Raw genomic sequence first — 57,279 nt, forward strand, 5'->3', positions numbered from 1 at the left:
CAGGAACAACGTGATGCCGTCACGCCTCTCCACGTCGCCGGACGTTCGCGCCGACACGATCAATCGATCGGCAACGTGACCGTCCAGCACGTGCAGCTTGCGACCGCTGAGCTTGTACCTGCCCGCGCTGCCCGTCGCGCGCGTGGCAATGCTGAACGGCAGGTGCCGGCTGCACTCGTCGCTGGCGAGCGCCAGGACCGCCTCGCCCGCGGCTACCTTGGGCAACCATTCCTGCTTCTGCGCCTCTGAGCCTTTCAGCAATGCAGTGACGCCGAGTACGGCCGTCGACACGAACGGCGTCGCACTGAGATTCCTGCCGATCTCCTGCGCAATCAGACCGGCGCCGACGTGGCCGAAACCCACACCGCCATACTCCTCGGGCACGAGCACGCCGGCCCAACCCATCTCCGCCATCTCTTTCCACACGTCACGATCGAATCCGACGACGTCGCCGGCATCGCGCAACCGGCGCAGTTCGGCAATCGGTGCGCGCGCGGCCGCGAAACGTTTCGCAGCGTCGCGAAACATGAGTTGATCTTCATTGAGAACGAGCGACATGTGGACTTCCTCAGAGACGATTCCGGGCTGCTGGGTACTGGGCTGCTGGTCAGACCGGATCGCATTCGCTCATGCCAGAGCCGAGCGCCCTACAGCCCCCGCTCCTCATGCGCCGGGCAGTTTCAGCACATGCTTGGAGATGATGTTCAACTGCACCTCGGACGTACCGCCCTCGATCGAGTTGGCGCGGGTGCGCAACCAGATCGGCGCCAGTTCTTCCGCGTCGCCATCGCCGAAACGCAGGCCATCTGCGCCGGCGATCGACATCATGAGTTCGGCGCGGCGCTTGTTGAGCTCGGTGCCGTAGTACTTGAGCATCGACGACAGCGCACCGGTTTCGTTGCCGGCCTTCGCCTCGGCCTGCACGCGCTCCATGGTGAGTGCGAAGGCATTCGCATCGATCTCGAACCGGGCGATATCGGCGCGCAGCACCGGATCGGCGAGACGACCGCCGGACAATCCCAACGCACTGACAGCGAGTTGGCCAAGCGTGCCCTTGCCGCCTACGCGCAGAGCGAGACCCATGCCGCCGATCATATTGCGCTCGTGCGTGAGCAGGTATTTGGCGATGGTCCAGCCCTTGTTCAATTCACCCAGCAGGTTCTCTTTCGGCACCTTCACGTTGTCGAAGAACGTCTGCGTGAACGGTGAGTAACCGGAGATCAGGCGAATCGGCCGCGTGGAGATGCCTGGGCTCGCCATGTCGAACAGCAGAAAACTGATGCCATCGTGCTTTCTGCCCTCGAAGCTCGTCCGCACCAGACAGAAGATCCAGTCTGCCTTGTCGCCATAGCTGGTCCAGATCTTCGAGCCATTGATCAGGAAGTGATCGCCCTTGTCGTCCGCGCGCGTCTTGAGCGACGCCAGATCCGAGCCCGCGCCCGGCTCCGAATAACCCTGGCACCAGCGGATTTCACCGCGGGCGATCTTCGGGAGGTGCTCGTTCTTCTGGGCCTCGTTGCCGTACTTGAGCAGCGCCGGCCCGAGCATCGAGATGCCGAACGACGTAAGTGGCGAGCGGCAGCGCAGCGCCGCCATCTCCTCACGCAGGATCTTCGCCTCGTCCTTGCTGAGCCCGCCGCCACCGTACGACTTCGGCCATTCGGGCACCGTCCAGCCACGTTGCGCCATACGCTCCAGCCACAGGCGCTGCGCGTCGTTCTTGAAGGCCACATGGCGACCACCCCAGCACACGTCGCTGTCATCGACGACCGGCTGGCGCATTTCAGGCGGGCAATTGGCCTCCAGCCATTGGCGCGTCGCCTGGCGAAACTCTTCAGAAGAAACGTCGGTGGGAATTTCTGGGTGCGCGGACATGACGACTACCTGCAAGTGAAATGTCTGACGGCGGCCGGGTGTCACTTCGTTAGCGTGCGGCCGATGCCGGCGAACACTTTCGCCGCTTCGCCGTAACTGATCGCCCGCTGATCTGCTGCATTGCCTTGTAGCGCCCGTGCATAGACGCCCTGCGTGATGGCTGCCATCCGGAAGAAGGAGAACGCCAGAAAAAAATTCCAGTCCGGAATCTCCTCGCGACCCGAGTGCCGTCGATAGATCGCGAGGAATTCAGCTTCCGTCGGAATGCCCAGCGATGCGAGATCCAGTCCGGCAAGGCCGCCGCCGACCTCGCTGCCCGCGGGCATGTAGTAGTACATGCAGGCATACGCGAGATCCGCCAGCGGATGGCCGAGCGTGGCAAGTTCCCAATCGAGCAATGCAATGATGCGCGGCTGCGTCGGATGAATGATCGTGTTGCCGATGCGGAAGTCGCCGTGAGCGATGGCCGTCTCATCGCGCTGCGGCTGATTCGCCGCGAGCCAGGCGATGAGTTTGTCCATGTCCGGATTCTCATCGGTTTTCGACGCGACGTACTGCTTGCTCCAGCGTTCAAGCTGGCGCGCGACATAGCCTTCGGGCTTGCCGAAGTCCGCAAGCCCGCAAGCTTTGTAGTCGACGCCGTGCAATCCGGCTGCCACGCGAGCGAAGTCCGCATACACGGCGCGCCGCTGCGCCGGCTCGAGTTGCGGCAACGTCACTCCGGTGATGACGCGACCCTCGACATGATCCATGACATAGAACGCAGTGCCGATGATGGACGCGTCTTCGCACAGCACGCGCGCTGGCGGCACGGGCACCTGATCCGGCGGCAGCGCGCGGAGAATCCGGTATTCGCGCTCGATCAGATGCGCCGATGGCAGCAGCTTGCCTGGAGGCTTCTTGCGCAGCACGTACTTGCGTGCGGGTGTGTCGATCAGGAACGTCGGGTTCGATTGTCCGCCCTGAAACTGTCGCAAGCGCGCCGGGCCTGAGAAACCGTCGAGATGCTGTTCCAGATAGCGCCACAGCGGCGCCTGGTCGAAGCGATGCTGCGGCAGCACATCGACGACAATGACATCAGAGTCCTGTGCAACCGACGAGCCGGATGATGCGAGTGTCTCTGAGACGTCTGCCATCGCGATCCTCTGGAAACCAGGTCGGCTCCATGGACTATCGTAGATGCTTTGGATGCGTCGCCGCCCCTCGAAGAGGAGGACTGCGCATCGGATCCGGGATTGCCCGGTGAGCGGGCATTGTATTCGCGACGCAGACGCGCAGGGAAAAGAAACGTGGCGTTGCAGCCCGGGCACTGCAACGCAGAACAGCCGCTGTGCAGTATCGCTAGCGCGCGATAGTCAACTTGCCGAAGGCGATACCGAGATCCCAGCCACGACCGGTGCCGCTGAGTGCCAGGGACACTTCGCCCTTGGTCATCACGCTCGCCTTGCTGGACTTGATGGCGCCCGCATGCGCCTCGGCCTCGGCGTACGAACCAAAGACCTCTTCGATGTTCTTCACGCCCGAAAACTCGCCCTTGCCGTTCTCGATGGCCGACTTGCCGAACGTCAACCCGCCACCCTTGGCATCGAGCGTCACACGCGCCGACTGGCCGTTGGAGCAGGTAATCGTGCCGGTGCCTTTATAGGTTTTGTAGAAGGCCGACCAGCCCTTCATTTCGAAGGTCATGCTGCAGCCGACATCGGCCGCGGCCGTGGCGACACCCGAGCCTGCCAGCATCAGGCAAGCGAGCGTCAAACCGACGATCTTGGTAGGCATGTATCGAATCTCCGCTGAAGGCGATGGGGCCACACTGGCTGGCCGAAGTTTAACAAGCACTGAATGTCCCCTGCGAATCGGCGGTTCCTGCGGGATTCGCTGAATCTGGCGCGCCGGGCGCGGCTCGTGCCAGCATGTACAGCTTCTCATCCCTGCCCACCATTGCGATCCAATGAATCATCGACCTGTTTCGCTCGGAGAATTCTTTCACTTGCACCGCGATCGGGGCGAAGCACTCGTCCTCGCGACCGTGATCCACACCATCGGATCGACCTATCGCAAGGCCGGTGCGCAGATGCTGATCGCCCAGGACGCCAGCGCTGCCGGACTGTTGAGCGGCGGTTGCCTGGAAGCGGATCTGGTGGAACGTTCGCGCAAAGTACTGGACACCGGCGCGGCGCTGATCGCCGAATACGACACCCGCAGCTCCGACGATGTGCTCTGGGGGATTGGCCTGGGCTGCGAGGGCGCGATGCGCATCCTGCTGACGCGCCTGGACGCGGCGAATGACTATGAACCCTTTGCCTTCATCGATCGCTGCCGCAACCGCCACCTGGACGGCAGCATCGCGCTCGTGACAGCCAGCGAGAATCCGCACTTCGAACTCGGGGCAGCGTTGCGCAGCGATAGTCCCGGCTCGCTGCCCGATGCCGTACAGGCGGCGATGGTCAACTCGCCTCGCAAAGCGTCTGCGGTGAATGCAGACGATGCCGAGTTCCTCGTCGTGCCAATCGAGCTGCCACCCAAACTGCTGCTGCTCGGCGCCGGCCCCGACGCCATGCCGCTGGTGGAGTTCGCCGGACTGCTGGGATGGCACGTCACCGTGCTCGATCATCGTTCCGCCTACGCGATCGCCGATCGCTTCCCTCGAGCCCGCAGCGTCGAATTGCGGCCGGCGGGAACACTGGCCGACTTTCTCGATGACGCCGAGTTCGATGCGGCGGTCGTCATGAGTCATCACCTCACTTCGGACGAAGCCTATCTGTCCGCCCTCGCCGCCAGCGCCATTCCCTACATTGGCCTGCTCGGCCCGGCACCGCGCCGCGCACGACTCATGAACGATATCGGCGATCGCTCGACACTCCTCGGCAAGCGCCTCTACGGCCCGATCGGCCTCGACATCGGCGCAAAGACTCCCGAAGCGATTGCCCTCGCCATCGTGGCAGAAATCCAGGCGGTGCTTACGGATCGTCCGGGGCGGTCGTTCAGTGCGCAGGAGAAAGACTCAGGAGAAGGAGTAACCGCAAAGAACGCATAGAACGCATGGAACTCCGAGGGGAAGATAGAACTCTCTTCATTCGTCTCCGACCTTTGCGATCTATGCGTTCTTTGCGGTTACTCCGCTTCGATCCGCAGCGGCAACGATCGCAAACGCTTGCCCGTGAGCGCAAACACAGCGTTGGCGATAGCAGGTGCAATCGGCGGTACGCCGGGTTCGCCCAGTCCGCCGAGAGGCGCGTCGGAACGGATGAATTCGACTTTGATGCGCGGCGCATCGGCGAGCTTTGGCATCGGGTAGTCGTCGAAATTGCGCTGTGCGACGCGGCCGTCGCGCAATGTGATTTCGCTGAACAGTGCGGCTGACAGTCCGAAAATGATTCCGCCCTCGATCTGAGCCAATGCCGTGTCCGGGTTCACGACATAGCCGCAGTCGACGGCCGCCCAGACGTTGTGAACCTTGATGCGACCGTCGACGAGTTCGACTTCGGCCACTTCGGCGACGATGGAGCCGAAGCTTTCGACCAGCGCAATGCCGCGCGCGCGACCCGCAGGCGGCGCTGCGCCCCAACCCGACATCCACGCGGCTTTTTCCAGCACTGCCCGATGCCGTGGCGCCTGCTTCAGCAGGTCGCGCCGGAACTGATACGGCTCCTTGCCGGCCGCGTGCGCGAGTTCGTCGATGAATGACTCGGTGAAGAATCCGTGTTGGGAATGTTCAACCGAACGCCACGACCCGAGGCGCACGTGATGCTCAGTCTTCACCGAGCGGATATCCTGATTCGGTACGGCGTAAGGCAGGGTCGCGGCATCACCGCCAGTGCCGTTGAATCGCGAAATCCATACGCTCGGCGCGCCGCTGGAATCGATCGCGCCTTTGTAGCGGGCGATGACCGCCGGGCGGTAGTAGTCGTGCTGCATGTCCTCTTCGCGACTCCAGATCAGTTTGACCGGCGCCGGCGCCATTACCTTCGCGATGCGCACCGCCTGATCGATGAAGTCATGCGCGCCCGGCAGCCGGCGACCGAAACCGCCGCCGAGTTGCTGGTTGTGAATGATCACGGCGTCCGCCGACATGCCCGCGGCCGATGCAGCCACCTTCCGCGCCGCCAGCGGATCCTGGACACCGGTCCAGACTTCGCAGCGATCGCCGGCGATACGCACGGTCGCATTCATCGGCTCCATCGTGGCATGCGCAAGAAAGGGAACCGAGTATTCGGCCTGGATCGCCTTGCTTGCACCGCCGAGCGTGGCCACTGCATCGCCGCTCGCAAACACCTTCTTCGCATCGTTGCTTTCGAGGGCCGTGCCCATCGCGACTGCCAAGGTGGCACTCGTCTGCGCATCGTGTGCCGTCGCCGTGAACGAAGGAATCAGTGTGCGCAACGCCTTCAGGGCTCGCCAGTAGCTGTCGGCGACCACTGCCACGGCGTTATCGAGTTTCACGACCTGGCGAATTCCGGGCAGAGCGCTCACAGACGTGGCGTCTACAGCGCCGAGCTGTGCGCCGAACACCGGTGCTGCTGCGATCGTGGCATACACCATGCCAGGCACATCGACGTCGATGCCGTACGTCGCGCTGCCGTCGACTTTGGAGGGGATGTCGAGGCGGGGAATCGGCTTACCCACGATCGTGTACTGATCGTATGACTTGAGCTGTGGATGCACGGGCGGCGCGAGCAATGCCGCGTCGGCTGCCAGTTCGCCGAACGTCGCGCTGCGACCCGATCCGGCATGCGTGACGCGCGACGACTTCGCGTCGCATTCGCCCGCTGCAACCTGCCACCGCTTCGCTGCTGCCTCGATGAGCATCGCGCGCGCCGCACCACCTGCGATACGCATACCCAGGAAGCCGGTGCCGCGAACTGAGCTGCTGCCACCCGTGACCTGCAGATCCATCAGCCGCGTGATGCGGTAGGTGCCCCAGTCGACGAAGCGCTCCATGAACTTCGGCACATCCGCCACGGCTGGCACGAAGGCGCGCACCAGGTAACCATTGGCATAGATACTTTCGGCGGGGGCTTCTTCGACGCGAACCCGCTGCCAGTCGGCATCCAGTTCCTCGGCCAGCATCATCGGCAGCGACGTGTGTACCCCCTGCCCCATCTCGCAGTGAGGCACGATGACCGTGATCGTGTTATCTGGCGCGATGCGCAACCACGTCGAAAGGCGCGCCGGATCTTGTTCGTCCTCCGGTCGGATGCCGATGCGATTCGGCGCAAAGGCGATGCCACCCAACCCCAGCACCAATCCGCCACCCACGAGGCCACCCGTTGCGATGACGGCACGGCGCGTCCACTTACCCATGACGCACCTCCGCGGGCTCGCCGTCATGATTGGCTTCGACATCGCCGCTGGAAAGTTTCAACGCCGCTGCATGGATGGCGCGCCGGACACGCTCATACGTGCCGCAGCGACAGATATTCGTGATCTCGGTGTCGATCTCCTGATCGGTCGGCCGCGATGTTTTCGCGAGTAACGCCGCTACTGCCATCACCATGCCGGACTGACAATAGCCACACTGCGGCACCTGGTGTGCGATCCAGGCCTCCTGCACAGCGTGCCGTTGACTGGCGCTGCCCAGGGCTTCGATGGTCGTGATCGTCTGCCCCTGCACAGCCGCTGCCGGGATCGCACAAGACCGCACCGCGGCTCCGTTGACATGCACCGTGCATGCGCCGCAAGCCGCGATCCCGCAGCCGAACTTGGTGCCGGTGAGTCCCAGGGATTCGCGCAACACCCACAGCAAAGGCGTGTCGGCATCGATGTCCACAGAGCGGGACTCGCCGTTGACGTTCAGTATCACTTCCATCGCTGTGTGCTCCCTCAACCACGACGCAGGTCGCGCAAGGCGCGCCTGCCGTGTTTGTCTGGTCGCTGTGCCGGCGCCGGAGCGGCCAGTTTGGCGAACGCTCGTCGCGCCTCGCGCGCGGCCATGCTCTGTTCTGTTTCCGCGTAGTGTGAGTGCGCCTCCGGAGCCGGGCCGCGGCGCACCGGAATCCCCTGCACGACCACTTCGAACCGCTCCTCGTCGCGCGTGATCTGCAGGCGATCGCCGACCTGCACCAGGCGCGAGGGCTTGATCCGCTCGCCATTGACGTGGACGAGCCCGCCCGCCACGGCGTCAGTCGCCTGCGACCGGCTCTTGAAGAAGCGCGCACACCACAGCCATTTGTCGATGCGCAGTCCGTCAGACGGCGTCGTGTCATCCTGAATCATGCCGGCAGCCTACCTCCGGGCGTGAGTCACGTCACGTCTGCGCAAGCTGGCCCATCCCACCCCCCTGCCCAGCGGTTGCGAAACCGTGCAGCATTGGCAATGCCCACTGCGATCCCGCACCTGCCCTGCTTCCGATCTTCGGCGTCACGACGACAACGACCTGCCCATGAGTGATCCTTTCGATTTGCTGATAGTGGGCGGCGGCATCAACGGAACTGGCATCGCACGCGACGCGGCAGGCCGCGGCCACAAGGTGATGCTGATCGAACAGAGCGACCTCGCCTCGGCGACGTCCTCTGCCAGCACCAAGCTGATCCACGGCGGGCTGCGCTACCTGGAACTCTTCGAATTCCGGCTCGTGCGCGAGGCCCTGATCGAACGCGAACGATTACTGGCCATCGCACCACACATCATCCGGCCGATGCAGTTCGTGCTGCCGCATGTCGAGGGGTTGCGGCCACGCTGGCAGATCCGCAGCGGGCTGTTTCTTTACGACCACATCGGTGGCCGGCATCGCCTGCCGGCGTCGCACAGTGTCAGCCTCACGACGGGGCCTTGGGCCGGTTCGCTGCATCCGCTGCTCACACATGGCTTCACTTACTCGGATTGCTGGGTCGACGACAGTCGCCTGGTCATTCTGAATGCGATGGACGCCGCACAGCGAGGCGCCACGATCCGCACGCGCACGCGCTTCGTCGGCGCGTCGGCACAGGACGGTCACTGGCGGATTCGCGTCGAGGACACGGTGACGGGCGAGCAATCGGTGCTGACCGCACGCGCGATGGTCAACGCGGCCGGACCGTGGGTCGAAGACGTTCTGGGACACGTCCCGCGAAGCAGCAACGAAAACCAGATCCGCCTGGTCAAAGGCAGTCACATCGTCGTGCCGCGCATGTACGAGGGCGATCACGCCTTCCTGCTGCAGCATCCTGACGGTCGCGTGGTCTTCGCGATTCCCTACCAGCAGGATTTCACGCTGGTCGGCACGACCGACGTCCCCTATGAAGGCAATCCCGCCGAGGCTGCCATATCGACCGAGGAGATCGCGTACCTGTGCAAGACGGCGAACGAATACTTCCAGCGACCCATTTCCCCGTCGGACGTGAAATGGACCTTCGCCGGCGTGCGTCCGCTGAGCGATGACGAAGCCAGCAACGCATCGAAGGTCACGCGCGACTACAAGCTGGAATTGACCGAAGCCCAGGGTCAGCCTGCGCTGCTGTCGGTCTTCGGTGGAAAAATCACGACCTATCGGCGGCTGGCCGAAACCGCGTTGCACAAGCTGCACCCCTTCATCGGCGGTTCGAAGCAAGGCTGGACCGATCAGGCACAGCTGCCGGGCGGCGATCTGCCACAGGCGGATTTCGCCGCATTCCTCGAGAGCGTACAACGCCGCTGGTCGTTTCTCCCCGCGGCGCTTGCCGAAAGGCTGGCGCGATCGTATGGCACGCGCATCAGCGAGATCGTCGGCGGCGCCAAGGCGCTGGAGGATCTCGGCACGGATTTCGGCGCCGGACTGACGCGCGCCGAGGTCGACTATCTGCGCACCCATGAGTGGGCGCGCACGAGCGAGGATGTTCTGTGGCGCCGGACCAAGATCGGTCTGCACATGACTGCAGCAGCGCGCAAAGATTTCGCGAACTTCATGCACCGTTGAGTTGAACCGGGACAAGTCAGTACGCCACTTGCCAGGCGGACACCGGAAAAGCGAATGACGCATGGCAACGGCCATCACGAATGATGGTTGACAAAGCAGCTTTATTGAACGATTCGGAAATGCTGGTATGTCTACTATCCTCCAGCAGCCATCACCCGATCGATGCCTCGAAGCGATAGCACTCCAGGCAGCAGATCAGGGCAGTGGCAGAATCAACGCTCCTCAATCCCGAAGGTGGCGGCAGTGAAAAGTGATTTTCTCGATCGGCTGGCGCGAGACACCGAACAGTTGCGCGCCGAAGGCCTGTTTAAACCCGAACGGGTTCTGACCTCACCGCAACAGGCGGTCATCCGGGTCAGCGACGGCTCGGAAGTCATCAATCTGTGTGCAAACAATTACCTGGGGCTGGCCAATCATGGCTCCGTGCGCGAGGCAGCCCGCCTTTCGCTGGATCGCTATGGCTATGGCATGGCCTCGGTCCGCTTCATCTGCGGGACGCACAGCGTCCACAAGGAGCTGGAGGCGCGACTGAGCCGCTTCCTCGGAACCGAGGACACGATCCTGTATTCATCGTGTTTCGATGCGAACGGCGGGCTGTTCGAGACCTTGCTCGACGAGCAGGATGCAGTCATCAGCGATGCGCTGAATCACGCCAGCATCATCGACGGCATCCGTCTGTGCAAAGCCAGGCGCCTGCGTTACTCGAACAACGATCTCGACGAGCTGGAAACACGTCTGAAGGAAGCCGCTGACAGCCGCGTCCGATTGATCGCGACCGACGGCGTGTTCTCGATGGATGGCGTGATCGCGCGACTGACGGAGATCTGCGATCTGGCGGATCGATACGACGCCCTGGTCATGGTCGATGATTCGCATGCGACAGGCTTTACCGGCGCTACCGGCCGCGGCACCCATGAGTTGCGCGGAGTCATGGATCGGGTCGACATTCTCACCGGCACGCTGGGCAAGGCATTGGGCGGCGCCAGCGGCGGTTACACGTCGGGTCGCAAGGAGGTCATCGGGTGGCTGCGGCAGCGCTCGCGCCCCTACCTTTTCTCCAACAGCATCCCACCGTTCATCGCGGCCGCGAGCCTGCGGGTCATCGACCTGCTCGAATCCGACAACACATTGCGCGATCAACTGCGGGACAACGCGGCCCATTTCCGGGCCGGCATGACCGCCGCCGGCTTCACCCTGGTACCCGGCGAACACCCGATCATTCCGGTCATGCTGGGAGATGCAAAGCTCGCGTCCGAGTTCGCACAGCGCCTTCTGGGACACGGTGTATACGTCATCGGCTTCTCCTTCCCCGTCGTGCCCCATGGCAAGGCGAGAATCCGGACCCAGATGTCGGCCGTGCACACGAAAGCGCACCTCGACAAGGCGATTGCGGCGTTTACGGCGGTCGGCAGAGAACTCGGCGTGGTGAGGTAGCACGGACTATTGAATACAGTGTTTGCGCGCTACGCTGTGCCACCGCCGTTGCTCAAGCATCCATCATGCACGCTCTCGTCAAATCCCACGCCGCGCCGGGCATCGAACTGCAGGACATCCCACGTCCGACGATCGGACCCAACGATGTATTGATCCGGGTGAAGCGGACCGCCATCTGCGGCACCGACATGCATATCTACAACTGGGATGGCTGGGCACAGCGAACGATCCCCGTGCCGATGGCGGTCGGCCATGAGTATTGCGGCGAGATCGTGGAGATCGGCAGCGAAGTGTCCGGCTTCAAAAGCGGTGACCGCGTCTCGGGAGAAGGCCACATTACGTGCGGTCATTGCCGCAACTGTCGCGCGGGACGCAGACACCTGTGTCGCAACACCGTCGGCGTCGGTGTGAATCGTCCCGGCTGCTTCGCCGAGTACGTCGTCATTCCGGCGCTCAATGCCTTCAAGCTGCCGGATGCCATCGACGATGAGATCGCCGCCATCCTCGATCCGCTCGGCAACGCCGTTCACACCGCCCTCGCCTTCGACGTGGTCGGCGAGGATGTGCTCATTACCGGCGCCGGGCCGATCGGCATCATGGCGGCCGCGATCGTGCGCTTCGTCGGCGCGCGGCATGTCGTGATCACGGACGTGAACGACTACCGGCTCGATCTCGCACGCAAAATGGGCGCAACGCTCGCACTCAACGTCACTCGCGATTCGCTCGACGATGCCATGAAACAACTCGGCATGCAGGAAGGCTTCGATGTCGGACTGGAAATGTCAGGCAATGCTTCTGCCTTCCGCGACCTGCTGCGCACGATGCATCACGGCGGCAGCGTCGCCCTCCTCGGCCTGCCGCCGAACGATGTCGCCATCGACTGGAACGAAGTGATCCTGAAAGGCCTGACGCTCAAAGGCATCTACGGCCGCCAGATGTTCGAGACCTGGTACAAGATGGCCGCGATCCTGCAGTCAGGCCTCGATATCCGCCCGATCATCACCCACCGCGTGCCCTACACGGACTACCAGCAGGCATTCGATATCATGGGCAAGGGGCAGTCGGGCAAAGTGGTGATGGAGTGGAGCAGTTGATAATTCACCATTGATAATTGACAACGCCGATCCGGAACCGGTCTTCCGTTATCCATTGTCGATTGTTAATTCACTGCCCCGCAGGGGCAGTAGTAATAGATCTGCGTGGGATCGCTGAAACGCGCGAGACGCGCCAGCTCTGTCTCGATCGGTGACAACAGTTTGCGCGCCGATAGCAGCAGCTCGTTCTTCGGCACCAGCGATGAGGTGATGCGAGCCGCCAGCACTTGCGTCTGCATGGCCAGCGCCTGACGCCAGCCCAGCGACGTTTCGATGTACTCCACCTTGTAGTTGGCGGTGTCGAGACCCGCGCGCTCGGCAGCAGCGTTCAGCGCATCGCGATAAGAACCCAGCTTGTCGACGAGGCCGACGCGAGCAGCGTCATTGCCAGCCCAGACCCGCCCCTGCGCCACGCCATCGATCTCCTCGATGGATTTCTCGCGCGCCGACGCCACGTTTCCAACGAATGTGCTGTAGGCGTGCTCGACCGACAGTTGCAGGATTTCCTTTGCTTCGTCCTTGAGCGTCCGCTCCACGCTCAGCGCGCCAGCCAGCGGCGTCGTCCCCACGCCATCGGTGGAGACGCCAATCTTTTCCAGGGTGCGCTGGAAGGTTGGAATCACGGCGAACACGCCGATGGAACCGGTGAGCGTGGCGGGGTTCGCCCAGATCTCATCTGCATCCATGGCGATGTAGTAGCCGCCGGAGGCCGCCATGCTGCTCATGGACGCAATCACGGGCTTGCCGGCGTTGCGCAATGCGTTGATCTCGCGACGAATGATCTCGGACGCGAGCATGCTGCCGCCGGGGCTGTCGATGCGCAGCACCACTGCCTTGACGGAATCGTCGTAGCGCGCCTGGCGCAGCAGACGCACCGCCGAGTCCGATCCGATCGTGCCGGGCGGCTGCTCGCCGTCCAGGATTTCTCCGGACGCAACCACGACGCCGATGTGATCGCCTTCGATCTGCAGCGCTTGGCTGGCGCGCACGGCGCTGAGGTAGTCCCAGTGGGCAATGCCCTGATAACCGTGATCGTCCTTGTCTTCGCCCACCAGTGTCTTCAGATACTCCTCGGCTTCGTGGCGCGACTTGAGTTCCGTCACCAGTCGACGCTCCATGGCGACCGCCGCGAGATCGCCCTTCATGGAGCGCGCCGCAGGCGCCATCTCGTTAACGTAGGCGCCAATGGCCGTCGCCTCGAGTCCGCGCGCCTGTGCAACCGCAGCCTGGTACTGCGTCCAGAGGGAATTCAGCCACGCCAGGCTTTCCTCCCGCTCGGTGTCCGCCATATCGGAGCGACTGAACTGATCGGTGTATGACTTGAACTTGCCCGCACGGAAGATGTTCACATCGACCGCGAGCTTGTCGATCGCGCCTTTCAGGAACGTGCGGTAGTAACCATAGCCTTCGATCAGAATGAGCCCTTGCGGATCGAGGAAGATGTCATCCGCGTTGGCTGCGATGTAGTACTGCGACTGGTCGTAACCCTCCCCGAGCGCGACCACGCGTTTGCCCGTCGTGCGGAAGTCGCGCACAGCCGCGGCAATTTCTTCCAGCTTGGCGATACCACCACCCTGCATCGAGCCGAGATCGAGAACCAGCGCCTTGATCCGGTCGTCCTTCTTGGCAGCTTCGATGGAATCGACCACGTCCCTCAACAGCGTTTCGGCCCGGCCGCTGCCATAGGCCTCGGCCAGAGCGCGCTCGAACGGATCGCCCGACAGCTGCTCGACCAGCGCACCCTGCGGCGCGATCACCAATGCAGCCGACTTCGGCACAATGGGAATCCGCGGCGACAACACCGCCATCAGCGTGATGAAGATGACGAGCAGGACGATCAGGTGCATCACCTTGCGCATCCCGTCCAGCACGCGCCACAGGAAACCGAAAATCGTCGAGAGGGTTTTCATAGCGTCATCAATCCTTCACGGCATAGCTCAGGCGATAGATCGCGCCGGCCTGGTCGTCTGAAACAAGAAACGAACCGTCTTCGAGCAGCAGCAGGTCGACCGGACGGCCGTAGACCTCGTTGCCGCGATTGAAACCCGTTGCGAAGGGCTCATAGCTCACCGCCTTGTTGCCGTCGAGCTTCACGGTGGTGATCCGGTAACCGCTCTTTTCCGAGCGGTTCCACGAGCCATGCTCGGCAATGAAGACGAGGTTGCGATAGCGCTCCGGAAAGGCGGTTCCGGTATAGAACTTCACCGCCAGCGGCGCGACATGAGCACCCAGCAACTGCACCGGCGGCGTCATCTTGCTGCATTCACCCAGCCTGCCGAACTCCGGATCCTTGATGTCCCTGCCATGACAGTAAGGAAAGCCGAAATCGAGTCCGGGGCGCGGCGCAACGTTGAGTTCACACGGTGGCACATCGTCGCCAAGATAGTCGCGGCCATTGTCGGTGAACCAGAGTTCCCGGGTGGTCGGGTGCCATGTGAAACCGACCGTATTGCGGATGCCACGGGCAAACACTTCACGATCCGACCCATCCGGATTCATGCGCGTTATCGCGGCGTACTTCGGCTGGTCACAGACGTTGCAGGGCGCGCCGATGGGTACGTACAGCTTGCCGTCGGGCCCGAAGGCAATGTATTTCCAGCCGTGATGCCCATCCTTTGGAAAGTCGTCGCGAACGACGCTGGGTGCAGGGATGGTGTCGAGCGACGCTTCGATGCCGTCGTAACGAATGATCCGACTGACTTCGGCGACGTACAGCGCGCCGTCGCGGAATGCGACGCCGTTGGGCTGATTCAGCTTTTCGGCAATCGTGCGTGTCGCACGTTTTGCGCCGCTGCCCGCGGCTGGGCTGACCGCGTACACCATTCCCTTGCGCGTCCCGACGAATAATGTGCCCTTGCTACCGAGGGTCATAGAGCGGGCGAAGGGTACGTCGTCTGCGTAGACCTCGAGCTTGAAGCCAGGCGGCAGGCGCACGTTGGCAATCACCTTGTCCGTGGCCGGACTGGCTACGGCGCTTGCGGCGCCCAACACGGTCGCAAGCAGCCCGACCTGGAAGAACCGGGCGATCTGGCGAGACTGACCGGACATGAAGGCTCCGCTGACAGCGATGGCCTGAGAGTGTACGCGGGGGCTGCGGGCACTAGCTATCGGGCGCTCATGCACGCGCCCGAACCCATCAACAAAAAAAAGGCGCGACAGCGGTGTTCCGCTGTCGCGCCCTTGCGGTGCAGAGAAGAGGTCTTAGACCTTTTCTTCGATGCGCGCTGCCTTGCCGGTCAGGTCGCGCAGGTAGTACAGCTTGGCGCGACGGACGTTGCCGCGGCGCTTGACGCTGATCGAGCCGATGGCCGGGCTGTAAGCCTGGAACACGCGCTCGACGCCTTCGCCGTGCGAGATCTTGCGCACGGTGAACGACGAGTTGAGACCGCGGTTACGACGGGCGATCACGACGCCTTCGTAAGCCTGCACGCGCTCGCGCTCGCCTTCCTTCACTTTCACTTCCACAACGACGGTATCGCCCGGCGAAAAATCGGGGATCTGCTTGCCTGTGGCTTCGCGCTCGAGCGCTTCGATGATGTTGGTCATGATTGCACCGATTCCGAATTAGAAACTATCGATCCTTACCTACGGCTCGCGCCCGGCGCGTTCCGCTTCAACCTCTGCGACGAATTCATCCAGCAGCTTGCGCTGCTCCTTCGTCATCTGCAGCTTCGCCAGCAAGTCCGGCCGCCGCTGCCAGGTTCGCCCCAGCGCCTGCTTCGTTCGCCAGCGCTGGATCGCTGCGTGGTTGCCGCTCAGCAATACCTGCGGCACCGCGCGACCCTCGAACACTTCCGGTCGCGTGTAATGCGGCCAGTCGAGCATTCCAGCAACGTACGAATCCTGTTGAGCGGATTCCTCGTCACCGAGCACTCCCGGCAGCAGTCGCACGATCGCGTCGATCAACACCAGCGCCGGCAGCTCTCCGCCCGACACCACGTAGTCGCCGATCGACACACACTCGTCGATCTCCGTCGCCAGCAGCCGCTCGTCGACACCTTCGTACCGACCGGCCAGCAACAGCAACCCTGGCAATTGCGAGAGTTCACGGGCCCTGGCCTGCGTCAGCGTCTCGCCGTCTGCCGCCAGATAGATCCGGCGGCTGCCTTCAGGGAGCCTGGCTCGCGCAGCTCTGAGAGCTGTGCGCGTCGGCTCGACCTTCAACACCATTCCCGGGCCGCCACCATAAGGGCGGTCGTCGACTGTCTTGTGCGCGTCCTCGGCGAAGGCTCGCGGCGTACTCGCCGCCACACTCACCCGTCCACGCTCGATCGCCCGGCCCAGCACGCCGACCCGTACGGCCTCAGTGATGAACTCCGGGAACAGCGTCACCACTTCGATGCGCATTCCCGCACTCCTACCAGAAGGCCCTCATCACCAGTCGGCTGACCAGTCGAGCACGATGCGACGGGCATCCAGCTCGACCTTCACGATCCTGTCTTTTACGAACGGAATCCAGTGTTCCTGTTCACCCCGGACGATCACCACCGTGCCGCCTGGCGTCGATCGGAAGTGATCGACCCGGCCGAGCAGCTCACCCGATGCCGACACCGCGTCGATCCCTTCCAGGTCGCTCAGGTAGTACTCACCCGGAGCGGGCGGCGGCATTTCGCTGCGCCACACACCGATCTCGAGACCGACCTTCAGCCGGGCCTCCTCGGGCGATTCCAGTCCTTTCAGCTTCGCGAGCACACCTTTGTCGGTGACTCGCGCTTCTTCGACGATGGTCGACTGCCACTGATCAGGCTTGCCGACTTTCCACACTTCGTAGCCGAGGATGTTCTCCACCGGCTCGGTGTAGGACTTGATCTTGACCCAGCCCTTGATCCCGAATGTCCCTACGATCTTTCCGAGGATGACGATCCGGTCTGAGGCTTGCGCCGGGGTCGTCACGACCTATGGATGCGCGGGCAAGAGGACAAGAACAAATCGGAATCAGGCAGCGAGGGCAATCTGCTTGCGCTGCTTGAAAACCAGTTCAGCGACGCGATCAGAAGGCTTGGCGCCCTGGTCGAGCCAGAAATCAACGCGGCCCAGATCGAGCTGCAGACGCTGCTGCTTGCCCTTCGCGATCGGGTTGAAATAGCCGATCTGCTCGAGCGATGCACCGCCCTGGCGCTTACGGCTGTCCGTAACGACGATGTGGTAGAAGGGCTGCTTCTTCGCGCCACGGCGCGTAAGCCGGATCGTAACCATTGATAAAGCCTCAGAAATACACAGATGAGGGCGAGAGCCCCGGAAAAGGGCGCGAATGGTACTGAATCAGAGGCTTAGTAGCAAACTACTCCGCTGATCACCCAACCAGAATCAGCAAAACGCCGATCTCCTCTCTGGCCAGCAGACCAGCTTGCCAGCGGGCCAGCGGGCCTCCCGACCTCACATCCCCGGCATCCGCCCGCCAAACGCCCGCATCATTTTCGCCAGTCCGCCGCCCTTCGACATGGTCTTCATAACCTTCTGCATTTGAAGGTAATTTTTCAGAAGTTTGTTGATCTCCGAGACATGGACACCCGACCCCGCGGCGATCCGGCGTTTGCGGGAGGCATCGATATTCTTAGGGTGCCGCCGCTCCCTCGGTGTCATGGAACGGATGATGGCGACCTGCCGCTTGATCTCCTTTTCGTTGCCCTGAGGCATCGCCCCTGCTTTGGCGGTCAGGTGCGCCGGCAGCTTGTCCACGAGGGCGCTCAGGCCGCCCATGCGCTCCACCTGCAGCAGTTGATCGTGCAAATCCTCCAGGTCAAAGTCTTTGCCGGACTTCATCTTGCGCGCCAGCTTCTCGGCCTGCTCGCGGTCGACTGTCCTGGTGACGTTCTCGACCAGGGCCAGCACGTCGCCCATGCCCAGAATGCGTGATGCTACCCGCTCGGCCTGGAAGACTTCGAGCGCGTCGGTCTTCTCGCCCGTACCCATGAACAGGATGGGCTGTCCCGTGATCTGGCGGACCGACAGGGCCGCGCCGCCGCGCGCATCGCCGTCCGTCTTGGTCAGCACCACGCCGGTCAGGGTCAGCGCGGCTCCGAAGGCCCGGGCCGCATTGACCGCGTCCTGGCCCGCCATGCTGTCGACGACGAACAGTGTCTCCGTCGGGTTCACCGCGGCGCTGATGTCGCGAATCTCGCTCATCATGTCTTCGTCGACGTGCAGGCGCCCCGCGGTATCGACGATGAGCACGTCGTAAAGCGATTGCTTCGCCTCGACCAGCGCTTCGCGCGCGAGCGTCAGGGCGGGCTTTTTCGGATCGGACGGATAGAAGGCGACATCGAGCTGATTCGCCAGTCGTTCGAGCTGCAGGATGGCCGCCGGACGATAGACGTCCGTGCTGGCCAGCAACACCTTCTTCTTTTCATTCTCCTTGAGCCACTTGGCGAGCTTGCCGGCGGAGGTGGTCTTGCCCGCGCCCTGCAGACCGGCGAGCAGGATCACGACCGGCGGCTGGGCACGCAGGTTGATGGGCCGTACGCCCGCCCCCATCAGCGCAATCAGCTCGTCGTGGATGATCTTGATGAGCGACTGGCCCGGGGTCAGGCTCTTCTCGATCTCCATGCCCACGACCTTGCCGCGGATGGATTCGATGAACGTCTTGACGACCGGCAGGGCCACGTCGGCCTCGAGCAGCGCCATACGCACCTGACGCATGGTATCGCTGATGTTCTCGTCCGTAAGACGCCCGCGGCCGCGCAGGCTTTCCATGACGCCCTGAAGGCGTTCGGTCAATTTGTCGAACATCGATGGGAAATCCGGCAAGTAAACGGGGAATGGAGCGACAGGCTACAGCCTGCGGCCGGAGACGACCAGACAGCGGGCACCTTCATTCTTCCGGCCGCAGGCTGTAGCCTGTAGTCCGTAGCCTCATACAGAGAAAAACGCTCCCCGTGCTTTCCATCGTCGTGCTCGCCTGCTACCTGGCCTGTTCCGCCTGGCTGGCGTCCAGCGTGTATCGCGCCGAACGCCATTCGGCACGCGGTCAGCGCGTGGCTGGCCTGACACTGGGCCTGCTCGCGGTCGTCGCACACGCCGTGCTGCTCTGGTCCGCCCTGTTCGCAAAGCCGGAAATGGCGTTCTCGGTGGCCGAAACCGCCTCGCTCATCGGCTGGGTCATCGGGGTGATTGCCCTGATCGGGTCGTGGCGCAAACCGCGCTTCACCGGTATCGCAGCAGTGCTGATGGCCGTTGCAGGGCTGGTCGCCGCCACGACCGACGAAGGAGCGCGCAGCTTCGCGCTCAAGGAACACAACTGGGAACTCGCAGCACACATCATCCTGTCGACCACGGCCTATGCGCTGCTGACGATCGCCGCCGCCATGGCCATTGCATTGGCACTGCTGGATCGCCGACTGCGCAGCCGGCAACCGCTGGGATGGTTGTCGATCCTGCCTTCGATGGAAGCCCTCGAAGTCGCCACATTCCAGGCGATCGGCGCGGGCTTCGCCATCCTCACGCTGGCGCTCTTCAGCGGTTTCATCTTCGTCGACGACCTGTTCGCGCAGAACCTGTCACGCAAGACGATCCTGTCGTGCCTCGCCTGGATCGTATTCGCGATCCTGCTCTTCGGCCGCCGGCGCTTCGGCTGGCGCGGCCGCACGGCGGCCCGCTGGACACTCAGCGGCTTCGCACTGCTGGTGCTCGCCTACTTCGGCTCCAAGATCGTCCTGGAATCCATCCTCGGGCGACATTGGGGTTGAGGCTCTACGACCTTGGAACCTGACAGTATCGACTGGCCCATCGTCTGGGCCACCCCCGCGATCTCCATCCTGGTGCTGATTGCCCTGTCAGCCGTCGTCTCGGCGGTGGAAGCGGCGTTCCTGAATCTGAATCGCTATCGCCTGCGTAACCTGGTTCGCATCGGCAATCTCAAGGCACGCCGCATCGAAGGCCTGCTGGTTCAGCCGGACCGGGTCGCTACCACCTTCCTGCTCTGCCGCACGGCGTTGCACGCTGCCGCCGCCGCGATTGCCGGCACCATGACATTCCGCCTCGCGAGTGAAACGGCCTTCGCCCTGCTGCTCGCGTTCGGCATCGCCTGCATCACGCTGCTGATCGTCATTCTGGGCGACATCGCACCACGCGCCTTCGGCGCGCGCTTCGCGGAACGCATCGCGCTGCCCGCCTCGTGGGTTTGCCAGGCGATCTTCCGCACCCTGCAGCCGGCCACCTGGCTCGTCGAAAAGCTGTCGCATGGATTTCTGCGGGGCCTCGGCGTAACGCCCGCCAACGGGCCATCGTTCGGCAACGACCCGGATCCGACTGCGCCGGGATTTGCATCCGCCCACACGCATCAGCGCATGCTGGCGCGAATCCTGGAACTGCAGTCCGTGACGGTCGAGGACATCATGATCCCGCGCAGCGAGATCTCCAGCGTCGACATCAACGACGACTGGGACACCATTCTGGATCAGCTGCGCACCACGCCCCACACCCGTTTGCCGCTGTGCGAAAACAATCTCGACAATGTCGTCGGCATGCTGCACATGAAGAAGGTGGCGCATGCGCTGGCGCACGGCGCCTTGTCGCGCGAGATCCTGCTGGGCATCGCCCGCGAGCGCGAAGCCTATTTCGTTCCCGAGGGCACGACACTCGACGTGCAGTTGCAGAACTTTCAGCGCGACCGGCGCCGCATCGCGCTGGTCGTCGATGAGTACGGCGACATTCGCGGACTCGTCACCCTCGAAGACATTCTGGAAGAGATCGTCGGCGAGTTCACCAGCGATCCCGGCACCCTGCATCGGGACATCCATCGCGATGCAGACGGCAGCTATGTCGTGAACGGCGCGATCAATGTGCGCGTGTTGAATCGAACGCTGGGCTGGTCGCTACCCGCGGCCGGACCGCGAACGCTGAACGGCCTCATCCTGGAATACCTGGAAAACATTCCCCATCCCGGCACGTCGCTCACGATCGGCGGTCTCACCATCGAGATCCTGCAGACCATCGACAATGCGGTGAAAACCGCGCGAATCCGCCCGGCCGGCACTGACAGCGACGACCACACACACCGGTAGCGGCGCACGCCGGGATCTGCGCTTGCTCAGAACGCGCTACGTAGCGCCTGTTCCAGACGCTCCACGCCGATGACCTCGAGACCTTCGATGGGACGACGGGGCTTGTTTGCCTCAGGAACGATCGCGCGCTCAAAGCCGTGCTTGGCTGCTTCCTTCAATCGCTCCTCACCGAACGGCACGGGGCGCACTTCACCGGCCAGACCAATTTCGCCAAAGCAGACGAGCTTTCCAGCGAGCGGCTGGTCGCGAACGCTGGAGACCGCCGCGAGCACCGCGGGCAGATCGATCGCCGTCTCCGAAATACGCACGCCGCCCACGACGTTGACGAAGACGTCGCGGCCGGCGCTCGACACGTTGCCATGACGATGCAGCACGGCCAGCAATAGAGCGAGGCGATTGGAGTCGAGCCCCACCGCAACGCGTCGCGGATTCATTCCCTGCGCTTCATCGGTCAGCGCCTGGACCTCCACCAGCATGGGCCGACTGCCTTCGCGCGCCACCATCACGGCGCTGCCCGCGACCGGGCGTGAATGATGCGAGAGAAAAATCGCCGATGGATTCTTCACTTCCTTGAGACCCTGTTCGGTCATGGCGAACACGCCCACTTCGTTCGCGGCGCCGAAGCGGTTCTTTACCGCGCGCACCATGCGAAAGCGACTGCCGGCATCGCTCTCGAAATAGAGTACCGTATCCACCATGTGCTCGAGGATGCGCGGACCGGCGATGACACCCTCCTTGGTGACGTGCCCGATGATGAGCACCGAGACGCCGGTTGATTTGGCAAAGCGGACGAGCGTCGCCGCTGTCTCGCGCACCTGCGTCGCCGAACCCGGCGATGACTCGACGTCGGCCACGTGCATCGTCTGGATCGAATCCACGATCAGCACACGTGCGCCGACCGCGCGAGCCTGGTCGATGATCGTCTCCGTCGAAGTTTCCGCCAGCAGCTGCAGTTGATCTGCTGTGATACCGAGACGTCGCGCACGCAAGCTCACTTGCCGCAGGGATTCCTCACCCGTCACGTAGAGCGTCTGCGTCGCCGCACTGAGCGCATCGCCTGCCTGCAACAGCATCGTCGACTTGCCGATTCCCGGATCACCGCCGAGCAGCGTTACGGACCCGAGCACCAAGCCACCGCCAAGTACACGGTCCAGTTCGTCCAGGCCCGTAGCGATGCGTGGATCGTCTCGATTGGCGACCTGCGAAAGTCGCTGCGGCGCACCGCTTGCCGCAGCGAGCGACTTGCGATCGTTGCCGCCACGCGCCACGGTCACGGCCTTGAGCGAATCGCCGGCACCACACGACGGACACAGGCCCTGCCATTGCAGACTTTCGTTGCCGCACTGCTCACAGACATAGGCTTGCCGAGTTTTCGCCATCGCAACACTGCACAAATAGAGGAAACCCCGAGCCTACCTCAGGCCCACGGTTTCGGTGAGCGAGTTCACAGATCCCCCCTGGCGCAGGTGTGACGCTGCCGTCAATTCGTCTGACGCCGTTCGTCTATACTCGGCTGCTCTTGGCAATGGGGTTTCTGTGGCATCGAGACTGGCGCGTTTTTCCTGGCTCCCCGGCGGCATCGCAGCGGCTGCGGTGATTGCCATTGGCGAACTCATCGCGCCCTCACCTTTCGCACCGCTGGAGCTTGCGGCCTATGATCGCGCCCAGCGGGTGTCGGATCTGCCAAGCGCTCCGGAGATCGTACTGATCGACGTCGACGATCGGAGCATCGCCGAACTGGGCCCATGGCCGTGGCCGAACAACATCCATGCCGACCTCATTCATGAACTGCATGAGGCAGGCACCCGCGTCATAGCATTCACGACTCGCGTGGGTACGACTCAGGCCGGCGGTGAAACAGATCGCATCCGTTCCGCCCTGGCGCTGCTCGAAGCATCGCATCTCGGCAACTCCGCACAGGCGACACAGCTGCGCGATCTGCTCAAGGCCGGCGGCAATTCCGTCGATCCGGAAGGTCAGTTCGCTGCGGCCATCAATACCCACGGCAATGTCATACTGCCTGTCGACGTGCGCATCGCCGACGGCGAGACCGGCACTCCGGCGCTGCCATCACGGTTTTTCGCCTCCGCCTCCGCGCCAGCGCTGCGAGTCGCCCTGCCAGCCCGCATATCGCAACCGCTACCCGCGCCACTGCTCAACGGCGCCGGAGCTATCGGGCATCTGCACCTTGCCGCCGACGATGACGGCGCACTCCGCAGCGATGTCGCTGCAGTCAGGATCGACACCGCATTGCTGCCGTCGCTAGCCATGGCGATTGCGACCAAGGGGCTGTCATCGGAGATCCAGCAGCTCTCGTTCGACTCGCGGGACGCCGCGCATCTCGACAGTCGGACATTCCCTCTCGAAGGTTCATTGCTCAGCCGCCCTCACTACTTCCCCTCCCGCTCTCCTAAGCTGACTCACTACTCGTATGTGCAGGTACTGCGGGGAAACGTGCCGATGACGTCGCTGCGCGACAAGATCGTGCTGGTAGGCCGGACGGATGCCGATACCACTTCCAGGACGGCCAGCGGCAGCGAGGCGTCCATGAACGAAGTCACGGCAAGCACCGTGGCCAGCCTGATGCGCGGAGCGTCCTTCCGTCATTCCGGGTCTGCCGTCGTCTCCGAATGGCTGGTCGCATTGGCCGTGATTCTTTTTGCTGCATTCATCCTGCCCGTGGCAGGCCCCGGACTCGGTGCGCTGGCGACGGCGCTTCTGGTCGCAATTCTTGCCATCACCGAAGTCGGCCTGCTCGGGTCGAATCAGTTGTGGGTTCAACTCGTCGTGCCGGCAGCCGCCGCCATCGCCGGTTACGTGCTGTACCTGCTCGGCGAGATGGTGCGCCGGGCGAACATGAAGTCCGGCACGAACCCTGATCCGACCTCGAACCTCCGGACGCTGGGTCAGACATTTCAACGTCAGGGCCAGCTCGATCTGGCGTTCGAGACCTACCGTCGGTGCCCCCTCGATGCGCCGACCATGGAGCTGCTCTATTTTCTCGGCATGGATTTCGAGCGACGACGTCAGAACCAGAAGGCCTCCGCGGTCTACAGCCACATTGCCACCCGCGATCCCAACTACCGCGATCTTCGCAGCCGGCGTGCCCGCGTCGCGGACGACCGGCCAGTCCCGCCCGCCGCGGAAAAACCCAGGACACGCCCGGCGCCGGCTCCCCGCGTCGAAGACTGGAGCGAGGACCCGTTCGCCGAACAGCGCCCGGCATCACTGGGGCGCAAACTGGGCCGTTACGAACTCGAGCGGGAACTCGGCAAGGGCGCCATGGGCATCGTGTACCTCGGCCGCGATCCGAACATCAATCGCGTCGTCGCGATCAAGGCGATCCCGCTGGCCGATGAGTTTGAGGAGAATGACCTCGAAGAAGCACGCGCCCGCTTCTTCCGTGAGGCGGAAATGGCGGGCCGCCTGAATCACCCCGCGATCGTGACTGTGTACGACGCCGGCGAGGATCAGGGGCTGGCCTACATCGCCATGGAATATCTGCGTGGCCAGCATCTCAGCTCGTATACCGACAGCGCCAAGCTGCTGCCGCCCAAAACCGTGATGACCCTCGTGGCCACGACCGCTGAAGCGCTGCACTATGCGCATCGGCAGAACGTGGTTCATCGTGATATCAAACCGGCTAATATAATGTTCAATGCCGAGAACGATGAGCTCAAGATCACCGACTTCGGCATCGCACGACTGACCGATACAAGCCGAACTAAAACCGGAATCGTCCTGGGCACCCCTTCATTCATGTCGCCGGAACAACTGGAAGGACGCAGTCTCGATGGCAGGTCCGACCAGTTCGCACTGGGCGTCAGCCTGTACCAATTACTGACCGGACAGCTGCCCTTCCGTGCTGAATCCATGCCGCGCCTCATGCAGAAGATTGCGACCGAGCCGCATACGCCGATACGCCTGATCCGTCCGGAGCTGCCAGAGGCGATCGACGTCATCATCGATCGCGTCCTCGCCAAGTCGGCAGACGATCGCTATGCGACCTGTGCCGAATTTGCTGCCGATCTGCGCACCTGCGCGAAAGCCCTGGAGCCGGCGAAGCCTGCCTTCGAGCACGAGTGGCTGTTGCCGTGATGCGCGGCAAGATCCGTTCGGTCGGCTTGAGTGATGTCGGGCGCGTCCGCGAGCACAACGAAGACACGATCGGCGTGGACGCCGACATCGGTCTGTTCGTGCTGGCTGACGGCATGGGCGGCTACAACGCCGGCGAAGTCGCCAGCGGCATCGCCGTCAAGACCATCGTCGGCCTGGTGAAGGAAGCCATCGAACACCAGGACATGAACACGGAAGATCCCGAGACCGGGATGCAGCGTCCCAGCATCGTGCTGCGCGATGCCATCGCCCGGGCCAACAAGATCATCTACCAGACAGCGAAGACCCAGCCGCAGTGCGAAGGCATGGGGACCACGGTGGTCGCCTGCCTGTTCTTCAACAACAAGGTGGCGATTGCCCATGTCGGCGACTCGCGTGCTTACCGCATGCGCAGCAATCGCTTCGAACAGATGACCATGGACCACTCCCTGCTGCAGGAACTGGTGGACCGCGGCTTCTATTCACCCGCCGAAGCTGCCCGTGCCACGAACAAGAACTATGTCACCCGAGCCCTGGGCGTTGAGCCGACTGTCGACGTCGAATTGCACGAGCACGCCGCCGAAAAGGGTGATTTCTACGTCCTGTGCTCCGACGGGTTGTCGGACATGGTCGAGGACGATGACATCCACTTAACAATAAGCACCTTCAGTGCTAGTCTTGAAACGGTTGCTAAGCAATTGATTCAGTTATCTAACGATAACGGCGGGCGCGACAACGTCTCGATTATTCTTGCTCAAGTTGTCGACTCGTTCGCAGCAAAGAACGGTGTGGTTGACAAAATCCTGCGCTGGTTCGGTTAGTTTGACTGGCCGCCGGATGATCAACACATTGGGGATGAGGCACGCGACATGGCACGGTTGATCCTTAGCCTGGATGGCCAGGTGATGGCCGAATACAACATGAACAAGGAACGTTACACGGTGGGCCGCCTGCCGGATAACGACATCCGCATCGACAACCCGGCTGTCAGCGGACATCACTCCCTGGTCATCAACATCCTCAACGACTCGTTCCTTGAGGACCTGAACAGCACCAATGGCACCTACGTCAATGGCAAGCTGATCAAGAAGCATGCGCTTCAGCATGGCGATGTCGTCACGGTCGGTCATCACCAGCTGCGGTTCGTCGACACGCAGAGCATGGATTCCGAACCGGATGAGTTCGAGAAGACCATGATCATTACGCCCGGCTCCGCAGTCGCGGCGGCTGCGGCCAAGAAGGCCTCGGCGATCGCACCTCCTCCGGCGGCTCCTGCCTCAAAGGCGGCTGCGCCTGCCTCCGCTGCCGCAGCAGCTACGGGTATTCGTCAGGCGCCCACGAGCGCAACGGGCGAACACCCGGTCGCATTGCCAAAGGCCAAGCTCCAGGTATTGAGCGGCGCATTCGCCGGCCGCGAACTCGAATTGAACAAAGCTCTCACGACCCTGGGTCGTCCCGGCGTGCAGGTTGCCGCCATCACTCGTCGCGCCGACGGCTTCTTCATCGTGCATGTCGACAGCGGCAAGCCTGGTGACTATCCACTGGTCAACGGCTCGGCGACGGGAGAGCAGGCACGCAGGCTTCAGGACAACGATGTGATCCTGCTTGCAGGCGTGAAGATGGGATTCTTCGAAAGCTGAGCGAACCTGTCCGGCTGAAGCCGGACGCGACGGTCTCTAGCTGTTCTTCCACACCCGGGTCACGCGCTGCGTGATCCCGCACACCAGTTCGTACGCGATCGTATCGGCATAGGGCGCCACTCGTTCGGCAGGCACACCCTCGCCCCATAGCACGACCGTATCGCCGATCCGGGCGTTCGGCACATCGCTGACGTCAATGGCAGTCATATCCATCGAGACGCGACCGGCTATCTGCGCCGGATGACCGTTGACCAGCGCCGGCGCACCGCTACCAACGTTGCGCGCATAGCCATCGCCATAACCAATGGCAGCAATGCCGATGAGCGAATCGCGCCCCGCCCGCCAGATCGCGTTGTAACCCACGCCTTCGCCCGTCGGCACGCGACGCACGGCAATCAGCTGCGTGGTCAGGGTCATCGCCGGACGCAATCCCAGATGGCCCGACTCCTGCTCCGGCAGCGGCGAAATTCCGTACAGCATGAGGCCGGGACGGACCCACTCCGTTCGCGCCTCCGGCCACACGATGAGCCCTGCCGAGTTCGCGATACTGCGCTCCAGATTCAGGCCCGCGGCCAACCCCAGGAAGCGCGCGATCTGCTCCTGCGTACCCGCCCCACCCGTCTCCTCGGCGCCAAACAGATGCGTCATCAGACGGACGCGTCCCACGGCAGCACACGACTGCAATCGTTGCCGGGCCGCGCTGAATTCGTCGGGCGTGACACCGAGCCGATTCATACCCGTATTGAGCTTCAGCCAGACATCGAACCGATGCCCGCTCGATTGCTCGAGCTGCGACACCTGCTCCAGCGAATGCACCACCAGCTCAAAATTCGCCGCGGCCGCTTGCTGCAGCTCCACGGCACTGAATACGCCTTCCAGCAGAACGATGGGTCCGGTGATTCCGGCCGCACGCAGCGTAAGCCCTTCACCGATGCGCGCGACCCCGAAGGCATCCGCTGTCGCCAGTGCGCGCGCCACCTCGACGATGCCGTGCCCATAGGCATTGGCCTTGATGACCGCCAGCACACGAGAGTCGGGAGCGAGGCGACGGACTGCCGCGAGGTTGTGTCGCAGCGCGTCGCCGTCGAGCGTCGCCGTGGGAAAGGTCACTGGAACGAACCGTCGCCGCCGTAGGAATGTTCGGGAGCGAAGTTCTCGAATTTGGTGTACTTGCCGAGGAAAGTCAGCTGCAGGTCGCCGATCTCGCCGTTACGCTGCTTGGCGATGATGATGTCGGCGATGCCTTTGCGAGTGGTGTTCTTGTCGTACACCTCTTCGCGGTAGATCATCATGATCAGGTCGGCGTCCTGCTCGATGGCGCCCGACTCGCGCAAGTCCGACATCACGGGCCGCTTGTCCTGGCGCTGCTCCAGGCTGCGATTCAGCTGCGACAGCGCGATGATGGGCACCCCCAGCTCCTTGGCCAGCGCCTTCAGCGAGCGTGAAATCTCGGAGATTTCCGTCGCGCGGTTTTCCGTATTGCCCGCGACCTGCATGAGCTGCAGGTAGTCCAGCACGATCAGGTCGAGCCCGTGTTCGCGCTTCAGGCGACGCGCACGCGCACGAACATCCGTCGGGGTCAGCGCACCGGTATCGTCGATGAAGATGGGCGCATCTCTCATCATGCTGATCGCGGTGTTCACGCGCGACCATTCCTCGCCGTCGATGTTGCCCACACGCAGGTGACTCTGGTCGACGCGCCCGAGTGAGGACACCATGCGGAACGCCAGCGAGTCGCGCGACATTTCCATACTGAAGATGCCGACCTTGGCCTTCTTCGGACCGAACGCGGCGTTCTCCGCGATGTTCAGTGCGAAGGTGGTCTTGCCCATCGACGGACGGCCGGCCACGATGATGAGATCGCCCTTCTGCAATCCTGCAGTCATCTCGTCCAGCCGGGTAAAGCCGGTGCTGACTCCCGTGAGCTGCCCGCGATTCTGAGCGAGCATGTCGAGCCGATCGATGATCGTGCCGAGCTCATTGCGAAGCGGCACAAAGCCCGAACCCGCCTTGTTGCCACTTTCGGCGATCTCGAAGACGAGGCGCTCGGCTTCATCGACGATTTCGTTGGCGTCGCGACCTTCCGGGTCGTAGGCACTGTTGGCAATCGTGCCGCCGACAGAGATGAGCCGGCGCAGCGTGGAACGATTGCGCACGATCTCCGCATAGGCGCGGATGTTCGCGGCGCTTGGGGTATCGCGAACCAGACCGGCGAGATAGATCAGGCCGCCCGTGGCGTCGGACAGCGCCTTGCGTTCGAGGAATTCGGAAAGCGTCACCGCATCGAACGGTTCGCTGCGGGAGGCCAGGTCGGCAATGGCGCCGAAGATCAGCTGGTGATCGCGCCGATAGAAATCTTCAGCCGTGACCCGGTCGGCAATGGTGTCCCAGCCACGATTGTCGAGCATCAGGCCGCCAAGGACGGCCTGCTCGGCTTCCACCGAATGCGGCGGCACCCGGATGTCGTCTACGATCGCTTTTTCCCGCGCACGGCGCGACCCAGCGAAGGGAAATTTGGCGTCGGTATCCGGCATCGCTGTTGCCGCCGATGCGGCTGACTTACTCTTCGCCGATGACCACGACCGGCAATTCGATCGTCAGGTCAGTGTGCAGATGGATCTGCACGACGTGCTCGCCAGCCTGGCGGATCGGACCCTGGGGCAGGCGCACTTCCGAACGTTCGATCTCGTAGCCGGCCTTGCGTAGGCCGTCGGCGATATCGGTGGTACCGACCGAGCCGAACAGCTTGCCCTCGCCGCCAGCCTTCGCCGTCAGCGTGAGCTTGAAACCTTCGAGTTTCGCGGCGCGAGCCTGAGCCGCGTCGAGATCCACCTTTGCGGCCTTCTCGATTTCAGCGCGACGGGACTCGAACTTCGCGACATTGTCAGCCGTCGCCAGGGTTGCCTTGCCCTTGGGGAGCAGGAAGTTGCGCCCGTAACCGGACTTCACCTTGACGCGATCACCGATAGTGCCGAGGTTCGCGACCTTCTGCAGCAGAATGACTTCCATAGGACACCTACGCCTTCAAATAACTTTGAACAACAATAACCTTTCGCACCGCCAATCGGGCGGTTTTATACGGCCTGGGTCCGGGGGCGCAGCCAGTTATCGGCAAACCCCCAGATCGCAAGCACCAGCACCGTGATCGACATCGACAGCGGCACGATCAGCAGCACGTAGATCGCCGCCAGCCAGCCCCGATTCAGACGGCCACTGGCCTTGCCGCGATGGGCCGCGGCCAGGCCTTGAAACGACAGAGCCGAGAAGGCCACCCACGCCAGCGAGGCGATCAGGGCGGACTTCGAGACGAAGGCCGCGGCGAACAGCACGGTGACTGCCAGCCCGAGCACCAGACCCAAACGCAGCCGGCGGTACTCCTCGCCGAACTTGCCAGGCGAATCCAGCAGCGTCTGCCACCAGCAGCCCAAAAACAGTGATCCCAGCAGCGTCGCCAGCGTCAGTGCCGCCAGCGCACCCCACATCGTCCGGGACCAGATGGCGATCATCGCGTCGGTGTCACCGGCCAGAGTCAGACCGGCACTTTCCATCGACTCGATGACGCGCTTCAGCAATTCCACCCAGACCGAAGCGGGATCTGGCAACACCAGGTGCACCACCACGACAACGGCCGCCACCGCCGCTACCGCGACCTGGAAACACAGGTTCAAAGAACCTGCCCGCCGCAGCAACAGAGCCAGCAGGACGGGCCCGAACGTGAGCACCAGCACGCCTGCAATCAACCAGGACGCCTCGGGCGCCAGCGACACGACGATCCAGATCGCCGCGGCCGCCGCAGTGGCTGCCACGACCAGCGCCTGCCTTGCATCCGACTTCAACGCGACCAGCACGGGAATCGCGCCAGCCAGCACCATGAAAGGCATCAGCATCTGCAATGAAAACGTGCCGCAGATGGCCGCGGCGATAGCCGCTCGCCAAGGGCGCTCGGTCAGCCAGGCCGCGATTGCATGGTGCATGGAAATCTGCACGCCGACCGTGTGGGGCCGGCGCGCATCTCAACGAAGAATCTCAGTGCTGATCGGTATAAGGCAGCAGCGACAGGTACCGCGCGCGCTTGACGGCGACGGCGAGCTGACGCTGATAGTGCGACTTCGTGCCCGTAATACGGCTCGGCACGATCTTGCCGGTTTCCGTGATGTAGGCCTTCAGAATGCCCAGATCCTTGTAATCGATCTGCTCGATGCCTTCGGCCGTGAAGCGGCAGAATTTACGACGGCGGAAAAAACGTGACATGGCAATACCCTCTTGATACGGATCAGGCAGACGCGGACGGCGAATCGTCGTCGTCGTCGGCGAAGCGTTCGTCACGCGATTCGTCACTCGACCGTGCCATCGGCGACGGTTCGGTAACGGCCTTGTCCATCTTGATCACGAGGTGACGCAGGACGGCATCGCTGAAGCGAAACGCGCCGGTCAGTTCGTTGAGAGTCTTGCCGTCGCACTCGATGTTCAGCAGAACATAGTGCGCCTTGTGGATCTTGGCGATGGGGAACGCGAGCTGGCGGCGGCCCCAGTCTTCCAGGCGATGAATGATGCCGTTGCCGGCGCTGATCATGCCCTTGTAGCGTTCCAGCATGGCTGGAACCTGTTCGCTCTGGTCAGGGTGGACCAGAAACACAATCTCATAGTGGCGCATTGCTGCTCCTTATGGGAATGCTTCCCGGATGATTACCGCCGGTGAAGCAAGGAGTTACGGATCAAATTGCCGCCGCGGCCGGAAGTCCGGGCGCAAAACGGGCGCGAATGGTAGACGAAGCCCCCGCTCCGACGCAACCAAAGCGCCGGATTTAACAGCGAAACCTGCTCAGCGTCGCTGGCGCATGGCTTCGTACAGCACGACTCCCGTGGCCACCGACACATTCAGGCTTTCCACCACACCCTGCATCGGGATGCCGATCAGGGCATCGCAATTTTCCCTGGTGAGCCGCCGCAGACCCGGGCCTTCGGCGCCGAGCACTATGGCCAAGGGACCTTTGAGGTCGGTCTCATACAGCGACTTGGGCGCCTCATCGTCGGTGCCGACGATCCACACCTGCCGGTCCTTCAACCAGCGCAGGGTCCGAGCCAGATTCACTACCTGAATCAGCGGCACCGTCTCAGCCGCTCCCGAAGCGACCTTGCGCACTACTGGCGTCAGGCCGGACGCCCGATCGCGCGGCACGATCACCGCCGTGACGCCGGCGGCATCCGCCGTTCGCAGACAGGCGCCAAGATTGTGAGGGTCCTGCACGCCATCGAGGACCAGCAACAACGGCGCAGTCGTCTTGTCGAGCAACTCATCCAGCGCGCCCTCGCCGAGCACGCCCGCCGATTTGATCTGAACGCACACGCCCTGATGGCGATCGCCCGCAGCCATGCGGTCCAGCTCCTTCGCGTCGCGATGCGCGATGCGCACGCCAGCGGCCTGCGCCAACCTGGTCACTTCGGCGACACGTGCATCCTCCCGGCCCTTCTGCAGGATCAGGAGCGATGCCTTCTGCGGATGCAGCTGCAACAGCGTCCGCACGGCATGCAGTCCGAATACGATTGCCTCATCACTCATCGCTTGCCTCGTCTGCGTTGCCACGGTCCACGCACCATCTGCTGCGTCGAGCGGGCCTCCGCCAATTCAAAATCGATCTTGCGTTCGTCGATGATGACATTGATCAGGCGCACACGCAGGTGGTCGCCCAGGCGGAACACACGACCGCTGCGGGCACCGACCAATCGGTAGCCGGACTTGTCGCGCGAAAAATAGTCGGAGCCCAGCGCACTCACGTGCAGCAGGCCATCGATCTGCAGGCCCTTGGCCTGCACGAACAGACCGAAGTCGACCACGCCAGTGACCAGCGCATCGAACTCTTCGCCAATCTTGTCCTGCATGTACTGGCACTTGAGCCACGACATGGCATCCCGGGTCGCTTCGTCCGCGCGCCGCTCCGTGAATGAAGTCTGCTGACCGAGTTCAGCCATGCGCACCGGGTTGTACTCGAACGAGCTGACGTCACCGCCGCGCAGCACGTGGCGGATTCCCCGATGCACCAGCAGATCGGGATAGCGACGAATCGGCGATGTGAAGTGGGCGTACTCTGCCAGCGCGAGACCGAAGTGCCCGATGTTCTCCGGCTGGTAGCTGGCCTGCTGCATCGATCGGATCACGACCGTCTGGATCAGGTGCGCCTCTTCATTGCCGACGATCCCCTGCAGCACTGCATTCAGATCCTGCGGTTCCAGCTCACGGTCGCGGGGCAACTCGATGGCGAATCCGCGCAGGAATTCACGGAGTTTCTCCAGGCGCTCTTCGTCAGGCCGGCCGTGCACGCGGTACAGCGCAGGAATTTTATGCTTGCGCAGGAACTTGGCCGCCTCGACGTTCGCGGAAATCATGCACTCCTCGATCAGGCGATGCGCATCGTTGCGCGGCTGCTCGACGAAGGCGGAGATGCGACCGTCGGTATCGAATCTGACCTTGAGCTCCGGTGCATCGAACTCCAGCGCACCGCGCTGCAGACGGGCGGCATGCAGAGCGAGGAACAGATCGTGCAGATTCCGCAGCGTCGCGCCATTCGCGACCACGTCCGGGTCGGCAGCAGCATTCGGATTGGCGAGCCAGGCGGCCACCTTCGTGTATGTCAGGCGCGCCTTCGAGCTCATCAAGCCCTCGAAGAACCGCGAGCGCGTTACCTTGCCCTGCGCATTGACGCGCATCTCGCAACACAGGCACAGCCGATCCACTTTGGGATTGAGTGAGCACAGGCCGTTCGACAGCGCCTCGGGCAGCATCGGCAGCACGCGATTCGGGAAATAGACGGACGTACCGCGGTGCTGCGCTTCCTGATCGAGGGCGGAGCCGGAGGAAACGTAACTCGCAACGTCCGCAATCGCGACAATGAGTCGCCAGCCGCCCCGCACCGCTTCGCACCAGACCGCATCGTCGAAGTCGCGCGCATCCTCGCCGTCGATCGTCACCAGGCCGACTTCACGCAAGTCTTCTCGGCCGCGTTTCGCCGCAGTGCTGACCGCGTGACCGTAGTCCTCTGCCTGCGCGACCGCTTCGACCGGAAATTCGAACGGCAACCCGTGCGAATGGATCGCGATCTCGGTTTCCATGCCGGGGGCCGCATGCTCGCCCAGGACACGAACCACATGCCCGAGCGGCTGGGCTGTCTTCGATGGCTGCTCGATCACTTTCACGAGCACGACCTGTCCGGCATGCGCGTCGCCCAGGCGTTCACGCGGCACGAGCACACGGTGGCCGATCCGCGGGTTGTCCGGAACGACGAAGCTGATGCCCAACTCGTCATACAGGCGACCGACGATTTCGCTGGTGCCGCGCTCGAGCACCTCCACCACGGTTCCCTCGGGACGACCCCGATGATCAACGCCGCTCACGCGCACAGCGACACGGTCGCCGTGCATGACCTCGCGCATCTGCCGGTAAGTCAGAATGATCGGCGCCGAACGATCGTCGGGATGAACGAAACCGTGGCCATCGCGATGTCCGCTCACAGTGCCGATAGTCAATGTCAGCCGTTCGCGCTGACAGTACTCATCGCGTCGGTTCTTGACGATCTCACCTGCGTGCAGCAAACCCGCCAGCTGCGCTTCGAGTCGTTTGCGTTTGGGCGGGGTCGTCGCTCCGACCCTGACCGCCAGTTCATCGAACTGCAGCGGTGTACCCGCCTGCGTGAGCGCCGAGGCCACGGCGAATGTCGTGTCGGGGCGCGCCGCCGCAGCGGGTCGCGCACTTTTCCGGATTTTGGCCGGCGATGTTTTCTTTGTCTTGGTTTTGCTTTTCATAACAATTGCTTGAAGAGGGAGCAGCGCTACTTTCGGCAGCACTGCGCAGCCGTTTGATGCGCAAGGATGCGCGGTTCGCTCGAGGACTTCACCCGAGCGCTGTATGGGATCTGCAAATTCATTGCAGGATCCTTATGTTGTTCATTGACACTCCGGGATGTCATCGGTAGATTTGCGCGCCTTGCGGGGCTAGACCCGCTTCCTCTCCTTGCCCAGGTGGCGGAATTGGTAGACGCGCTGGTTTCAGGTATCAGTGGAGCGATCCTTGGAGGTTCGAGTCCTCTCCTGGGCACCATTTCATCTTCATAGATCAGGTCCGCCGATCAGGGCGGCCACCAGATCCATGACGTTCGTGCCGGTCGGACCGGACTTGTAAAGGTCACCCGTCGCTTCCAGCAGCGGGTAGACGTCGTTATCCGCGAGATGCGCCTGCAGATCGCGGTTGACCGCTCGAACGCGTTGCAGCGTCGCGCCATCCGCAAAAGCACCCGCCGCATCCGTTGGACCATCCGTGCCGTCGGTACCCGCCGCGAGCAGGCTGACGTTCTCGATACCCTGCAAATGCATGGCGGCCACGGCCGCGAACTCCTGATTGCGACCGCCCGTACCTTTTCCTGTCACGGCGAGAGTCGTTTCACCGCCAGCAAGCACGACCTGCGGCACGGCATTGCCCGTCGCCAATCGACGTACATTCAGTGCAAATTCGCGCGCGGCGTCGTGCGTGTGCCCCGCCATCCGGTCCGTGAGCGTTCGGACCGCGAAGCCTCGTGATGTGGCGAATGCCGCAGCGGCATCGAGCGCGACCCGATTGCTGGCGATTACCCGATAATTCACCTGTGACGACGTATCACCTGGCTTTGGCGTTTCCTGCTCACCCCGGCGCAAGTACGCAAGCACGGAACCTGGCATGTCTCCAGCAAGACCGTACTTGTCGATGACCGCGAGCGCACCGCCGAACGTCGACGCATCGGCAATGCTCGGCCCCGAACCGATTGTCGAGGGATCGTCGCCAATGACATCCGAGATTGCGAGCGTGCAGAAAGTCGTTGCACGACACCGCAATCGCAGCCGCCCACCTTTCACTGCGGAGAGATGCTTGCGAACTGCATTGATCTCGGCAATCGACGCGCCACTGGTCACGAGCAGACGATTGGCCATCGCCTTGTCCGGGAATGCGACTGCATCGACCGGCTGGCACAGCAATGATGAAGCGCCGCCGCTCAACAGAAAGAACACGACATCGTGCGGTTGCGCTTGATCCACGACGTTCAACAGCTCGCGCGTCGCCTGCGCACTCGAGGCATCGGGCACAGGATGGCCGCCTTCGCGGCACTCGATACGCCGCAGCGGCGCTGCCGCACCGCGCTTGACGATCACGAGGCCGGAATCGATGCGATCTGCCAGCACGGCTTCAAGCCCAGAGGCCATTGAGACCGCCGCCTTGCCTGCACCGATCACGATGATGCGGCCTGACCCCGTCGGCAGTTCGAGCTCCAGCGCGCCTCCAGGGCCGGCGTAGATCCAGCGATTGCCGTGGAGCGACGAGACAGCGGGGATCACGCGGTCACCGCGCGAGGCATTTACTGCTGCTGCAAACAGGCCTTTGAGGAAGTCGCGCACCGCGCCGTCGTCAGCTTGTATCACTGCTGACGCAAATGAAGAGAGTCGGGCCGCAGGCGGCCCGACAAAAATCTACCGCGAGCCGAACGATATCGGCTCACAGCGAAGCGCGCTGGCGCGTGGCGGTCAGTCGAGTGGATTGCGGACAATGATGGTCTCGGCCCGATCGGGGCCGGTGGAAATGATCGCGATCGGCGCACCGACCAGCTGCTCCAGTCGACGCAGATAGGACTGTGCATTCGCCGGCAGAGCATCGAAAGATTTCACTCCGTAGGTGCTCTGCGTCCAACCAGCATGCTCTTCGTAGATGGGTTCGCAGATCGCCAGCGCTTCGGCGCCGACCGGCAGGATATCGCGGCGCTCGCCGCGCACCATGTAACCCACGGCAACACGCACGGTATCGAGACCATCGAGCACATCGAGCTTGGTGATGCAGAGGCCCGAAATGCCGTTGAGTTCGACGACACGGCGCAAGGCGGCCGCATCGAACCATCCGCAGCGACGCGGACGGCCGGTCACCGAGCCGTATTCGTTGCCTTTGACGCGCAGGTGCTCACCCACCTCCTCGTCCAGCTCCGTCGGGAATGGACCGCTGCCCACACGAGTCGCGTACGCCTTCGCGACACCGAGCACGTAGTGCAGGTGCTGCGGCCCGACGCCGACCCCCGCACAAGCCTGTCCGGCAACGCAGTTGCTCGACGTAACGAAAGGATAAGTACCGTGATCGACATCGAGCAGTGCGGCCTGCGCACCCTCGAACAGCAGGCGCTTGCCCGCCCGCATGAGCGCATTCACTTCCGCGGAGACGTCCGCGACCATCGGCCGGAGCTGCTCCGCGAACAGCAACGCTTCATCCAGTGTCTGCTGGAAATCGATCGGGCTGACCTTGAAGTAATTGCGCAGCACGAAGTTGTGATAGTCGAGCACTTCACCGAGCTTCGCGGCGAAGCGTTCGCGTGCAAACAGGTCCTGCACGCGGATCGCGCGGCGCGCCACCTTGTCCTCATAGGCAGGACCGATGCCGCGACCGGTGGTGCCGATCTTCGCGGCTCCCATCGCCGTCTCGCGCGCCTGGTCGAGCGCAATGTGATACGGCAGGATCAGCGGGCAGGCTTCCGAAATACGCAGCCGGCTCGGCGCATCGATGCCCGCGCGCTGTAACTCGCCGATCTCCTCGAACAGCGCCTTCGGCGACAGGACGACGCCATTGCCGATGAAGCAGGTCACGCCGTCATGCAGGATTCCCGAAGGAATCAGGCGCAGGATCGTCTTGCGACCATTGATGACCAGCGTATGGCCTGCATTGTGTCCACCCTGGAATCGCACCACGGCCGACACGCGATCGGTGAGCAGATCGACGATCTTGCCCTTGCCTTCATCGCCCCACTGGGCGCCGATGACCACCACGTTCTTGTTCATAAGAGCACGCAAAAAATAAACATTCAGGAGCGCACGGCGTACAGGAGCACCAGCCCCAGCGCCATGCTGATGAAACCCCAGATGCGCAGATGTCGATCGGCGAATTGCGCCATGGTCAGCATGAAGCGCTTCATGGCCTGGGGATTGACGAATGGCATGATGCCTTCGAGCACTAAATAGAGCGCAAACGCTGCCAGCAGATCAGACCAGTTCATGCGCGCCCCGCGGATACGAAACGAATCGCGCCGAGGGCGCCGGATCGAAGCAACAACTTCAGCGCTTGGTTGACCGGTTGAGGTACTTGAAGAACTCGCTGTCGGGCGAGATCACCAGCACGTCGCTATCGGTGCCGATCGATTTCCGATAAGCCTGCATGCTGCGATAGAACGAGTAGAAATCCACGTTCCGCGAATAGGTGCGGGCGTAGATATCTGCAGACTTCGCGTCGCCTTCACCGCGAATGCCTTCGGCTTCGCGATACGCCTCGGCGAGCAGCTCCGTCCGCTGACGATCGGCTTCGGCACGCAACTTCTCGGCGTTCTCGTCACCCTCGGCGCGCAGACGCTTGGCCTGGCGATCGAAGTCCTGACGCATACGATTGAACACCGATTCGCTCACTTCTTCGGGCAGATCGATCTTCTTCACGCGCACGTCGACGAGCTGCAGGCCCAGGCCGCGCGCATTCGCCTCCGCAAGCTTGAGGATTTCGCCCGTGAACTCGTCGCGCTCCGCGGCGACGACCTGCTGGATCGTGCGACGGGCGATCACGCCCTTGATACCGTCCTTCACGATCGCCCCCAGACGGGCTTCTGCGATCTTGGCATCACCGCCGGAAGTGGACGTGTAGAACGTGGAAACGTCCTGGATGCGCCACTTCATATAGAAGTCGATGCGCAGGATCTTGCCTTCACTGGTCAGGAACTGCTCGGGCGGTACGTTGCCCGTGCGCACGCGTTTGTCGAACTTCTGCACCTCGTTGACCATGGGCACCATGAAATGCAGGCCCGGCTGATACTCGGCCTGCACGATTTCACGGAAACGGAACTTGATGGCCATTTCCGTCTCGCGCACGGTGAATGCGGACATCGCAAACAGCAGCAGGACGGCGCCTAGGGCAATCAGACCCAGAAATGCACGATTAGCCATCAGCGTGATCCTCGCGGGCGCTGGTCAGCCGCCTGACCGCTGGCCCCTGTTGCCGTCGACTCAAATGCGCTGGCCCCCGCCGCCGGCGTAGTTTCCACGCGCGGCCGCTTGGTCTGCTGCTCCATCAGTTTGTCGATCGGCAGGTAGATAAGGTTGCCGCTGCCGCCGGAAGTGTCGAGCAGGACTTTCTTGCTCGACTTCAACACCTCTTCCATCGTCTCCAGGTACAGGCGCTCTCGGGTGACCGCCGGAGCCCGCTCGTACTCGGTCAGCAGCTTGCCGAAGCGCTGGGTTTCACCTTCTGCATCGGCGACTTTGCGGGCCCTGTAGGCCTGCGCATCCTGGATTTCGCGGACGGCCGCACCTCGTGCACGAGGGATGATGTCGTTCGCGTAGGCCTGGGCGGCGAGCGAGAAGCGATCGCGATCTTCGCGGGCCTTGATCGCATCCTGCTGGGCCGGCGACACCTCGTTAGGCACCTTGACGTCCTGCAGGTTGACCGACGTGACCTCGATGCCCGTCTTGTAAGCATCGATCGTGCGCTGGATCAACTCCTTGGTCCGCACGACGATGTCGAGACGGCCGGACTCCAGCACATAGTCGAGCTTGCTGCGACCAATGATTTCGCGAATCGCGCTTTCGCTGACTTCGCGCAACGTGCCATCCGGCGACTCGACATTGAAAATGTAGTCGAGGGGCTCGGCGCGCCGATACTGAACTTCGAGGTTGATGTCGACGAGGTTCTCGTCGGCCGTCAGCATCCGCGTGGTTTCGCTGAAGCTCTCGATGGTCTGCGTGTTGACCAGCTGCCGGGTTTCGATCGGCCACGGCATGTGCCAGCGCAATCCCGGCTGCGTCGTCGCAACGTGCTTGCCGAAGCGCAGAACGACACCGCGCTCGGCGGCGTCGACCTGATACAGACCGGTGAATGCCCAGATGAGCAACAGCACCACGACAATGGTGCCAATGCCGAATCCACGGCCGGCACTCGATGTGCCCGTGCCGCGCGGTCCGCCGTTGCCACTGCCAAAGATGCCCGAAAGCCGGCGCTGCAGATTGCGCACGACTTCGTCGAGATCCGGGGGGCCCTGGTCCGGCTTGTTACCGCCGCCCCAGGGATTATTTCGCTTGCCGCCGGAATTTCCGCCGGATTCGTTCCAGGCCATAAGAAACTCAGTCACTCCGGAGAAAAAATCAGCTGAACCAGCGGGTGGAAACGGGCGATTGTAGGAATGGCTCGCCAGTGGCACAAGTTTGGGATGGATCGAGGCCATTGCTAGGAAGCCCCTCCGTCCGGCACAAGTCTTCGAAGGCTCTGCGAGGCATCGAAATTTCCAGATCCGTTTCGCCATTTGGCAGAGTGTGCTCCGATAGCACCGCCCCGGCCGCAAAAAATCGCGCTCGTGCCCGGCCGTGCCTGGGATCGAGTACGAAATGACCATGCACCAGCTCCGGACCGAGGAATTCCCCGATGGCTTCCACCAGCAGGTCGGTTCCTGCGCCGGTTTGCGCTGATACCCAGATACGGCGGGCCCGTCCTTCGGCGCCACGCTCAATGCGCGGCGTTTCTCCCACCAGGTCTGCCTTGTTGTAGATCTCGAGCTGCGGTAACGAACCCGCGCCTACTTCGTCGAGCACGCGATTCACCTGCTCGATGCGCTCCCCGCGTTCCGGGTCCGCAGCATCGACCACGTGCAGCAGCAAGGTCGCTTCGCGCGCCTCCTGCAGCGTCGAACGGAAGGCGGCGACCAGCTCATGCGGCAAGTCGCGGACGAAGCCGACGGTGTCGGCCAGTAGTGCGAAACGCGCATCCGGAAGCTCGAGGCGACGCACCGTTGGATCGAGCGTTGCAAACAGCTGATCTGCAGCATACGCCTCCGCACCGGTGAGCCGGTTGAACAGAGTCGATTTGCCTGCGTTGGTGTACCCCACCAGCGCAACGGTTGGAATCTCCGCCCGCTTGCGCTCGCGACGCGTCGTCTCGCGCTGCGTGAGCACCTTCTCCAGGCGCGCATTCAGCGTCTTGATGCGATTGCCAAGCAAACGCCGGTCAGTTTCGAGCTGGGTTTCGCCCGGTCCGCGCAGACCGATACCGCCCTTCTGTCGCTCCAGATGCGTCCAGCCTCGCACGAGTCGGGTCGCGACGTGCCGCAGCTGCGCCAGCTCGACCTGCAGCTGGCCCTCAAATGTGCGAGCCCGCTGCGCAAAGATGTCCAGGATGAGTCCCGTCCGATCGATGACACGACACTGCAGCAGCGCTTCGAGATTGCGCTCCTGACTGGGCGATAGCGGGTGATCGAAGACCACCAGGTCGGCACCGAGCGTTTTTACCGCGTCGTGGATTTCGTCCGCCTTGCCGCTGCCGACAAAGAGTCGCGGATCTGGCGAGCGTCGCGTACCGGTAATGACGCCCAGCACCTCGGCACCTGCCGAGGTAGCCAGCGATTCCAGTTCGCTCAGTTCGTCCCTGGACGGGGATTGGCCGAAGCCGATGCGAACCAGCAGTGCGCGCTCGCCGCTGCGTGGACGTTCAAACAACCGGCTTCTCCATACGCCGAGTCATTCGTCCAGCACTCCGCGGGGGAAAGTCTCCGCATTGCAAGCCAATCGCCGTCGGCATCATTCGTCCGAAGTCACTCGCTCGGCGCAGCGGTTTCAACACCGTCTTCGTCGCTCGTCGGCACGCGTATGCTGCGCGCTGGGACGACCGTGGAGATCGCGTGCTTGTAAACCATCTGGCTGACGCTGTTCTTCAACAGAACGACGAATTGATCGAACGAGTCGATCTGACCTTGCAGCTTGATGCCGTTCACCAGGTAAATGGAGACCGGGACGCGCTCCTTGCGCAAAGTATTCAGGAACGGATCCTGTAATGATTGCCCTCTGGCCATCATTTATCTCCTTGTTATTGCTCCGAAATTATTGTGTACGAACGCTTCCGGCAGAGCCACTTCCATGCAGCCGGAGGACAGCTCGCGAACGCGATCCTCGCGCTCGTTGCAGTGCCACAGTCTAGCACAGAGGTCCTCGTCTCCAGATCGGGGCTTCGCTTAATACTGAGCCTCTCATACGTTCTTCGTGGCGTCGCAAAGTGATGCGACTGCAGTCTCGATGGAGTCACTCGCCCTGGAATCAAGGGCATCGAACCAATCAATGTTGTTTTCCGCACGTAGCCACACCAGTTGCCGGCGTGCCAGATGCCGGGTAGCGACGATCGCATTGTGAATCGCCTGTTCGTAGGACACCGAACCGTCGAGATGCTCCCACAGTTGCCGATAGCCGACCGATCGGATCGCCGGCAGCCGCGGATGCAGATCATCACGACGGTGCAGAACGGCCACTTCTTCCAGTAAACCTCCAGCCATCATTGCTGCAAAACGCCCCGCAATGGCGGCATAAAGCCGTTGCCGATCGCCCGGCACCCAGGCGTAAGCAGCGAACTTCAACGAAGCATCCGGCACCGCAGTTGCAGCATGCAACTCGGTCAACGTCTGCCCTGACAGGCGATACACCTCCAGCGCCCGCTGAATTCGCTGACCGTCACCGGCATTGATACGCGCCGCAGCGATCGGATCGACCGCGGCCAGGTCCGCATGCAACGCCGGCCAACCCCGACTGACCGCGTCGCGATCGATATCTGCCCTGACGCCGACGTCTGCCGCAGGTAAGTCAGCCAAGCCCCGCCGCAACGCACGGAAATAGAGCATCGTTCCACCGACCAGCAACGGCAGTCGGCCCTTGGCGTGACTTTCGTCGATTGCGGCTCGCGCATCGCGGACGAACTGTCCGGCGGAATACGACTCGACCGGGTCAAGAATGTCGACCAGGCCATGGGGGAATTGCGCCAGGACTGCGCGCGAGGGCTTGCCCGTGCCGATATCCATGCCGCGATACACCATGGCGGAATCGACGCTCACGATATCGACCGGCAAGCGCGCCGCGAGTCGTAGTGCGAGATCCGTTTTGCCCGCACCGGTCGGCCCCATGATCAGCGCGACGGGTCGGGAGCGCGGCGTTGCCATCTGACTCACCTGCCTCGCAGAAACATCCGGTCAAGATCGCTCATGCTGACGTAGGTCCATGTCGGCCGACCGTGATTGCATTGATCGCTGCGCACCGTACGTTCCATTTCGCGCAGCAACGCATTCATCTCCGGCACCGTGAGATTGCGATGCGCGCGGACGGCTCCATGACACGCGATCGTCCCAAGCACTTCGTTCAGTGCCTCTTCCACGCCGCGCGAGATGCCGTTTGCGACCAGATCCGCGCCGACGCGCTGCACGAGCGCATCGATGTCGGAAGCCTTGAGAAACGCCGGGATAGCACGGACATGAACACCGGTGGGGCCGGATCTTTCGATATCGAGCCCCGCCTGCACCAGCAGCGCGGCGTGTTCTTCCAGCAGATCCGCTTCCGCCTGCGACACATTGATGGCGATCGGCGTCAGCAATGGCTGGCTCGCCAAAGCACCCTGCCCCAGCGCCGCCTTCATGCGCTCATACGTCGTTCGTTCGTGCGCGGCATGCATGTCGACGAGGATCAGACCGTCGGGCGCCTGAGCCAGAATGTAGACGCCATGCAGTTGGGCAAGCGCGAATCCCAGTGGTGGTGTTTCCGCCGGTTCATTGAATGCAGTATGCGTGGGTGATGATGCCGCGAACCCCGCCAGCGACGGCTCTGCCACCCGCAACCCAAGCGACGACTGACTACCGAAGGAACGACTGGCACCACCGTATGAGGGGCCTTGCGACGGCCACACGCTCGCCGCATTCGCGGCCGGCATGAATGTGTCGATGCTCGCAGGTGCCGGCGCCTGCGACGCAGCGCCTGCATACGTATCGCGCAGTACGCGCTCAACGGTGCGAAACAGGAAATCGTGCACGTGCCGGCCATCGCGAAACCGCACTTCGAGCTTTGCCGGATGGGCGTTCACGTCGACCTGCGTCGGGTCGATCTCCATGAACAGCACGTAGGCCGGATGGCGGCCGCCGAAAATCACATCGCGATAACCAAGGCGGATGGCACTGGCGATCACTCGATCACGCAGCGTGCGTCCGTTCAGATAGAAATGCTGCAGGTCGGGCTGCGCACGGGCGTACGTCGGCTGACACAGCCAACCACTCAGCTTGCATCCTGCTGCTTCGTGCTCGACGAACAGGGCATTCGCCATGAACTCATCGCCGACGATCTGCGCCACCCGCCGTTCCCGATCGATCTGCGAGTGTGCTACCGGATATTCGGCCACCAGCTTCTTGCCTACGCTCAGCGAAAACGCGGTTCTGAAGCTCGACAGCGCCATGCGCTCGATGGCGCGGGTGATGTGCTGGGTTTCGGTCCGCTCCGCGCGCAGGAATTTGCGCCGGGCCGGAACGTTGAAGAACAGGTCGCGGACCTCGACGGTCGTTCCGGGTGGATGCGCCGCTGGCTGCACCTCACTCAGCACGCCATTGTCCGACGAGACCAAGTACGCGGAGTCGCTGCCGGTCACTCGCGAAGTCAGGCGCATGCGCGACACGGACGCGATGCTGGGCAGCGCTTCGCCGCGAAAACCGAGCGTCATCACACGCTCCAGGTCATCGATCGTGGTGATCTTGCTCGTGGCATGCCTGGAGAGCGCCAGCGCCAGTTCATCGCGCGCGATACCGCCGCCATTGTCCCGGACGCGAACTACACGCACGCCGCCGTCTTCGATCTCGACGTCGACCCGCGTCGCGCCGGAATCGATGCTGTTCTCGACGAGCTCCTTGATCACGGACGCGGGTCGTTCGACCACTTCACCTGCGGCGATCTGGTGAATGAGCTGATCTGGAAGGATGCGAATCGGCATGAGCGCGACCGGAGGACGGGTCGCGGAGGATACCAGAGCGATCGGGGACGACTGAGCGAGGACTCAGTGCGCAGCGCCGGCGCGAGGCACACCGTCAGGGGCATTGTCGGCAGCGGCAATCCGGCCGTCACGCTGCTGGCGCAGCTGAGCGATATGGGTGCCGGGCGGAGGATTGGCGTAGAAATAAGTGCGCACGCCCTGATGAATCGCTTCGGCCAGCCGCTGCTGATGACCAGGGTCTTTCAGTCGCGCCTCTTCGCTGGGATTCGAAATGAACGCTGTTTCCACCAGCATCGACGGGATATCGGGCGACTTCAGCACCAGGAAGCCGGCCTGCTTGACGCCGCGACGGGTCACGTTGCCGATGCTATCCAGTTCGTTCATCACTTTGTTCGCTGCAACCAGGCTGGCGCTCATGCTTGCGCCTTGCGACAGATCGAGCAGCACGGACTTCAGCACGTCATTCTTGTCATCGAGCGACACGCCGCCGATGAGGTCCGACGCATTCTCGCGTTCGGCCAGCCAGCGGGCAGCCTCATCCGACGCGCCGCGGGCGGACAGGGTGTACACGGAGGAGCCGACGACCGAGCGATCGTTGTAACTGTCCGCGTGTACGGAGATGAACATATCGGCCTGCTGATCGCGCGCCCGCTTGATACGGACCCTATGCGCCAGAAAGTAATCACCATCGCGTGTGAGGATCGCGCGCATGCCCGGTTCGCGATCGATCCGATCTTTGAGACGCCGGGCGATGGCCAGCGTCACATCCTTCTCGCGGGCACCACCGCGTCCCATTGCGCCGGGATCATCGCCGCCATGTCCGGCATCGATCGCCACCACAATGTCCCGACCCAGGGTACTGGGTGTGGACTTCACGACCGTTGGCGCAGAAGAAACCGCGGGTGCTGGCGCTGCAGCGGGAACGACCGTCGCTGCTGCTCCGGGGGCCAGATCGACCACCAATCGATGCCCCAGACTCCCCTGCGGATCGACGGCGAATGCTTTCGGCGCAGTCGGACCGGTCAGGTCCACCACCAGCCGTAGGTCCTGGCCCTGAACACCCGCTCGCAACTGCTTGGCAAACCCCTGCCCCGCCGGCATGGCGAGCGCCGTGTTTTCCAGGCGAGCGGATTGAATGTCGACGACGACGCGATCCGGGTTTTGCAGCGTCGAAACGGTGTACTTCGCGCGAGCGGAAAGATCCAGGACTACCCGCGTCGCATCGGGACCGGCCCACAAACGGACATCCTTCACCAGGACATTGGGGGCGGCGAAGGCGATCGGCGCCATCAACAGAGCGCAACACAGTCCCATGACCGCCTGCAGGCGGGCATGGGAAGCTGATTGACACTGCGCGGATTTCATGAGTCCCCGTAATGTACTCTGTGCGTTGAGATTATTTCAATACAAATTATGAAGATAGATCACCTAGCTTGAGCTTTATCGCACTACTGGCAGCTGCCTCAGCAATTCCCTGCCCACAGCACCACGCGCGTGCAGAGTGATCTCGCGCTGGTCATCGCCGCAGTAACCAATCGAGAGATCCAGATCGGCCGGCGGAATCATCCCCTCGCCGCGCTCGGGCCACTCGATGAGCAGCACCGAATCGACCGACAACAGATCCCGCACGCCGAGCGCGTCGACTTCCCGCGGATCGGCCAGTCGATACAGATCCAGATGAAACACCTGACGATCTGCAACGTCGTAGGGCTCGACGAGCGTGTATGTCGGACTGCGGGCCGGCCCGGCAATACCCAACGCATTCAACACGCCGCCGACAAACGTCGTCTTGCCCGCGCCGAGTTCGCCCTGAATGGCGACGACCACGGCGTTACCGCGATGCCGGGCGAGCGCACGACCGAGATCACGCCCGAGTTCGCGCATCGCCTCTGCACTCGGGACGTTCAGATTTGCTGTGTCGGATTCACGCATATCGGCAGGTAGGTAAACAGATCGCTTGCCAACAAGCCGCGCTCGCCCCGACGCGCAGCCATGTCTCCCGCCATCGCGTGCACCAATACTCCCGCCCGCGCCGCTTCAGCCAACTCCGCGGTCTGCGCCGCGATGCCTGCGATGACACCCGTCAGCACATCACCCATGCCAGGTGACGCCATGCCGGGATTGCCCTGATCGCAGATCGATGGCAGTCCGTCGCGCTCGACGACGAGCGTACCGGCGCCTTTCAGCACCACCGTTCCCCCGTAGCGCTCGACGATCTGTCGCGCAGCCGACAGACGATCGGCCTGAACAGCGGCGGTCGACATCCCCAACAACCGCCCGGCCTCGCCGGGATGCGGCGTGAGGATGCGGTGCTCGCCCTTGCACGGCGATTGCGCCAATAGATTCAGCGCATCGGCATCGATCACGGTAGGTTTATCGGAATGCAGCGCACTGTTCGCCACGGAGTGCGCCCAGGCGTCCTGCCCCAGCCCCGGCCCGACGGCGATGATGTCGGCGCGCTCGATGAGCGCCTGCAAATCAGCGCCCGATTCGATGCCGCGACAGATCAGTTCCGGACGTTGCGCCACCACGCCCGCGACATTCTCCGGACGCGTGGCGACAGTGACGAGCCCGGCACCGACCCGTAACGCTGCTTCGCCGGAAAGACGCGCGGCGCCAGCCATACCGACACCGCCACCGATGACCAACACGTGCCCCTGCTGCCCCTTGTGCGTCGTACGCCGACGGCGAGGCAGCAATCGCGCCAGTGCGTCCTCGCTGATTCGCAAGACCGAGGGCCGCGCGTGAGACAGTGCTGCGTCCGACAGATCCAATGAATCGAACATGACGACGCCCGTGCAATTCGGTCCGTCGCCGAGATAGAAGCCCTGCTTCAGCCCAAGGAAGGCGAGTGTTCGCTCGGCATGGATCGCGGCCCCGAGGATCTCCCCGGTATCCGAATCGAGTCCGCTCGGAATATCCAGTGCCAGGATAGGCGCGGATGATTGATTCACACGCGCAATCTTTGCCGCCATCGCAGGCTCGATCGCGCGCGACAGGCCAATTCCGAAAATGGCGTCGACAATGACTTCTGCCCCATTCAGACAGTCATCCGACCAGCTGCGGGTCGCTCCACCTTCCGCGACGAAATCCCGCCATGCCCGATGCGCATCGCCGCGCAGCGAGGCAGGATCCGCCAGTGCGATGACCGTCACGTCGAGGCGCCGGGTTCGCGCCAGTCGCGCGAGGACGTAACCGTCGCCGGCGTTGTTGCCAGGCCCGCACAGAACAACGACCCGTTGCGCACCCGGCCAGTAACTGCGCAACGTCGTGAGCGCAGCCTCACCTGCCGATGTCATCAAGGTGTAACCGGGAATACCCAGGTCCTCGATTGCATGACGATCGAGTTCGCGCACTTGTGCAGCGGTGTGAATGGCGAGGGGCAGATTGGCCATGACCCAGTATACTTTGACCGTTGCGAGATCCGCGTTGCGATCGCCGCTCATGGCCGAAGATTTCCCTACCCCCCCCGCCGACCTGCTCGCCACCGACATCCGTGAGTGGGGCCGCGAACTCGGGTTTCAGCAGATCGGCATCGCCGCACCGGGCGTGGCGGAAGACGAAGCGCGACTCATGCGCTGGCTCGACCTGCAGCGCCACGGTGAGATGGAATACATGTCGCGCCACGGTCGCATGCGCGCCCGCCCCGACGAACTCGTCCCAGGCACGATGCGCGTGATCTCCGCGCGGATGGACTACCTGCCGCCGGATGCCGCGCCTGCTGACGACGTGCTCGGCGATCCGCAACGCGGCTATATTTCGCGTTACGCGCTCGGACGCGACTATCACAAGCTGCTGCGCAGTCGTCTTGCGCGACTCGCGGACAAGATCTCTGCACGCTGTGCCGGCACACGTTACCGCGCCTTCGTCGACAGCGCTCCGATTCTGGAAAAGGCGTTCGCCCGCGATGCCGGGCTCGGCTGGATCGGCAAACACACGAACCTGATCAACCGCAACGCGGGCTCATGGTTCTTCCTCGGGGAAATTCTCACCGATCTGCCGTTGGCCGTAGACGCACCGGCGAGCGCTCATTGCGGCACCTGTAACGCGTGTATCGACGTTTGCCCCACGCAAGCCATCGTCGCTCCTTACGAACTCGATGCGCGTCGCTGCATTTCATACCTGACGATCGAACTGCGCAGCTCCATCCCGATCGAGTTCCGCAAGGCCATGGGCAATCGCATCTACGGCTGCGATGACTGCCAGCTGGTGTGCCCCTGGAACAAATTTGCGCGCATCGCGGTGGAAAAAGACTTCGCCGTCCGCCACGGACTCGACGCGCCGCAGCTCATCGATCTCTTCGCCTGGACGGAAGCGGAATTCCTGACCCGAACCGAAGGCAGCGCCATCCGGCGCATCGGCCACGAATGCTGGTTGAGAAATATCGCAGTTGCGCTCGGCAATGCGCCGACGTCGGAACGCGTCGTGGCGGCGCTGCACGCGAGAGCGGACGATCCGTCGGAGCTGGTGCGCGAACACGTGGCATGGGCCCTGGCCCAGCACACGTCGCCACACGCTAACGTCGCGGTGTCGCCTTGACGTTGTCGATGAGACGGGCGCGACCGATGCGCGCCGCGGTTGCGATCACGACATCCGCAGTGGTTGCGGGCTCACCCAGCGTTGCCGCATCGCGAATCGAGAAGTAGTCGGGTTTGAATCCAGCCTTCTGCAGCGCCTCGATGCCGGCCTGCTCCAAGACCGCAAAATCCGCGACGCCGGATTCGATGGCGCGCCGCGCGGCTTCGAGCGCGGCAAAAATGCGCGGCGCCTGCTGTCGCTGCTCGACCGACAGGTAACGGTTACGCGAACTCATGGCGAGCCCGTCCGCTTCGCGCGTGGTCGGCACGCCGACGATTTCCATCGGCATGCACAGGTCGGTCGCGGCGCGACGGATGATCATGAGCTGCTGGTAGTCCTTCTCGCCGAACAGCGCCACATCCGGTTGCACGAGATTCAGCAGCTTCGTGACGATGGTCGCGACGCCGACGAAATGTCCCGGGCGAAACGCGCCGCACAGGATGCCATCGAGATCGGGCACCTGGACTCGCGTGGAAATCTCCTGGCCGCGCGGATACATCTCGTCCACTTCCGGCAGGAACAACAGGTCGGTATCGAGCGACTCAAGCAGCGCACGATCCTCATCGGGTGTGCGCGGATATGCCGCGAAATCCTCATTCGGACCGAACTGCATCGGATTGACGAAGACGCTGACGACGACCCGCTCAGCGAGTTGCGTTGCACGGCGCACGAGATCGCCGTGGCCCTGGTGCAGATTGCCCATCGTCGGCACGAACGCGACGCGCTCACCGCCGTTACGCCACTGCGCCACGATGCGACGCAGGTCCGCCGAACGAACGATCGTATCCATCAGAAACAGTGTTCCGGTCCAGGGTAGGCGCGCGATCTGACCGCGTCGCTGTATGCCTTGATCGCTTCCAGCGGGCTGCCGTGGCCTTCCATGAAATTCTTCGAGAACTTGGGTTTGCGGCCGGCGGTGATGTCGAGCACGTCGTACAGCACCAGAATCTGACCGTCGGTATCCGGCCCGGCGCCGATGCCGATCACAGGGACGTGCAGCTCGCGCGTGATCTGCGTACCCAGTTTTGCGGGAATGCATTCGAGCAGCACGATATCTGCGCCCGCCGCTTCCAGCGCCTTCGCGTCGCGCATCATCTGTTCGGCGGCAGCTTCTTCGCGACCCTGCACACGAAAGCCACCGACCTTGTGGACCGATTGCGGCTTGAGACCGAGATGAGCGCAGACGGCGATGTCGTGCTTCGCGAGGAACTCGACGATCTCGACCTGACCCGAACCGCCTTCGAGCTTGACCATTTTGGCGCCGCCCTCCTGCATCAGACGCACGGCGTTATCGAGCGCCTGTTCCTTGGAGGAGTAGGTCATGAAGGGCATATCGGCCAGCAGGAAGGGGCGATACAGACCCTTGGCGACAGCGCGACAGTGATAGATCACATCGTTCAGCGTGACCGGCACCGTGGTGTCGTGACCCTGGATGACCATGCCCAGCGAATCGCCCACGAGCACCAGATCGATTCCGGCGTCATCGACCAGCGTCGCAAAACTGGCGTCATACGCGGTGATACAGGCGATCTTCTCGCCTTCGGCCTTCATGCGCTCCAGCGTCGCAACATTGACCGGCGGACGCGGTGCGTACCGCTCTTGCAGATGCTTGTACATCAATGACTCGCGAACTTTGAATACCGACTAGCGGCGCGAGGAAGGAACGCACGGGAAGAAGCGCGCAAATCTGCGCGCGCAGCCGATGCAAATGCATACCCCCCGGCCGACGGCGCCAAGAATGAACGACGGGATTGCAAACATCAACCGCAACGCAAAAACCCAACGGCGGCGTTGGGACGCAGCGCGCGCCTCCGCCATGCTCAATCTGCAGCGCTTTTCAACGGATTGTAGTAGTGCCGTCCCTTACGCACGCGACGCACCTGCTCGAACAACTGTTCGTAGTCGCGATCGTTGGAAACGAAGTCGGCCTGCGCTGCATTCACGATCAGCAGCGGCGATGCGTCATAAGCGTGGAAGAACCGTGCGTATGCTTCCTGCAAGCGCTCGAGATACTCGCGCTCGATCTGCTGTTCGTAACGAATACCTCGCCGTGCGATGCGCTCGAGCAGCACGTCGATCGGCGCCTGCAGGTAGATCACCAGATCCGGCACCGGCGCGTCCACCGCAAGTCGTTCGTAGATCTGCTCGTACAGCGCAAATTCCTCATCGTCGAGCGTGAGGCGCGCGAACAGGCGGTCCTTGTCGAGCAGGTAATCCGCCACCCGCACCGTCTCGAACAGATCGTGCTGGCGGATATCCTCGAGCTGTCGTGTGCGCTGAAACAGGAAGAACAACTGCGCTGGCAACGCCCCGGCGCGCGGATTGCGATAGAACCGCTCGAGGAACGGATTTTCCTCCGCCTGCTCCAGGATCAGTTCGCTGCCGAAGCTGTGCGCGAGGCGCCGCGCGAGACTGGTCTTGCCAACCCCGATGGGACCTTCGACCACGACAAAGCGATGCGACGCTGTTGGAAGTTTCTCGGACATGCGGCAGCAGAAATATTCTTTATGGAATCGGCACGAGTCCGGCGGCGCCGACCCGCGCGGCCAGGCCCGCAACACTTCCGTGCCCGGGAACGATGAGGTCAGGCGCGATATCGCGCAAAGGATACAGGACGAAGTTGCGCTCGTGGACACCAGGATGCGGCACGACCAGATCCCCTTCGTTGATCTGCACCGAACCGTAGACGAGCAAGTCCAGATCGATCCTGCGAGGCCCCCACCTCACCACCGGCGAGGTGCGACCCATGTCGGCCTCGATCCTTTTGAGACGCAGCAGCAACTCACGAGGCTCGAGCTGCGTGAGCAGCCCGGCCACCGCGTTGATGAAGCCGGGCTGTTCCTGCGGACCGAGTGGCACCGAACGATACAGACGCGATGAACTCACCAGGCAACTTGCTTCGAGTGCCTGCAAGCGCTGCAAGGCCATGCGGACCTGCGCGAGCGGATCATCGAGATTGCTGCCAATAGCAACGTACGCCGGCATCCACAGGGACGACATTCCGTCGTTCCCGTCAGGGAGTACTGGCGGCCGGAGGAGGGCGGCGTCTTCGGCGGCGGCGCGGACTGGCTGAACCTGCAGGCTCTGCAGCTGCTACTCCCAGGGGGCGCTGCTCAACTCGCGCAATGCGTTCCTCCGGAGGCAACTCCTGGATCTCGGTCCACCAGGTTGCAAGCTCCGGATCGACTTCTCCTGCTGCCGCCCGCAGCAACAGAAAATCGTAAGCGGCGCGAAAACGCGGATGATCGAGCAGACGCAACGCCCGCCTGCCGGAGCGCACGGCAAAGCGCGGCTGCATGGCGACCACTTCGCGCATCGGCAACGTGAAACGCTTGGGCACGGCGATGCGCGCCTGCTGTCGCGTCGTCATCTGATCACACGCCAGCGACATCAGCTGGATCTCGCTGTCCTCCTGCGAATCAAATTTCTGATAGGCGCGGCTGATCGCCGGCCAGAGCAGCACTGCAAACAGGAAGGTCGGCGTGACGGACTTGTCCGCCCTCACTCGCGCATCGGTGCCTTCGAGCCCCAGACGCAGCAGCCTGGCCGCCGGACTGTCGGGCTGCTCCTTCAACGCCGCCGCCATATCCGGGAACAAATGCTCGAGCAGGCCGTAGCGCACCAGCAGATCGAAGGCGCCCACGGCCGTGCCCGACAGGAACAGCTTGGTGATCTCATCGAACAGACGTGCCGGCGGCACGGCGTCGAGCATCCACGCCAGCTTGCTGATCGGCGCCGCGGTTTGCGGTTCGATCTCGAAATCGAGCTTCGCCGCGAAGCGGATCGCCCGCAGCATGCGCACCGGATCTTCGCGGTAGCGGGTCTCGGGATCGCCGATCAATCGCAGGATGCGGTCCCGGGCATCGGCAACACCACCGACGTAGTCCCAGACCGTGAAGTCCTCGATGCTGTAATAAAGAGCGTTCGCCGTGAAGTCACGACGCCAGACGTCTTCTTCGATCGTGCCGTAAAGGTTGTCGCGCAGAATCCGACCACGCGCATCGAGCACGCGATGGCCGCCCTCATCGACACTGTTGTCATCGTCGATAGCCGTATGGGCTGCGCGGAACGTGGCGACTTCGATGATCTCGTAGCCGTACCGCACATGCGCCAGATGGAAGCGGCGGCCGATCAACCGGCAGTTGCGAAACAACTGCTTCACCTGATCGGGATGCGCGTTGGTCGCAATGTCGAAGTCCTTTGGCTCGATCCCAAGCAACAGATCGCGCACCGCGCCACCCACGAGGAATCCCTGATAACCGGCCTCTTTGAGCCGATACAGGACCTTCAGTGCATTGGGGGAGATGTTGGCCCGGGAAATCGGGTGACTATCGCGCGCAACGATCAGCGGCTTGTCGGGTTCGACCTGGGGGTCCGTAAAATTTTGTTGGTTCAAAAGAGCGCACGCCGCTTTAAGTACAGTGGAATCGCCGTCTATAATACAGCCTCGGCCGGCGTCCGACCGGACCGACAATCACGCTCCCATCGTCTAGAGGCCTAGGACACAGCCCTCTCAAGGCTGGTACGAGGGTTCGAATCCCTCTGGGAGCGCCATTTTTGCGGCATCGCCCGCATTCGATCAAGGGCTTACGTCCGCGGACACCATCAGTCTGTCGCCCTGCCGCGCTTGTCGATCATCTTCGCATCCGCGGGAATGGCGACCTCGCTTCCGCGCATGCAGGCGTGTTCGTCGATACGATTCGCGCGAAACCACTGCAGTCCACCCGCCTCGGGCATGTCGATCTGCAGATACAGCGCGATTGGCCAGCCGTGATAGCTGCGAACGCAGGTCTCGGTGCGCGGACCTTGCATGGGAATGCGCTTGGCGACGCATCTGACGCCCGCATATTCGCGGTCGCCGATCGTTTCGGCGGTGCCTTCCATCGCCAGCAGCATCGCTGTCATGTCACGGTCAGGGGCGTCCACAGCGATGCGACGCGCCTCGCCAGTCACGCTGCTGTAGCTGATCCGTTCAGTGGCAGACTTGATGGTCATGAAGTGCAGGGGAACCTGCCGATACCCCACCCACAGGATGGGTCGTCCTGATGCGTCGCGAAAATGTACCCCCGGCGCCGGAGCGAGCATGTCCTTGCTCACCGTGGCCTTGATGCCGACACCGCGCTGAATGTCGATGAGGCGCTGCGGCGTCGCATAGACGATGCGCGAAGTGATCCCGCGCGCTTCGGGGAAATTCCGCAGTACTTCCGACCATGGACCCATCGGGGCATTGATGGAGGGGACGGAAGCTTCGTAGTCGATCCTGACACCGTCACAGGCCTCCTGCGCCTCTCCCACGGTAACGACGCCCGCCAGAACGGCTCCCGCGATCCATTGCCGCATGATTACATCCCTGCTTACTGCGTGCCCCCAGCCTAGAACACGCGAGGATCGTTGCGCTACGCCGGTCCGTAGCCGCCCGGAAGCAAGGCGACCGCCCAACCGCACCGATCTGCTCCTCCAGTGGGAGCGCCATCTCAGAACTGGTCGACTTTCCAGCTGCATAATCCCGGCACTGAACCGGAGCTGATATGACACCAGCGGACCGCCGCATCACGGAGCAGATCGACAAATGGCTGACCAGCATCGATTTGCATCTGAAGTACGTCGAGCTCAGCGACGCCGCTTACGCCCGTGCGCAGCCCTGGCCGAAGCACGACCGGCCCACGCGGTGGGTACTGGAGGTCGCGCGCCAGAAGATCCTCGAACTCAAGTCGCACTGTGAGACCCGCCAAGCCATGGGAGACAGTCGCTTCGCTGAATCTCTGGAGCTAATGGCATTCCTTGCCAACCTGGTGGGGATCCAGCACATCCAGCGTTTTGTGCCGCTGGCTGATCCCGACCGCGGGAACACCAGCAGCGGAGCGAGCCAGACAGTCGAAGCGCCGACGGTGATCAGGCCTGCGCAGCCGAAGATTTCCCGACCCGCTGAAGAAGCGACTCGCGAGATGCCGAAGCTCAGAGTCCCCGCCCCCGGCAAAGCAGCGGTGCCCGCGCCCTCCGGACAGAAAGCGACGCAGCCACCCGCAAAAAACGCCGTAGCAGCGCGGCCAGAGCAGAAGCCCGCGACTCGCCCCGCCGCAGGCGCCGCGAAACCCGAGGCGACACCCAGGACATTGACGACCGACCTGAAGGAAAAAATGCTGGCAGACGCTGTACGACTGCTGAAATGGGGCAAGCCCTGGCACGAGTTGGCCGAGTTGATCGGACGGATCGCAGACCGTCCTGCCGTGCCAGAGATCCGTAAATTTCTGCGCGCGAACAAGGCGGACATCGAGATACGTGCGGCGAAGACCGCCTGACCAGACCCCGGCAAATCACGAGAGCAAAAAAAAAGGCCGGGAATCTTACGATAACCCGGCCAATCAGGGGGATTCGAGCATTAGCCGCGCCGTTGTTACCCGGCACGACTCTCAGCGACCTTTGCATTGACCGGCGGGAGCGCATTAGTTCCCGAACATCTGTTCGGTCGTTGCTGCCGCTGCGTCATTTTGCGATGCCAAATATACACACCGAAATACTGCGGCGCAACAGCAATTCTGTGATCGCATCCGCAAATAGCTCGGTACACAGGCAGTTCTAAAGCATTGTCCGCTCCGGGGCTTCAGAGCACGCGCTTCTCTCGCACTGCCAAAAAAACCCGCTCCGTGCACATGCACGATCCTGCGCACCGCAAATTAAGTCACCGTCATATTGCTGCCCGGCCCCAAGCGGAGTGTTGAAAAAATCCGCGGGGCCGTAGAAAAATCCCCCGCCCGATTTCTGGATCGAACCACCCTCGCCAGGGTCATCGAATTCAACGAGCCAGCGTGAACTCGGCGCGGACTGCCGCTGTCACACGACAGGCTTTTCAACCAAGAACAAAGCGAAAGCGACATGATCGAGATCAACCATCTGACCAAACGCTACGGATCGCTGACTGCGGTCGATTCCATCAGCTTCGACGTCGCACCAGGCCAGGTGCTCGGCTTCCTGGGACCGAATGGGGCCGGTAAGTCGACCACCATGAAAATGATCACGGGATTCCTGGCGCCCACCTCGGGCAGCATCCGGGTGTGCGGGCACGACGTCGAATCCTCGCCGATCGCTGCCAAGACCTGCATGGGGTACCTGCCCGAAGGCGCCCCGGCGTATTCGGAAATGACCGCGCGCAGCTTCCTGGACTTCATCGCGAATATTCGCGACCTGAAAGGCGAGCGGCGGCGCAGCCGACTGGACGACGTGATCGCGCGACTTGCCCTGGGCGGCGTGCTCGACCAGGCAATCGAAACATTGTCCAAGGGCTTCAAGCGCCGCGTGGGCCTCGCGCAGGCGCTGTTGCACGATCCGCCCGTACTGATTCTGGATGAGCCGACCGACGGCCTCGATCCCAACCAGAAGCACGAGGTGCGCACGCTCATCAATGCGATGGCGAAGGACAAGATCATCGTCATTTCGACGCACATCCTCGAAGAGGTCGACGCGGTGTGCAATCGCGCGATCATCATCGCCAACGGCCGCATCCTCGCGGACGACACTCCGCAGCGGTTGGCCGCGACTGCGCCCTCCAGGCGACTCGATGATTTTTTCCGGACGATTACCACCCAACAGGCGCCCATCGCCGCGGGAGCAGTCGTCCATGCATAACATCTGCACACTCTGCAAACGCGAGTTCGCCAGCTACTTCGCCACGCCGCTGGCCTTCGTCTTCATCGTGATCTTCCTGGTGCTCACCGGCGTGTTCACGTTCTTCATCGGCGGCTTCTATGAGCGCGGCCAGGCCGACCTCGCGCCGTTCTTCAGCTATCACCCCTGGCTGTACCTGTTCCTGATTCCCGCGCTGTCGATGCGACTGTGGGCGGAGGAGCGCAAATCAGGAACGATCGAGCTGCTCATGACCCTGCCG

General features: G+C 62.8%; 53 protein-coding genes, 2 tRNA genes and 1 pseudogene (1 of these 56 only partly in view). 15 read left to right on the plus strand and 41 right to left on the minus strand.

Going from position 1 to position 57,279, the window contains the following annotated elements:
• The 4 genes from VIZ63_RS14700 to VIZ63_RS14715 form a co-directional block, all read right to left on the minus strand.
• Window positions 1-558, minus strand: a 558-nt coding sequence (locus VIZ63_RS14700) for an acyl-CoA dehydrogenase family protein (protein WP_331610417.1), incomplete at its 3' end; no start/stop codon positions are given.
• 105 nt (window positions 559-663) lie between these two features.
• Entirely contained in the window at window positions 664-1,875 is a 1,212-nt protein-coding gene (locus VIZ63_RS14705) for an acyl-CoA dehydrogenase family protein (RefSeq protein WP_331610418.1), read from the minus strand.
• 41 nt (window positions 1,876-1,916) lie between these two features.
• On the minus strand, window positions 1,917-3,011 hold the full coding sequence (locus VIZ63_RS14710) for a phosphotransferase (protein WP_331610419.1): 1,095 nt from the start codon (window positions 3,009-3,011) through the stop codon (window positions 1,917-1,919).
• Window positions 3,012-3,216: 205 nt separating this feature from the next.
• Window positions 3,217-3,651: a hypothetical protein gene (locus tag VIZ63_RS14715; protein ID WP_331610420.1), complete on the minus strand. Its 435-nt coding sequence runs from the start codon at window positions 3,649-3,651 to the stop codon at window positions 3,217-3,219.
• Window positions 3,652-3,823: 172 nt separating this feature from the next.
• Between VIZ63_RS14715 and VIZ63_RS14720 the strand changes: the two genes are divergently transcribed.
• Window positions 3,824-4,909 carry an XdhC family protein gene (locus tag VIZ63_RS14720; protein ID WP_331610421.1) on the plus strand — a complete coding sequence of 362 codons (1,086 nt, stop codon included), beginning with the start codon at window positions 3,824-3,826 and terminating at the stop codon, window positions 4,907-4,909.
• 77 nt (window positions 4,910-4,986) lie between these two features.
• Here VIZ63_RS14720 and VIZ63_RS14725 read toward each other — a convergent pair whose 3' ends face one another.
• Genes VIZ63_RS14725 through VIZ63_RS14735 form a run of 3 tightly spaced genes read right to left on the minus strand, consistent with a single transcriptional unit; the run spans window position 4,987 to window position 8,088 of the window.
• Entirely contained in the window at window positions 4,987-7,176 is a 2,190-nt protein-coding gene (locus VIZ63_RS14725) for a xanthine dehydrogenase family protein molybdopterin-binding subunit (protein ID WP_331610422.1), read from the minus strand.
• A complete protein-coding gene (locus VIZ63_RS14730; RefSeq protein ID WP_331610423.1) occupies window positions 7,169-7,681 on the minus strand; it encodes a (2Fe-2S)-binding protein in 513 nt (170 codons plus the stop codon). Before VIZ63_RS14730 ends, VIZ63_RS14725 begins: the two co-directional genes overlap by 8 nt.
• A 14-nt stretch (window positions 7,682-7,695) precedes the next feature.
• Window positions 7,696-8,088, minus strand: coding sequence for an RNA-binding S4 domain-containing protein (locus VIZ63_RS14735; protein WP_331610424.1), 393 nt, complete (start codon window positions 8,086-8,088; stop codon window positions 7,696-7,698).
• 166 nt (window positions 8,089-8,254) lie between these two features.
• Here VIZ63_RS14735 and glpD point away from each other — a divergent pair, with 166 nt between their 5' ends.
• From glpD to tdh, 3 genes are all read left to right on the plus strand, one after another.
• Window positions 8,255-9,745, plus strand: coding sequence for a glycerol-3-phosphate dehydrogenase (glpD, locus tag VIZ63_RS14740; RefSeq protein WP_331610425.1), 1,491 nt, complete (start codon window positions 8,255-8,257; stop codon window positions 9,743-9,745).
• Window positions 9,746-9,988: 243 nt separating this feature from the next.
• Window positions 9,989-11,179, plus strand: coding sequence for a glycine C-acetyltransferase (locus tag VIZ63_RS14745; RefSeq protein WP_331610426.1), 1,191 nt, complete (start codon window positions 9,989-9,991; stop codon window positions 11,177-11,179).
• Window positions 11,180-11,244: 65 nt separating this feature from the next.
• The gene (tdh, locus tag VIZ63_RS14750; RefSeq protein WP_331610427.1) at window positions 11,245-12,273 is read left to right on the plus strand and encodes an L-threonine 3-dehydrogenase; all 1,029 of its coding nucleotides are present in this window, start codon (window positions 11,245-11,247) and stop codon (window positions 12,271-12,273) included.
• A gap of 65 nt (window positions 12,274-12,338) precedes the next feature.
• Here tdh and sppA read toward each other — a convergent pair whose 3' ends face one another.
• The 7 genes from sppA to ffh form a co-directional block, all read right to left on the minus strand.
• Window positions 12,339-14,183: a signal peptide peptidase SppA gene (gene sppA / locus VIZ63_RS14755; RefSeq protein WP_331610428.1), complete on the minus strand. Its 1,845-nt coding sequence runs from the start codon at window positions 14,181-14,183 to the stop codon at window positions 12,339-12,341.
• Window positions 14,184-14,190: 7 nt separating this feature from the next.
• A complete protein-coding gene (locus VIZ63_RS14760) occupies window positions 14,191-15,321 on the minus strand; it encodes a PQQ-dependent sugar dehydrogenase (protein WP_331610429.1) in 1,131 nt (376 codons plus the stop codon).
• A 153-nt stretch (window positions 15,322-15,474) separates the two neighbouring features.
• Complete coding sequence (gene rplS / locus VIZ63_RS14765; protein ID WP_331610430.1) at window positions 15,475-15,819, minus strand: 50S ribosomal protein L19; 345 nt, start codon at window positions 15,817-15,819, stop codon at window positions 15,475-15,477.
• Between the two features lie 39 nt (window positions 15,820-15,858).
• Window positions 15,859-16,620, minus strand: a complete 762-nt coding sequence (gene trmD, locus VIZ63_RS14770; RefSeq protein ID WP_331610431.1) for a tRNA (guanosine(37)-N1)-methyltransferase TrmD — start codon at window positions 16,618-16,620, stop codon at window positions 15,859-15,861.
• Between the two features lie 27 nt (window positions 16,621-16,647).
• The gene (rimM, locus tag VIZ63_RS14775; RefSeq protein ID WP_331610432.1) at window positions 16,648-17,166 is read right to left on the minus strand and encodes a ribosome maturation factor RimM; all 519 of its coding nucleotides are present in this window, start codon (window positions 17,164-17,166) and stop codon (window positions 16,648-16,650) included.
• A 42-nt stretch (window positions 17,167-17,208) separates the two neighbouring features.
• Window positions 17,209-17,469, minus strand: a complete 261-nt coding sequence (rpsP, locus tag VIZ63_RS14780; RefSeq protein ID WP_331610433.1) for a 30S ribosomal protein S16 — start codon at window positions 17,467-17,469, stop codon at window positions 17,209-17,211.
• A 180-nt stretch (window positions 17,470-17,649) separates the two neighbouring features.
• A complete protein-coding gene (gene ffh / locus VIZ63_RS14785) occupies window positions 17,650-19,002 on the minus strand; it encodes a signal recognition particle protein (RefSeq protein WP_331610434.1) in 1,353 nt (450 codons plus the stop codon).
• A gap of 146 nt (window positions 19,003-19,148) precedes the next feature.
• Between ffh and VIZ63_RS14790 the strand changes: the two genes are divergently transcribed.
• Complete coding sequence (locus tag VIZ63_RS14790) at window positions 19,149-19,958, plus strand: cytochrome C assembly family protein (RefSeq protein WP_331610435.1); 810 nt, start codon at window positions 19,149-19,151, stop codon at window positions 19,956-19,958.
• A 12-nt stretch (window positions 19,959-19,970) separates the two neighbouring features.
• On the plus strand, window positions 19,971-21,275 hold the full coding sequence (locus tag VIZ63_RS14795) for an HlyC/CorC family transporter (protein ID WP_331610436.1): 1,305 nt from the start codon (window positions 19,971-19,973) through the stop codon (window positions 21,273-21,275).
• A gap of 26 nt (window positions 21,276-21,301) precedes the next feature.
• Here VIZ63_RS14795 and radA read toward each other — a convergent pair whose 3' ends face one another.
• Window positions 21,302-22,654 carry a DNA repair protein RadA gene (radA, locus tag VIZ63_RS14800; protein ID WP_331610437.1) on the minus strand — a complete coding sequence of 451 codons (1,353 nt, stop codon included), beginning with the start codon at window positions 22,652-22,654 and terminating at the stop codon, window positions 21,302-21,304.
• Window positions 22,655-22,811: 157 nt separating this feature from the next.
• On the opposite strand from radA, the gene VIZ63_RS14805 reads away from it, so the two are divergent.
• Genes VIZ63_RS14805 through VIZ63_RS14815 form a run of 3 tightly spaced genes read left to right on the plus strand, consistent with a single transcriptional unit; the run spans window position 22,812 to window position 27,010 of the window.
• Entirely contained in the window at window positions 22,812-25,373 is a 2,562-nt protein-coding gene (locus VIZ63_RS14805) for a serine/threonine-protein kinase (RefSeq protein WP_331610439.1), read from the plus strand.
• Window positions 25,373-26,191 carry a Stp1/IreP family PP2C-type Ser/Thr phosphatase gene (locus VIZ63_RS14810; RefSeq protein ID WP_331610440.1) on the plus strand — a complete coding sequence of 273 codons (819 nt, stop codon included), beginning with the start codon at window positions 25,373-25,375 and terminating at the stop codon, window positions 26,189-26,191. Before VIZ63_RS14805 ends, VIZ63_RS14810 begins: the two co-directional genes overlap by 1 nt.
• Before the next feature lie 48 nt (window positions 26,192-26,239).
• Window positions 26,240-27,010: an FHA domain-containing protein gene (locus VIZ63_RS14815; RefSeq protein ID WP_331610441.1), complete on the plus strand. Its 771-nt coding sequence runs from the start codon at window positions 26,240-26,242 to the stop codon at window positions 27,008-27,010.
• Window positions 27,011-27,046: 36 nt separating this feature from the next.
• Here the strand turns inward: VIZ63_RS14815 and alr are convergent, their stop codons facing one another.
• The 8 genes from alr to rnr form a co-directional block, all read right to left on the minus strand.
• Window positions 27,047-28,120 (minus strand): alanine racemase, encoded by a 1,074-nt coding sequence (gene alr, locus VIZ63_RS14820; protein ID WP_331610442.1) that lies wholly within the window; start codon window positions 28,118-28,120, stop codon window positions 27,047-27,049.
• Complete coding sequence (gene dnaB, locus VIZ63_RS14825) at window positions 28,117-29,544, minus strand: replicative DNA helicase (protein ID WP_331610443.1); 1,428 nt, start codon at window positions 29,542-29,544, stop codon at window positions 28,117-28,119. The genes alr and dnaB overlap by 4 nt, the downstream gene beginning before the upstream one ends.
• A 25-nt stretch (window positions 29,545-29,569) precedes the next feature.
• Window positions 29,570-30,019: a 50S ribosomal protein L9 gene (gene rplI, locus VIZ63_RS14830; protein WP_331610445.1), complete on the minus strand. Its 450-nt coding sequence runs from the start codon at window positions 30,017-30,019 to the stop codon at window positions 29,570-29,572.
• 65 nt (window positions 30,020-30,084) lie between these two features.
• Window positions 30,085-30,984, minus strand: a complete 900-nt coding sequence (locus tag VIZ63_RS14835) for a hypothetical protein (protein ID WP_331610446.1) — start codon at window positions 30,982-30,984, stop codon at window positions 30,085-30,087.
• Between the two features lie 52 nt (window positions 30,985-31,036).
• Window positions 31,037-31,261 (minus strand): 30S ribosomal protein S18, encoded by a 225-nt coding sequence (gene rpsR, locus VIZ63_RS14840; protein ID WP_331610447.1) that lies wholly within the window; start codon window positions 31,259-31,261, stop codon window positions 31,037-31,039.
• A gap of 22 nt (window positions 31,262-31,283) precedes the next feature.
• Entirely contained in the window at window positions 31,284-31,664 is a 381-nt protein-coding gene (rpsF, locus tag VIZ63_RS14845; RefSeq protein WP_331610448.1) for a 30S ribosomal protein S6, read from the minus strand.
• Between the two features lie 168 nt (window positions 31,665-31,832).
• The gene (gene rlmB, locus VIZ63_RS14850) at window positions 31,833-32,570 is read right to left on the minus strand and encodes a 23S rRNA (guanosine(2251)-2'-O)-methyltransferase RlmB (protein ID WP_331610449.1); all 738 of its coding nucleotides are present in this window, start codon (window positions 32,568-32,570) and stop codon (window positions 31,833-31,835) included.
• The gene (gene rnr / locus VIZ63_RS14855; protein WP_331610450.1) at window positions 32,567-34,807 is read right to left on the minus strand and encodes a ribonuclease R; all 2,241 of its coding nucleotides are present in this window, start codon (window positions 34,805-34,807) and stop codon (window positions 32,567-32,569) included. The genes rlmB and rnr overlap by 4 nt, the downstream gene beginning before the upstream one ends.
• 210 nt (window positions 34,808-35,017) lie before the next feature.
• Between rnr and VIZ63_RS14860 the strand changes: the two genes are divergently transcribed.
• Window positions 35,018-35,102, plus strand: a tRNA-Leu gene (locus tag VIZ63_RS14860).
• 8 nt (window positions 35,103-35,110) lie between these two features.
• On the opposite strand, the gene VIZ63_RS14865 is transcribed toward VIZ63_RS14860, so the two are convergent.
• The 12 genes from VIZ63_RS14865 to VIZ63_RS14920 form a co-directional block, all read right to left on the minus strand.
• Entirely contained in the window at window positions 35,111-36,451 is a 1,341-nt protein-coding gene (locus VIZ63_RS14865) for a glycerate kinase type-2 family protein (protein ID WP_331610451.1), read from the minus strand.
• Window positions 36,452-36,553: 102 nt separating this feature from the next.
• A complete protein-coding gene (locus tag VIZ63_RS14870) occupies window positions 36,554-37,846 on the minus strand; it encodes an adenylosuccinate synthase (RefSeq protein ID WP_331610452.1) in 1,293 nt (430 codons plus the stop codon).
• Between the two features lie 23 nt (window positions 37,847-37,869).
• Complete coding sequence (locus VIZ63_RS14875) at window positions 37,870-38,061, minus strand: DUF2065 domain-containing protein (protein WP_331610454.1); 192 nt, start codon at window positions 38,059-38,061, stop codon at window positions 37,870-37,872.
• Window positions 38,062-38,119: 58 nt separating this feature from the next.
• Window positions 38,120-38,992, minus strand: coding sequence for a protease modulator HflC (hflC, locus tag VIZ63_RS14880; protein WP_331610455.1), 873 nt, complete (start codon window positions 38,990-38,992; stop codon window positions 38,120-38,122).
• The gene (hflK, locus tag VIZ63_RS14885) at window positions 38,992-40,158 is read right to left on the minus strand and encodes an FtsH protease activity modulator HflK (protein WP_331610456.1); all 1,167 of its coding nucleotides are present in this window, start codon (window positions 40,156-40,158) and stop codon (window positions 38,992-38,994) included. Before hflK ends, hflC begins: the two co-directional genes overlap by 1 nt.
• 28 nt (window positions 40,159-40,186) lie before the next feature.
• A complete protein-coding gene (gene hflX, locus VIZ63_RS14890; protein ID WP_331610457.1) occupies window positions 40,187-41,530 on the minus strand; it encodes a ribosome rescue GTPase HflX in 1,344 nt (447 codons plus the stop codon).
• Between the two features lie 95 nt (window positions 41,531-41,625).
• Complete coding sequence (hfq, locus tag VIZ63_RS14895; RefSeq protein ID WP_331610458.1) at window positions 41,626-41,883, minus strand: RNA chaperone Hfq; 258 nt, start codon at window positions 41,881-41,883, stop codon at window positions 41,626-41,628.
• A 174-nt stretch (window positions 41,884-42,057) separates the two neighbouring features.
• Window positions 42,058-43,014, minus strand: coding sequence for a tRNA (adenosine(37)-N6)-dimethylallyltransferase MiaA (gene miaA / locus VIZ63_RS14900; RefSeq protein WP_331610459.1), 957 nt, complete (start codon window positions 43,012-43,014; stop codon window positions 42,058-42,060).
• Between the two features lie 5 nt (window positions 43,015-43,019).
• Entirely contained in the window at window positions 43,020-44,819 is a 1,800-nt protein-coding gene (mutL, locus tag VIZ63_RS14905) for a DNA mismatch repair endonuclease MutL (protein ID WP_331610460.1), read from the minus strand.
• A gap of 63 nt (window positions 44,820-44,882) precedes the next feature.
• Window positions 44,883-46,133, minus strand: a complete 1,251-nt coding sequence (locus VIZ63_RS14910) for an N-acetylmuramoyl-L-alanine amidase (RefSeq protein WP_331610461.1) — start codon at window positions 46,131-46,133, stop codon at window positions 44,883-44,885.
• Between the two features lie 126 nt (window positions 46,134-46,259).
• A complete protein-coding gene (gene tsaE, locus VIZ63_RS14915) occupies window positions 46,260-46,751 on the minus strand; it encodes a tRNA (adenosine(37)-N6)-threonylcarbamoyltransferase complex ATPase subunit type 1 TsaE (protein ID WP_331610462.1) in 492 nt (163 codons plus the stop codon).
• Window positions 46,724-48,214, minus strand: a complete 1,491-nt coding sequence (locus VIZ63_RS14920) for an NAD(P)H-hydrate dehydratase (RefSeq protein WP_331610463.1) — start codon at window positions 48,212-48,214, stop codon at window positions 46,724-46,726. The genes tsaE and VIZ63_RS14920 overlap by 28 nt, the downstream gene beginning before the upstream one ends.
• Before the next feature lie 49 nt (window positions 48,215-48,263).
• Here VIZ63_RS14920 and queG point away from each other — a divergent pair, with 49 nt between their 5' ends.
• On the plus strand, window positions 48,264-49,358 hold the full coding sequence (gene queG / locus VIZ63_RS14925) for a tRNA epoxyqueuosine(34) reductase QueG (protein WP_349261201.1): 1,095 nt from the start codon (window positions 48,264-48,266) through the stop codon (window positions 49,356-49,358).
• Here queG and panC read toward each other — a convergent pair.
• The 5 genes from panC to pcnB form a co-directional block, all read right to left on the minus strand.
• On the minus strand, window positions 49,336-50,187 hold the full coding sequence (gene panC / locus VIZ63_RS14930) for a pantoate--beta-alanine ligase (protein ID WP_331610465.1): 852 nt from the start codon (window positions 50,185-50,187) through the stop codon (window positions 49,336-49,338). The genes queG and panC overlap by 23 nt on opposite strands.
• Window positions 50,187-51,014: a 3-methyl-2-oxobutanoate hydroxymethyltransferase gene (panB, locus tag VIZ63_RS14935; RefSeq protein WP_331610466.1), complete on the minus strand. Its 828-nt coding sequence runs from the start codon at window positions 51,012-51,014 to the stop codon at window positions 50,187-50,189. Before panB ends, panC begins: the two co-directional genes overlap by 1 nt.
• 203 nt (window positions 51,015-51,217) lie before the next feature.
• Complete coding sequence (locus VIZ63_RS14940; RefSeq protein ID WP_331610467.1) at window positions 51,218-51,883, minus strand: deoxynucleoside kinase; 666 nt, start codon at window positions 51,881-51,883, stop codon at window positions 51,218-51,220.
• Window positions 51,884-51,902: 19 nt separating this feature from the next.
• On the minus strand, window positions 51,903-52,397 hold the full coding sequence (gene folK, locus VIZ63_RS14945; protein ID WP_331610468.1) for a 2-amino-4-hydroxy-6-hydroxymethyldihydropteridine diphosphokinase: 495 nt from the start codon (window positions 52,395-52,397) through the stop codon (window positions 51,903-51,905).
• Between the two features lie 13 nt (window positions 52,398-52,410).
• Entirely contained in the window at window positions 52,411-53,793 is a 1,383-nt protein-coding gene (gene pcnB / locus VIZ63_RS14950) for a polynucleotide adenylyltransferase PcnB (protein WP_331610469.1), read from the minus strand.
• A gap of 82 nt (window positions 53,794-53,875) precedes the next feature.
• Between pcnB and VIZ63_RS14955 the strand changes: the two genes are divergently transcribed.
• Window positions 53,876-53,951, plus strand: a tRNA-Glu gene (locus tag VIZ63_RS14955).
• Between the two features lie 51 nt (window positions 53,952-54,002).
• Here VIZ63_RS14955 and VIZ63_RS14960 read toward each other — a convergent pair.
• Window positions 54,003-54,737 (minus strand): hypothetical protein, encoded by a 735-nt coding sequence (locus tag VIZ63_RS14960; protein ID WP_331610470.1) that lies wholly within the window; start codon window positions 54,735-54,737, stop codon window positions 54,003-54,005.
• A gap of 188 nt (window positions 54,738-54,925) precedes the next feature.
• Between VIZ63_RS14960 and VIZ63_RS14965 the strand changes: the two genes are divergently transcribed.
• The 3 genes and pseudogenes from VIZ63_RS14965 to VIZ63_RS14975 all read left to right on the plus strand — a co-directional run.
• Complete coding sequence (locus VIZ63_RS14965; protein WP_331610471.1) at window positions 54,926-55,696, plus strand: hypothetical protein; 771 nt, start codon at window positions 54,926-54,928, stop codon at window positions 55,694-55,696.
• Window positions 55,697-56,270: 574 nt separating this feature from the next.
• Window positions 56,271-56,930, plus strand: a pseudogene (locus VIZ63_RS14970) (ABC transporter ATP-binding protein); the annotation flags it as partial.
• Window positions 56,931-57,012: 82 nt separating this feature from the next.
• A protein-coding gene (locus VIZ63_RS14975; RefSeq protein WP_331610474.1) for an ABC transporter permease subunit crosses the window boundary here: on the plus strand, window positions 57,013-57,279 show its beginning. 471 nt of this gene lie beyond the right edge of the window; the window shows 267 of its 738 coding nt (coding positions 1-267); the start codon lies at window positions 57,013-57,015; the stop codon falls past the right edge of the window.

The sequence above is a fragment of the Povalibacter sp. genome (genome assembly GCF_036520495.1).
In the GTDB taxonomy this organism is placed as follows: Bacteria; Pseudomonadota; Gammaproteobacteria; order Steroidobacterales; family Steroidobacteraceae; genus Steroidobacter.

What these genes read in the sequence shown, in the direction of transcription:
- VIZ63_RS14870 (WP_331610452.1), bottom strand. Translation starts at nt 37,846, where the DNA reads ATGAACAAGAACGTGGTGGTCATCGGCGCCCAGTGGGGCGATGAAGGC.
- ffh (WP_331610434.1), bottom strand. Translation starts at nt 19,002, where the DNA reads ATGTTCGACAAATTGACCGAACGCCTTCAGGGCGTCATGGAAAGCCTG.
- VIZ63_RS14920 (WP_331610463.1), bottom strand. Translation starts at nt 48,214, where the DNA reads ATGGCCAATCTGCCCCTCGCCATTCACACCGCTGCACAAGTGCGCGAA.
- folK (WP_331610468.1), bottom strand. Translation starts at nt 52,397, where the DNA reads ATGTCGTCCCTGTGGATGCCGGCGTACGTTGCTATTGGCAGCAATCTC.
- queG (WP_349261201.1), top strand. Translation starts at nt 48,264, where the DNA reads ATGGCCGAAGATTTCCCTACCCCCCCCGCCGACCTGCTCGCCACCGAC.
- VIZ63_RS14810 (WP_331610440.1), top strand. Translation starts at nt 25,373, where the DNA reads ATGCGCGGCAAGATCCGTTCGGTCGGCTTGAGTGATGTCGGGCGCGTC.
- VIZ63_RS14705 (WP_331610418.1), bottom strand. Translation starts at nt 1,875, where the DNA reads ATGTCCGCGCACCCAGAAATTCCCACCGACGTTTCTTCTGAAGAGTTT.
- VIZ63_RS14725 (WP_331610422.1), bottom strand. Translation starts at nt 7,176, where the DNA reads ATGGGTAAGTGGACGCGCCGTGCCGTCATCGCAACGGGTGGCCTCGTG.
- VIZ63_RS14730 (WP_331610423.1), bottom strand. Translation starts at nt 7,681, where the DNA reads ATGGAAGTGATACTGAACGTCAACGGCGAGTCCCGCTCTGTGGACATC.
- VIZ63_RS14965 (WP_331610471.1), top strand. Translation starts at nt 54,926, where the DNA reads ATGACACCAGCGGACCGCCGCATCACGGAGCAGATCGACAAATGGCTG.
- VIZ63_RS14760 (WP_331610429.1), bottom strand. Translation starts at nt 15,321, where the DNA reads ATGTCCGGTCAGTCTCGCCAGATCGCCCGGTTCTTCCAGGTCGGGCTG.
- VIZ63_RS14720 (WP_331610421.1), top strand. Translation starts at nt 3,824, where the DNA reads ATGAATCATCGACCTGTTTCGCTCGGAGAATTCTTTCACTTGCACCGC.
- panB (WP_331610466.1), bottom strand. Translation starts at nt 51,014, where the DNA reads ATGTACAAGCATCTGCAAGAGCGGTACGCACCGCGTCCGCCGGTCAAT.
- trmD (WP_331610431.1), bottom strand. Translation starts at nt 16,620, where the DNA reads ATGCGCATCGAAGTGGTGACGCTGTTCCCGGAGTTCATCACTGAGGCC.
- hflK (WP_331610456.1), bottom strand. Translation starts at nt 40,158, where the DNA reads ATGGCCTGGAACGAATCCGGCGGAAATTCCGGCGGCAAGCGAAATAAT.
- mutL (WP_331610460.1), bottom strand. Translation starts at nt 44,819, where the DNA reads ATGCCGATTCGCATCCTTCCAGATCAGCTCATTCACCAGATCGCCGCA.
- rlmB (WP_331610449.1), bottom strand. Translation starts at nt 32,570, where the DNA reads ATGAGTGATGAGGCAATCGTATTCGGACTGCATGCCGTGCGGACGCTG.
- rpsP (WP_331610433.1), bottom strand. Translation starts at nt 17,469, where the DNA reads ATGGTTACGATCCGGCTTACGCGCCGTGGCGCGAAGAAGCAGCCCTTC.
- VIZ63_RS14910 (WP_331610461.1), bottom strand. Translation starts at nt 46,133, where the DNA reads ATGGGACTGTGTTGCGCTCTGTTGATGGCGCCGATCGCCTTCGCCGCC.
- VIZ63_RS14875 (WP_331610454.1), bottom strand. Translation starts at nt 38,061, where the DNA reads ATGAACTGGTCTGATCTGCTGGCAGCGTTTGCGCTCTATTTAGTGCTC.
- VIZ63_RS14835 (WP_331610446.1), bottom strand. Translation starts at nt 30,984, where the DNA reads ATGCACCATGCAATCGCGGCCTGGCTGACCGAGCGCCCTTGGCGAGCG.
- VIZ63_RS14940 (WP_331610467.1), bottom strand. Translation starts at nt 51,883, where the DNA reads ATGTCCGAGAAACTTCCAACAGCGTCGCATCGCTTTGTCGTGGTCGAA.
- radA (WP_331610437.1), bottom strand. Translation starts at nt 22,654, where the DNA reads ATGGCGAAAACTCGGCAAGCCTATGTCTGTGAGCAGTGCGGCAACGAA.
- glpD (WP_331610425.1), top strand. Translation starts at nt 8,255, where the DNA reads ATGAGTGATCCTTTCGATTTGCTGATAGTGGGCGGCGGCATCAACGGA.
- rpsF (WP_331610448.1), bottom strand. Translation starts at nt 31,664, where the DNA reads ATGCGCCACTATGAGATTGTGTTTCTGGTCCACCCTGACCAGAGCGAA.
- VIZ63_RS14715 (WP_331610420.1), bottom strand. Translation starts at nt 3,651, where the DNA reads ATGCCTACCAAGATCGTCGGTTTGACGCTCGCTTGCCTGATGCTGGCA.
- hfq (WP_331610458.1), bottom strand. Translation starts at nt 41,883, where the DNA reads ATGGCCAGAGGGCAATCATTACAGGATCCGTTCCTGAATACTTTGCGC.
- tsaE (WP_331610462.1), bottom strand. Translation starts at nt 46,751, where the DNA reads ATGCGTGAATCCGACACAGCAAATCTGAACGTCCCGAGTGCAGAGGCG.
- dnaB (WP_331610443.1), bottom strand. Translation starts at nt 29,544, where the DNA reads ATGCCGGATACCGACGCCAAATTTCCCTTCGCTGGGTCGCGCCGTGCG.
- sppA (WP_331610428.1), bottom strand. Translation starts at nt 14,183, where the DNA reads ATGAAAACCCTCTCGACGATTTTCGGTTTCCTGTGGCGCGTGCTGGAC.
- panC (WP_331610465.1), bottom strand. Translation starts at nt 50,187, where the DNA reads ATGGATACGATCGTTCGTTCGGCGGACCTGCGTCGCATCGTGGCGCAG.
- VIZ63_RS14960 (WP_331610470.1), bottom strand. Translation starts at nt 54,737, where the DNA reads ATGCGGCAATGGATCGCGGGAGCCGTTCTGGCGGGCGTCGTTACCGTG.
- VIZ63_RS14815 (WP_331610441.1), top strand. Translation starts at nt 26,240, where the DNA reads ATGGCACGGTTGATCCTTAGCCTGGATGGCCAGGTGATGGCCGAATAC.
- VIZ63_RS14710 (WP_331610419.1), bottom strand. Translation starts at nt 3,011, where the DNA reads ATGGCAGACGTCTCAGAGACACTCGCATCATCCGGCTCGTCGGTTGCA.
- rplS (WP_331610430.1), bottom strand. Translation starts at nt 15,819, where the DNA reads ATGACCAACATCATCGAAGCGCTCGAGCGCGAAGCCACAGGCAAGCAG.
- rnr (WP_331610450.1), bottom strand. Translation starts at nt 34,807, where the DNA reads ATGAAAAGCAAAACCAAGACAAAGAAAACATCGCCGGCCAAAATCCGG.
- tdh (WP_331610427.1), top strand. Translation starts at nt 11,245, where the DNA reads ATGCACGCTCTCGTCAAATCCCACGCCGCGCCGGGCATCGAACTGCAG.
- miaA (WP_331610459.1), bottom strand. Translation starts at nt 43,014, where the DNA reads ATGGCAACGCCGCGCTCCCGACCCGTCGCGCTGATCATGGGGCCGACC.
- VIZ63_RS14735 (WP_331610424.1), bottom strand. Translation starts at nt 8,088, where the DNA reads ATGATTCAGGATGACACGACGCCGTCTGACGGACTGCGCATCGACAAA.
- rpsR (WP_331610447.1), bottom strand. Translation starts at nt 31,261, where the DNA reads ATGTCACGTTTTTTCCGCCGTCGTAAATTCTGCCGCTTCACGGCCGAA.
- hflC (WP_331610455.1), bottom strand. Translation starts at nt 38,992, where the DNA reads ATGGCTAATCGTGCATTTCTGGGTCTGATTGCCCTAGGCGCCGTCCTG.
- rplI (WP_331610445.1), bottom strand. Translation starts at nt 30,019, where the DNA reads ATGGAAGTCATTCTGCTGCAGAAGGTCGCGAACCTCGGCACTATCGGT.